The sequence below is a fragment of the Ruegeria sp. AL2 genome, assembly GCF_056540845.1.
Genome location: NZ_JBQFXM010000003.1, coordinates 114231 through 169347 on the forward strand (window position 1 = coordinate 114231; position 55117 = coordinate 169347).

At 60.1% G+C, this 55117-nt stretch carries 53 protein-coding genes and 3 tRNA genes (2 of these 56 only partly in view); 18 read left to right on the forward strand and 38 right to left on the reverse strand.

Annotated features, from left to right (window positions below; all coding sequences use genetic code 11):
- The 16 genes from lpxC to ACR0ID_RS06450 form a co-directional block, all read right to left on the reverse strand.
- Positions 1 to 67, reverse strand: the 5' end (the start) of a protein-coding gene (lpxC, locus tag ACR0ID_RS06375) for a UDP-3-O-acyl-N-acetylglucosamine deacetylase (RefSeq protein WP_480516302.1). 854 nt of this gene lie to the left of the window's left edge; 67 of the gene's 921 nt are visible here — the first part of the coding sequence; the start codon lies at positions 65 to 67; its stop codon lies beyond the left edge, outside the window.
- Positions 68 to 280: 213 nt separating this feature from the next.
- A complete protein-coding gene (gene ftsZ / locus ACR0ID_RS06380) occupies positions 281 to 1885 on the reverse strand; it encodes a cell division protein FtsZ (protein WP_480604437.1) in 1605 nt (534 codons plus the stop codon).
- Between the two features lie 348 nt (positions 1886 to 2233).
- Entirely contained in the window at positions 2234 to 2653 is a 420-nt protein-coding gene (locus ACR0ID_RS06385) for a hypothetical protein (protein WP_480604439.1), read from the reverse strand.
- On the reverse strand, positions 2640 to 3974 hold the full coding sequence (gene ftsA, locus ACR0ID_RS06390; protein ID WP_480475961.1) for a cell division protein FtsA: 1335 nt from the start codon (positions 3972 to 3974) through the stop codon (positions 2640 to 2642). The genes ACR0ID_RS06385 and ftsA overlap by 14 nt, the downstream gene beginning before the upstream one ends.
- Before the next feature lie 8 nt (positions 3975 to 3982).
- Positions 3983 to 4990: a cell division protein FtsQ/DivIB gene (locus ACR0ID_RS06395; protein WP_480475959.1), complete on the reverse strand. Its 1008-nt coding sequence runs from the start codon at positions 4988 to 4990 to the stop codon at positions 3983 to 3985.
- Entirely contained in the window at positions 4978 to 5895 is a 918-nt protein-coding gene (locus ACR0ID_RS06400; protein ID WP_480604441.1) for a D-alanine--D-alanine ligase, read from the reverse strand. The genes ACR0ID_RS06395 and ACR0ID_RS06400 overlap by 13 nt, the downstream gene beginning before the upstream one ends.
- Positions 5896 to 6003: 108 nt before the next feature.
- Complete coding sequence (gene murB / locus ACR0ID_RS06405) at positions 6004 to 6942, reverse strand: UDP-N-acetylmuramate dehydrogenase (RefSeq protein WP_480493806.1); 939 nt, start codon at positions 6940 to 6942, stop codon at positions 6004 to 6006.
- Positions 6939 to 7232 carry a hypothetical protein gene (locus ACR0ID_RS06410; RefSeq protein ID WP_209504519.1) on the reverse strand — a complete coding sequence of 98 codons (294 nt, stop codon included), beginning with the start codon at positions 7230 to 7232 and terminating at the stop codon, positions 6939 to 6941. Before ACR0ID_RS06410 ends, murB begins: the two co-directional genes overlap by 4 nt.
- 24 nt (positions 7233 to 7256) lie before the next feature.
- Positions 7257 to 7523 carry a DUF2484 family protein gene (locus ACR0ID_RS06415; RefSeq protein WP_480475955.1) on the reverse strand — a complete coding sequence of 89 codons (267 nt, stop codon included), beginning with the start codon at positions 7521 to 7523 and terminating at the stop codon, positions 7257 to 7259.
- Positions 7520 to 7768, reverse strand: a complete 249-nt coding sequence (locus tag ACR0ID_RS06420) for a DUF2484 family protein (protein WP_480475953.1) — start codon at positions 7766 to 7768, stop codon at positions 7520 to 7522. The genes ACR0ID_RS06415 and ACR0ID_RS06420 overlap by 4 nt, the downstream gene beginning before the upstream one ends.
- A gap of 76 nt (positions 7769 to 7844) precedes the next feature.
- The gene (murC, locus tag ACR0ID_RS06425; RefSeq protein ID WP_480604443.1) at positions 7845 to 9254 is read right to left on the reverse strand and encodes a UDP-N-acetylmuramate--L-alanine ligase; all 1410 of its coding nucleotides are present in this window, start codon (positions 9252 to 9254) and stop codon (positions 7845 to 7847) included.
- Positions 9251 to 10348, reverse strand: coding sequence for a UDP-N-acetylglucosamine--N-acetylmuramyl-(pentapeptide) pyrophosphoryl-undecaprenol N-acetylglucosamine transferase (locus ACR0ID_RS06430; protein WP_480604445.1), 1098 nt, complete (start codon positions 10346 to 10348; stop codon positions 9251 to 9253). The genes murC and ACR0ID_RS06430 overlap by 4 nt, the downstream gene beginning before the upstream one ends.
- Entirely contained in the window at positions 10348 to 11511 is a 1164-nt protein-coding gene (gene ftsW, locus ACR0ID_RS06435; RefSeq protein WP_480475947.1) for a putative lipid II flippase FtsW, read from the reverse strand. The genes ACR0ID_RS06430 and ftsW overlap by 1 nt, the downstream gene beginning before the upstream one ends.
- 189 nt (positions 11512 to 11700) lie before the next feature.
- Positions 11701 to 13302, reverse strand: a complete 1602-nt coding sequence (locus ACR0ID_RS06440) for a S8 family serine peptidase (protein ID WP_480604447.1) — start codon at positions 13300 to 13302, stop codon at positions 11701 to 11703.
- 21 nt (positions 13303 to 13323) lie between these two features.
- Complete coding sequence (locus ACR0ID_RS06445; RefSeq protein WP_480604449.1) at positions 13324 to 14481, reverse strand: phosphatase PAP2 family protein; 1158 nt, start codon at positions 14479 to 14481, stop codon at positions 13324 to 13326.
- A gap of 28 nt (positions 14482 to 14509) precedes the next feature.
- A complete protein-coding gene (locus ACR0ID_RS06450) occupies positions 14510 to 16333 on the reverse strand; it encodes an adenylate/guanylate cyclase domain-containing protein (RefSeq protein ID WP_480516290.1) in 1824 nt (607 codons plus the stop codon).
- Positions 16334 to 17172: 839 nt separating this feature from the next.
- On the opposite strand from ACR0ID_RS06450, the gene ACR0ID_RS06455 reads away from it, so the two are divergent.
- Entirely contained in the window at positions 17173 to 18354 is a 1182-nt protein-coding gene (locus ACR0ID_RS06455) for a BaiN/RdsA family NAD(P)/FAD-dependent oxidoreductase (RefSeq protein ID WP_480604451.1), read from the forward strand.
- A 23-nt stretch (positions 18355 to 18377) separates the two neighbouring features.
- Here ACR0ID_RS06455 and ACR0ID_RS06460 read toward each other — a convergent pair whose 3' ends face one another.
- The 9 genes from ACR0ID_RS06460 to mraZ form a co-directional block, all read right to left on the reverse strand.
- Entirely contained in the window at positions 18378 to 18752 is a 375-nt protein-coding gene (locus ACR0ID_RS06460) for a glycine zipper family protein (RefSeq protein WP_480604453.1), read from the reverse strand.
- A 109-nt stretch (positions 18753 to 18861) separates the two neighbouring features.
- Complete coding sequence (gene murD, locus ACR0ID_RS06465; RefSeq protein WP_480604455.1) at positions 18862 to 20259, reverse strand: UDP-N-acetylmuramoyl-L-alanine--D-glutamate ligase; 1398 nt, start codon at positions 20257 to 20259, stop codon at positions 18862 to 18864.
- A 149-nt stretch (positions 20260 to 20408) separates the two neighbouring features.
- Positions 20409 to 21491, reverse strand: a complete 1083-nt coding sequence (mraY, locus tag ACR0ID_RS06470; protein ID WP_480475931.1) for a phospho-N-acetylmuramoyl-pentapeptide-transferase — start codon at positions 21489 to 21491, stop codon at positions 20409 to 20411.
- Between the two features lie 36 nt (positions 21492 to 21527).
- Entirely contained in the window at positions 21528 to 22922 is a 1395-nt protein-coding gene (locus ACR0ID_RS06475) for a UDP-N-acetylmuramoyl-tripeptide--D-alanyl-D-alanine ligase (RefSeq protein ID WP_480604457.1), read from the reverse strand.
- The gene (locus ACR0ID_RS06480) at positions 22919 to 24418 is read right to left on the reverse strand and encodes a UDP-N-acetylmuramoyl-L-alanyl-D-glutamate--2,6-diaminopimelate ligase (protein ID WP_480604459.1); all 1500 of its coding nucleotides are present in this window, start codon (positions 24416 to 24418) and stop codon (positions 22919 to 22921) included. Before ACR0ID_RS06480 ends, ACR0ID_RS06475 begins: the two co-directional genes overlap by 4 nt.
- Before the next feature lie 22 nt (positions 24419 to 24440).
- Positions 24441 to 26228, reverse strand: a complete 1788-nt coding sequence (locus ACR0ID_RS06485) for a peptidoglycan D,D-transpeptidase FtsI family protein (protein ID WP_480475925.1) — start codon at positions 26226 to 26228, stop codon at positions 24441 to 24443.
- Positions 26225 to 26593 (reverse strand): cell division protein FtsL, encoded by a 369-nt coding sequence (gene ftsL, locus ACR0ID_RS06490; protein WP_209504535.1) that lies wholly within the window; start codon positions 26591 to 26593, stop codon positions 26225 to 26227. Before ftsL ends, ACR0ID_RS06485 begins: the two co-directional genes overlap by 4 nt.
- The gene (gene rsmH, locus ACR0ID_RS06495) at positions 26590 to 27582 is read right to left on the reverse strand and encodes a 16S rRNA (cytosine(1402)-N(4))-methyltransferase RsmH (protein WP_480604461.1); all 993 of its coding nucleotides are present in this window, start codon (positions 27580 to 27582) and stop codon (positions 26590 to 26592) included. Before rsmH ends, ftsL begins: the two co-directional genes overlap by 4 nt.
- A gap of 4 nt (positions 27583 to 27586) precedes the next feature.
- Complete coding sequence (gene mraZ / locus ACR0ID_RS06500) at positions 27587 to 28090, reverse strand: division/cell wall cluster transcriptional repressor MraZ (protein ID WP_209504537.1); 504 nt, start codon at positions 28088 to 28090, stop codon at positions 27587 to 27589.
- 890 nt (positions 28091 to 28980) lie between these two features.
- Between mraZ and ACR0ID_RS06505 the strand changes: the two genes are divergently transcribed.
- Positions 28981 to 29205 carry a DUF1127 domain-containing protein gene (locus ACR0ID_RS06505; protein WP_480604463.1) on the forward strand — a complete coding sequence of 75 codons (225 nt, stop codon included), beginning with the start codon at positions 28981 to 28983 and terminating at the stop codon, positions 29203 to 29205.
- A 370-nt stretch (positions 29206 to 29575) separates the two neighbouring features.
- Complete coding sequence (locus ACR0ID_RS06510; RefSeq protein WP_480475919.1) at positions 29576 to 29866, forward strand: DUF1330 domain-containing protein; 291 nt, start codon at positions 29576 to 29578, stop codon at positions 29864 to 29866.
- A gap of 4 nt (positions 29867 to 29870) precedes the next feature.
- On the opposite strand, the gene ACR0ID_RS06515 is transcribed toward ACR0ID_RS06510, so the two are convergent.
- Positions 29871 to 32267, reverse strand: a complete 2397-nt coding sequence (locus ACR0ID_RS06515; RefSeq protein WP_480604465.1) for an ATP-dependent helicase — start codon at positions 32265 to 32267, stop codon at positions 29871 to 29873.
- Positions 32268 to 32426: 159 nt separating this feature from the next.
- Here ACR0ID_RS06515 and ACR0ID_RS06520 point away from each other — a divergent pair, with 159 nt between their 5' ends.
- The 4 genes from ACR0ID_RS06520 to ACR0ID_RS06535 all read left to right on the forward strand — a co-directional run bounded on the left by ACR0ID_RS06520 (position 32427) and on the right by ACR0ID_RS06535 (position 39444).
- Entirely contained in the window at positions 32427 to 34223 is a 1797-nt protein-coding gene (locus ACR0ID_RS06520; protein ID WP_480604467.1) for a sensor domain-containing diguanylate cyclase, read from the forward strand.
- 39 nt (positions 34224 to 34262) lie between these two features.
- Positions 34263 to 35390, forward strand: a complete 1128-nt coding sequence (locus ACR0ID_RS06525) for an alpha-hydroxy acid oxidase (protein ID WP_480604469.1) — start codon at positions 34263 to 34265, stop codon at positions 35388 to 35390.
- 154 nt (positions 35391 to 35544) lie between these two features.
- Positions 35545 to 38982, forward strand: a complete 3438-nt coding sequence (locus tag ACR0ID_RS06530; protein WP_480604471.1) for a pyruvate carboxylase — start codon at positions 35545 to 35547, stop codon at positions 38980 to 38982.
- A 78-nt stretch (positions 38983 to 39060) separates the two neighbouring features.
- On the forward strand, positions 39061 to 39444 hold the full coding sequence (locus ACR0ID_RS06535) for an MAPEG family protein (protein ID WP_480516262.1): 384 nt from the start codon (positions 39061 to 39063) through the stop codon (positions 39442 to 39444).
- Positions 39445 to 39459: 15 nt separating this feature from the next.
- Here the strand turns inward: ACR0ID_RS06535 and ACR0ID_RS06540 are convergent, their stop codons facing one another.
- Positions 39460 to 39612, reverse strand: a complete 153-nt coding sequence (locus tag ACR0ID_RS06540; RefSeq protein WP_480475907.1) for a hypothetical protein — start codon at positions 39610 to 39612, stop codon at positions 39460 to 39462.
- A gap of 150 nt (positions 39613 to 39762) precedes the next feature.
- On the opposite strand from ACR0ID_RS06540, the gene ACR0ID_RS06545 reads away from it, so the two are divergent.
- The 3 genes from ACR0ID_RS06545 to ACR0ID_RS06555 all read left to right on the forward strand — a co-directional run bounded on the left by ACR0ID_RS06545 (position 39763) and on the right by ACR0ID_RS06555 (position 40887).
- A tRNA-Gly gene (locus ACR0ID_RS06545) sits at positions 39763 to 39837 on the forward strand.
- A gap of 33 nt (positions 39838 to 39870) precedes the next feature.
- Positions 39871 to 39945, forward strand: a tRNA-Gly gene (locus ACR0ID_RS06550).
- An 81-nt stretch (positions 39946 to 40026) separates the two neighbouring features.
- On the forward strand, positions 40027 to 40887 hold the full coding sequence (locus tag ACR0ID_RS06555; RefSeq protein ID WP_480604474.1) for a GNAT family N-acetyltransferase: 861 nt from the start codon (positions 40027 to 40029) through the stop codon (positions 40885 to 40887).
- Here the strand turns inward: ACR0ID_RS06555 and ACR0ID_RS06560 are convergent.
- Positions 40884 to 41123, reverse strand: coding sequence for an Lrp/AsnC family transcriptional regulator (locus tag ACR0ID_RS06560; protein WP_480482339.1), 240 nt, complete (start codon positions 41121 to 41123; stop codon positions 40884 to 40886). The genes ACR0ID_RS06555 and ACR0ID_RS06560 overlap by 4 nt on opposite strands.
- Before the next feature lie 154 nt (positions 41124 to 41277).
- On the opposite strand from ACR0ID_RS06560, the gene hisB reads away from it, so the two are divergent.
- Positions 41278 to 41865 carry an imidazoleglycerol-phosphate dehydratase HisB gene (hisB, locus tag ACR0ID_RS06565; RefSeq protein ID WP_480516258.1) on the forward strand — a complete coding sequence of 196 codons (588 nt, stop codon included), beginning with the start codon at positions 41278 to 41280 and terminating at the stop codon, positions 41863 to 41865.
- Positions 41866 to 42504: an imidazole glycerol phosphate synthase subunit HisH gene (gene hisH / locus ACR0ID_RS06570; RefSeq protein ID WP_480493787.1), complete on the forward strand. Its 639-nt coding sequence runs from the start codon at positions 41866 to 41868 to the stop codon at positions 42502 to 42504.
- Between the two features lie 3 nt (positions 42505 to 42507).
- Here hisH and ACR0ID_RS06575 read toward each other — a convergent pair whose 3' ends face one another.
- A complete protein-coding gene (locus ACR0ID_RS06575; protein WP_480481901.1) occupies positions 42508 to 42909 on the reverse strand; it encodes a DUF2147 domain-containing protein in 402 nt (133 codons plus the stop codon).
- Between the two features lie 134 nt (positions 42910 to 43043).
- On the opposite strand from ACR0ID_RS06575, the gene hisA reads away from it, so the two are divergent.
- Positions 43044 to 43763 carry a 1-(5-phosphoribosyl)-5-[(5-phosphoribosylamino)methylideneamino]imidazole-4-carboxamide isomerase gene (gene hisA / locus ACR0ID_RS06580; RefSeq protein ID WP_480604476.1) on the forward strand — a complete coding sequence of 240 codons (720 nt, stop codon included), beginning with the start codon at positions 43044 to 43046 and terminating at the stop codon, positions 43761 to 43763.
- Between the two features lie 4 nt (positions 43764 to 43767).
- Here the strand turns inward: hisA and ACR0ID_RS06585 are convergent, their stop codons facing one another.
- A complete protein-coding gene (locus tag ACR0ID_RS06585) occupies positions 43768 to 44214 on the reverse strand; it encodes a DUF302 domain-containing protein (RefSeq protein ID WP_480493785.1) in 447 nt (148 codons plus the stop codon).
- A gap of 117 nt (positions 44215 to 44331) precedes the next feature.
- Between ACR0ID_RS06585 and hisF the strand changes: the two genes are divergently transcribed.
- The 3 genes from hisF (at position 44332) to ACR0ID_RS06600 (ending at position 46049) form a co-directional block, all read left to right on the forward strand.
- Positions 44332 to 45093: an imidazole glycerol phosphate synthase subunit HisF gene (gene hisF / locus ACR0ID_RS06590; protein WP_480476924.1), complete on the forward strand. Its 762-nt coding sequence runs from the start codon at positions 44332 to 44334 to the stop codon at positions 45091 to 45093.
- The gene (locus tag ACR0ID_RS06595; RefSeq protein ID WP_480475891.1) at positions 45090 to 45407 is read left to right on the forward strand and encodes a phosphoribosyl-ATP diphosphatase; all 318 of its coding nucleotides are present in this window, start codon (positions 45090 to 45092) and stop codon (positions 45405 to 45407) included. The genes hisF and ACR0ID_RS06595 overlap by 4 nt, the downstream gene beginning before the upstream one ends.
- Positions 45408 to 45476: 69 nt before the next feature.
- Positions 45477 to 46049 carry a hypothetical protein gene (locus ACR0ID_RS06600; RefSeq protein ID WP_480604478.1) on the forward strand — a complete coding sequence of 191 codons (573 nt, stop codon included), beginning with the start codon at positions 45477 to 45479 and terminating at the stop codon, positions 46047 to 46049.
- On the opposite strand, the gene ACR0ID_RS06605 is transcribed toward ACR0ID_RS06600, so the two are convergent.
- The 3 genes from ACR0ID_RS06605 to rlmB form a co-directional block, all read right to left on the reverse strand.
- Positions 46046 to 46516: a CoA-binding protein gene (locus ACR0ID_RS06605; RefSeq protein WP_480604480.1), complete on the reverse strand. Its 471-nt coding sequence runs from the start codon at positions 46514 to 46516 to the stop codon at positions 46046 to 46048. The genes ACR0ID_RS06600 and ACR0ID_RS06605 overlap by 4 nt on opposite strands.
- 196 nt (positions 46517 to 46712) lie before the next feature.
- Positions 46713 to 47171 carry a YHS domain-containing (seleno)protein gene (locus ACR0ID_RS06610; RefSeq protein ID WP_480604482.1) on the reverse strand — a complete coding sequence of 153 codons (459 nt, stop codon included), beginning with the start codon at positions 47169 to 47171 and terminating at the stop codon, positions 46713 to 46715.
- A 395-nt stretch (positions 47172 to 47566) separates the two neighbouring features.
- Positions 47567 to 48337 carry a 23S rRNA (guanosine(2251)-2'-O)-methyltransferase RlmB gene (gene rlmB, locus ACR0ID_RS06615; RefSeq protein ID WP_480604483.1) on the reverse strand — a complete coding sequence of 257 codons (771 nt, stop codon included), beginning with the start codon at positions 48335 to 48337 and terminating at the stop codon, positions 47567 to 47569.
- A 116-nt stretch (positions 48338 to 48453) separates the two neighbouring features.
- Between rlmB and ACR0ID_RS06620 the strand changes: the two genes are divergently transcribed.
- Positions 48454 to 48537 (forward strand) — tRNA-Tyr (locus tag ACR0ID_RS06620).
- A gap of 231 nt (positions 48538 to 48768) precedes the next feature.
- On the opposite strand, the gene ACR0ID_RS06625 is transcribed toward ACR0ID_RS06620, so the two are convergent.
- The 5 genes from ACR0ID_RS06625 to ACR0ID_RS06645 all read right to left on the reverse strand — a co-directional run bounded on the left by ACR0ID_RS06625 (position 48769) and on the right by ACR0ID_RS06645 (position 54206).
- A complete protein-coding gene (locus tag ACR0ID_RS06625; protein ID WP_480493779.1) occupies positions 48769 to 49290 on the reverse strand; it encodes a DUF2478 domain-containing protein in 522 nt (173 codons plus the stop codon).
- 70 nt (positions 49291 to 49360) lie between these two features.
- Positions 49361 to 50026, reverse strand: a complete 666-nt coding sequence (locus ACR0ID_RS06630) for an NnrU family protein (RefSeq protein ID WP_480604485.1) — start codon at positions 50024 to 50026, stop codon at positions 49361 to 49363.
- Between the two features lie 106 nt (positions 50027 to 50132).
- Complete coding sequence (locus ACR0ID_RS06635) at positions 50133 to 52199, reverse strand: ABC transporter permease (protein WP_480554062.1); 2067 nt, start codon at positions 52197 to 52199, stop codon at positions 50133 to 50135.
- Positions 52196 to 53245 carry a quaternary amine ABC transporter ATP-binding protein gene (locus ACR0ID_RS06640; protein WP_480475875.1) on the reverse strand — a complete coding sequence of 350 codons (1050 nt, stop codon included), beginning with the start codon at positions 53243 to 53245 and terminating at the stop codon, positions 52196 to 52198. Before ACR0ID_RS06640 ends, ACR0ID_RS06635 begins: the two co-directional genes overlap by 4 nt.
- Positions 53246 to 53255: 10 nt before the next feature.
- Positions 53256 to 54206 carry an ABC transporter substrate-binding protein gene (locus ACR0ID_RS06645; protein ID WP_209504562.1) on the reverse strand — a complete coding sequence of 317 codons (951 nt, stop codon included), beginning with the start codon at positions 54204 to 54206 and terminating at the stop codon, positions 53256 to 53258.
- 418 nt (positions 54207 to 54624) lie between these two features.
- On the opposite strand from ACR0ID_RS06645, the gene ACR0ID_RS06650 reads away from it, so the two are divergent.
- Positions 54625 to 55117 carry the 5' portion of a DNA-3-methyladenine glycosylase I gene (locus ACR0ID_RS06650; RefSeq protein WP_480604487.1) on the forward strand. Its footprint extends 170 nt past the window's final position, so the window shows 493 of its 663 coding nt (coding positions 1-493); its start codon is at positions 54625 to 54627; its stop codon lies beyond the right edge, outside the window.

Genomic DNA, 55117 nt, shown 5'->3' on the forward strand with positions numbered 1-55117 from the left:
TCGCAGGCTTGCCGCTATGCAGCCCGACGCCTTTAAACGTGACCGGAGATTTGAGCGTATGTTGCAAAATGGGCCTCGGCGAGTGGTGTCCAGCCTGCTAGGGCTGTGTTGGACACTCAGTTAAGGAAGCCCGCGTCAAGGCTCAACTCACTCTTTGTAACCGAATGAAACATGTATGTAACAGATCGGCAAAACCCTGCTTACCCGTTCGTAAGCCACTGTTTTAAAAAGAATTAGGGCCGCCAAATGGCGACCCCGTGAGTGGATTTTGTTACCGCGATCAGTTGGCCTGACGGCGCAGGAAGGCTGGAATTTCGATACGATCCTGATCCGGGTCGGCCTCATCGTGAATCGGTGCCGTGGCCTCGGACTGGCGCAGAGCGGGCTGCTGACGCGGCGGATGGGCCGGTGTATCAGAGGCATGCCCGGTCATCCGGTCGATCAGCCGATTGAAGCCAAACCGCGAGCGTTCTTCGGGTTCGTGATGCGAAACCGCCGCTTGCGGGCGGGGCGCTGCGGCGCGCTGAGCTGCCGAGGGAACCTTCTGAACCGCTGCCTGCAAACGCTGGAGCGCTTCGGGCGACGGGGTGCCTGCGACAGGCGCGCGCGGGGCAACAAAAGCCTCGGGCGCCGGTTCTATTTGCTCGGGCTGCGGCTCGAATTCGGCGACGCGCGGCTGATAGGCCGGTGGCGGCAGATCGTCCTCATCCCGTTCATCAAACGGCTGGAACTTCGGCTGGGCGGGCTCTTCCGCGGCTTCAAACAGCGAAGGTTCGCGGTCCTCTTCCATCTGCGGCGCGGGCTCTGCCATTTCGGCGGCTGCGGGCGCTTCTTCGCGACCGTATTCTTCGGCCGAAACGGTGCGGGTCAGCGGCTCGGACATCGAGCGGCGCGCGACCGGAATATCAGCCGTTTTTTCGGTGGCGTCGATGCCGGTCGCAACAACCGACACGCGCATGCCGCCTTCCATCGCGGTATCCAGCGTCGAGCCGACGATGATGTTCGCCTCGGGGTCCACTTCCTCGCGGATGCGGTTGGCGGCTTCGTCCAGCTCGAACAGGGTCAGGTCGTGCGAACCGGTGATGTTGATCAGTACACCCTTGGCGCCCTTGAGGCTGATTTCGTCCAGCAGCGGGTTGGCGATGGCTTTTTCCGCCGCCTGAATGGCGCGGTCTTCGCCAGTTGCCTCACCGGTGCCCATCATGGCTTTGCCCATCTCGTCCATCACGGCGCGTACATCCGCAAAGTCGAGGTTGATCAGGCCCGGACGCACCATCAGGTCGGTTACGCCTTTGACACCCTGATACAGGACATCGTCGGCCATCGAGAACGCCTCGGTAAAGGTAGTCTTTTCATTGGCGAGGCGGAACAGGTTCTGGTTCGGAATGATGATCAGCGTGTCGACGACCCTTTGCAGTGCCTCAACACCGTCCTCGGCCTGACGCATCCGCTTGGCACCTTCGAACTGGAAGGGCTTGGTTACGACACCCACGGTCAGCACGCCCAGCTCACGCGCGGCCTGCGCGATGATCGGAGCGGCGCCGGTGCCGGTGCCGCCACCCATGCCCGCGGTGATAAAGCACATATGCGCGCCTGCCAGATGGTCGACGATCTGTTCGATGCTTTCTTCGGCAGCCGCGGCACCCACGGCCGGACGGGCCCCTGCCCCCAAACCTTCGGTGACCTTCACACCCAGTTGCACCCGCGCCGAGGACTGGCTTTGCTGCAGCGCCTGCGCATCGGTGTTGGCGACGACAAAATCGACGCCGTCCAGCTGTTTTTCAATCATGTTGTTGACAGCGTTACCGCCCGCACCGCCAACGCCAAATACTGTAATCCGAGGCTTCAGTTCGTCTTGCCCGGGCATCGAAAGATTCAATGTCATGCTCTGTCCGCCTGTATTTATGTTCCGCCAAAGCGGTATTTTTCTTACCTATCCTTGCTCGATTCTAGCGGGCTGATGCGAAAAGGTCACGTCAAAAATCGCGATTCACCACAAAATATGGAGGAAATAAGGCAGAAACCGGCGGCATTTCGCAGGTACTGCCAGATATAGCGGAAACAGCGGCGACCATCACAAGGCAGACGACCCCGGCGCGAGGACTCAGCCGTTCGTCACGCTTTGGTCGACCATCATTTACACTGCGGAAAACTGCTCAGGTCCTGCCGCGAGGCCTCTGCCGGGCCTTGTGGATATCTTGAGGGATAAATCGGCGCGCCGCAACCGGATTTTTCAACTGAGCGGCGCACTTGGACAGTTCAGGCTGGTTTCGGTGATGCTGCGCACCTCCTGGATTTCGCTTTCTGCAAACGAGGCCAGACGCACCATCAGACGGCCTTCGTGCAGGAAGGGCCACCAGCAGACGGGAATACCATCTGGATCATTATCATAGAGAAAGCAGATTTGACCGTTTGGCGTGGTGATCTGCCCATAGACACAGCCCTGCCCCTCTTGTCGCCAAACCGAAGCGTGACGGTTCAGAAATTGCTCGGTCCCTACGAAATAGCCGCTGCGAATCTCATGGAACGTGAGCGTTTTGCCGACGGCGGCATCCAGAAATGCCTCGGGCGTGATGATGGTCTGGGCCGAAACCCATCCCGGCAACAGGGCCGTACACAGCGCGGCCCGTTGCAGGTGTCTACCAATTGTCACGGAACCACCGGACGGCCCGCTTGAACGGGCGCGCGGCATATGTGTCGACCGGGATTTCGAAATCCCACCATTCGTCCTGCGGGTGCGCCGCAAACAGGCTAAGCCCCACTGAGGACGAGAACGCCGGTCCTGTCGCCGATTGCGGCAGGCCATGCACTCGCAGCGGGCGGCCCAGACGCACGCGTTGACCAAGGATGCGGGTCGCCAGACCGTCCAGCCCCATGATCTGACTGCCGCCACCGGTCAGAACGATCTGCTGGCTTGGCATGTGTTCAAACCCGGCCGCATCCAGACGCACGCGGACCTCTTCTAGAATTTCCTCGACGCGCGGACGCATGATGCCGATCAGTTCGGCCCGACTGACTGTGCGGCGGTCGTGTTCCCAGTCACCGGTATCGCCGCCGATATCGATCATGTCGCGGTCATCAGCGCCGGTCGCATGAACGCCGCCATTGAACGTCTTGATCCGCTCCGCAACTGCTGCGGGCACACCCAACCCCATCGAGATATCGGCGGTCACGTGATCGCCGCCCATACGCACGCAATCGGCATAGATCATGTGTTTCTTCATGAAGATCGAAACGCTGGTGGTACCGCCGCCCATGTCGATACAGGCCGCGCCCAGTTCCTGCTCATCTTCGACCAGCGCGGAAATTCCCGAGACATAGGCCGAGTTCGCAATCCCGGCGAGTTCCAGATCGCAGCGTTTGATACAGCGCACGATGTTCTGGATCGCCATCGCATCGACGGTCAGCATGTGCATATCGACCGCAAGGCTTTGGCCCATCTGCCCGCGCGGGTCGATCAGGCCCGAGCGGTTGTCGAGCGCAAAGTTGACCGGCTGTGCGTGCAGCACCTCGCGCCCGTCGCCGTAATCCGGCACGTCGCATGCGTTCAGAACACGACCCACTTCGGCCTCGGTCACCAACTGGCCATCCAGATCAACCTGTGCGTCCAGCCCGTAAGAGCGCGGGTTGGCCCCCGAGAAACAGGCGATGACGTGATCGACACGGATATCGGCCATCTTCTGTGCGGCCTGAAGCGCGGTGCGGATGGCGCGTTCGGTTTCCTGCATGGCGGTGACTTCGCCAAACTGTACGCCGCGCGAACGCGTCGTTGCGGCCCCGATAACCCGAAACCCCGTCTGCCCCGCCATTGAGCCGATGGTGTTATCTTCACTCAGCCGGCCCGATCCGTCAAAACGCAGAACGAGGCAGGCAATCTTGGAACTGCCCACATCCAGAATCGCGATCACACCGCGTTGCAATGCCTGGCGCCGCATCTGACGCATGGCGCGTTGGGACTGATAAAGATCGGTCATCATGCTCGTTACTGCCCGTTACTCAGTGTCACTTTTGTATTCCACCAGTCTTCGCTGGCGGCTTTGGTCATTCGGATGGTGGGACGCTGGCCTAGGCGCATGTCGACCACGGCCACGTCGCGTTCCAGAAGGTCCTGCACCTCGTTCACCGCAAGCACGCGTTCCAGCGCGCGCACCGGGCGCTCGGTCGGCAGCATGATGCGCTGGCCACGGTCCAGGACCAGATCCCAGCGCCGTTCACCCACGCGCACCAGCCCGCGCACACGATTGCCCAGGCTGCGGGCGGTCTGAAAGATCTCGAGCGCCTGTGCCACATGTGCATCCGCGCCCGCGCCCGCGATCAGCGGCAGGTCGGCATGGTCCTTGCGAGAGGTGGTTTCCTTGACATGCGCACCGGTCTCGTCGAGCAGTTCCAGCCCGTCATGCGTCCGCCAGACAATCACGGGCTGACGCTCGACCACGTTGACCTGAAGGATGCCGCCCGGACGGATACGTACGGTTGCCGATTTCACCGGATCAAGCCCGGTGATCGTGTCGCGCATCTGTTCGACATCCAGATCCCAGGAACTGATCGGGAAATCCAGAGGCACGACCTCGCGGATATCATCGGACAGGCTGGTGCCTGCCCCGTCGATGGCCATCAGGTTGACCATGAACTCGGGGCGTTCCTGAATCGAGGTGCGAATATCGGCAATATAGGTACCAAGCGCTTCGCGCCGTTCCTGAGAGGCAAAATAGACGCCAACTGCCGCGGCAATGGCGCAGATCGGCAGGCCAAGCTTGACGCCCAGACGGATGCCCGGTGTCAGCATCCAGCGCTGAAGACGATAGCTGAGGCGCGACGGGGCCGGATCGCTGCGGCGTGCGGTGCGGGAAAACACCCGCGCCCCGCGCAGACGCAGAATGGGCTGGGTGTCATGCGGTTCCGTATCTGCCGAGGCAAAATCGGCATCCGGCCCGGCAAGGGGCTTGGTGCGATGGATTTCCAGAGAGCGGCTGGCGATTAACGGTTGCATGAGGCGTCCTTAACCATCCAGGCGCAGAGCTGACCAAATGTCATGCCCATATGCGCGGCCTGTTCCGGGGCCAGCGAGGTGGGTGTCATGCCCGGCTGGGTGTTGGTTTCCAGCAGAAACAGCCCATCAGCACCCGCGCTGTCATCCCAGCGAAAATCGGTGCGGCTGACACCCTTGCAGCCCAAAGCATCATGCGCGCGCAAGGCATAATCCATACAGCGATCAAAGATATCCTGCGGGATATCGGCGGGGACCACGTGCCATGATCCGCCGGGTTTGTACTTGGCGTCATAATCGTACCAGCCGCCATCGGTCATGATCTCGGTCACGGTCAGGGCGCGGTCGCCCATCACGGTCACGGTCAGCTCGCGCCCGGCCACGTATTTCTCGACCATGATCTGGTCGGGCATGTCTTCGGACAGCTGCGGCGGGCCATTGGCGTTTTCGTGGACGATGTAGATACCGACACTGGACCCTTCGTTATTGGGCTTGGCCACATAGGGCGGTTCCATCACATGGGCGCGGGTCACTTCGGCACGCGGGACGATCACACTGGGGACAACGGGCAGGCCTTCGGCCTGATAGACGTCCTTGCTGCGTTGCTTGTCCATTGCCAGCGCCGAGGCCAGAACGCCCGAATGCGTATAGGGAATCCGCATCCATTCCAGCATTCCCTGCACGCAGCCATCTTCGCCCCAGCGGCCATGCAGGGCGTTGAAAACCACATCCGGTTGAATATCCAACAGGCGCGCATAGAGGTCGGGACCTGCGTCCAGTTCGACCACTTCAATACCTTCTCCCACAAGGGCGGCTGCGCATTCGCGCCCAGAGCTGAGAGACACCTCGCGTTCCGCCGAGGGGCCGCCCATCAATACCGCCACTTTGGGGTTTGTCCTGCTCGACATACCCAATGTGCGCCTCAATGTCCCCGGACCTTATGTGGTGGTCCGTACTGCGTTTATGCCTTTGATCCGTCGCCTGAATTTGCCTGTTTTGGTCTGACGGTCGGGGCTTTATTCTTTTAGCGGATCACCGACCCGCATGATTTCCCACTCTAGCGTGATGCCGCTTGTTTCGTAAACCTTTTTTCGCACCTCTTCGCCCAGACCTTCGAGGTCGTCAGCGGTGGCGGTGCCGGTATTGATCAGGAAGTTCGAGTGTTTCGGGCTCATCTGCGCCCCGCCGCGTGCCGCACCGCGCATTCCCGCATCGTCGATCACTTTCCACGCCTTGAGGTCATGCACGTCATCGGCCTGCCCGGTCGAGGAAAACCCGGCCGGGTTGCGGAACGTCGATCCGGCGCTGCGGTCCTTGGTGGGCTGTGTTTCGTCACGCTTTTTCAGTTGCGCTTCCATTCGGGCATGAAGATCATCGGGATCGCCGGACGGGCCTTCGAACGTGGCCGAAATCAGAACGGCGCCTTCGGGCAAGTCGGACTGGCGATAGCGAAAGTTCAGTTCCTCGGTCGTCAGGTCCCGCAGGTCGCCCTGCCGGGTGACAATGGTGGCCTTGCGCAGCACGTCCGCCGTGTAGCTGCCGTAACAGCCCGCATTCATCCGCACCGCGCCCCCGATCGAGCCGGGGATGGTGCGCAGAAAGGTCAGGTCCACACCCGCATCCGCGGCCTTGCGCGCAACATGCGCGTCCAGTGCGGCAGCGCCCGCGATGACCGTATTGCCCTCAACCGAGATGGCGTTGAACCCGCGCCCCAGCCGGATCACCACGGCCCGCAAGCCACCATCGCGCACGATGAGGTTCGAGCCGACCCCCATCGGGAAGACCGGCACACCATCCGGCAGATCGCGCAGGAAGGCCTGCAAGTCTTCGATATCGGCAGGTTGAAACAGGTAATCCGCCGGCCCACCGACGCGGAGCCATGTGAGGTCAGACAGGTTACGCGCTTTGGACAGGCGGCCCCGGACGTCAGGAAGGACAGGGGGAAGCCGTGTCATGTAGTCGCGCGCACCGCCAGGCTGCGCCCACCGACCCCGCCCATGATTGCGGCGAAAAGGAAGGGGAGAACGCCGGCAGTCAACCAGACCAGCGGGCCGAACGCCTTGTCTTCTTCACCCGTTCCGACACCGGCCAGCACGACGATCAGCCCCAGACCAACCGCGGATGTCAGCCCGATCAGCCACAGAAGGCTGCGCAGGCCAAGCCAGCGGCCCGCCGTAAACCCGGCAGCGGCACCCAGAACGAAGGAAACGAGCGGTAGATAGGCAAATGTGGCGATTGTCGCCATGACAGATCTCCTGAAGTTGGCCGGTTATTCTTTGGCCGCCTTCATGCCCTGCATTTTCGCCTTTGTCCAACGGGTCAGATAAATCACCGGCCAGCGCAGCACGGACATGCCCATTGCCAGCACCAGCAAACCGATCCAGGGGCCGTTTTCATAGGTGACATAGCCGACGATGGGAATGCCCACGATGATCAGGATATAGGCGCGCGTCCAGTGGTTGTCGGTACTGGGGATCAGCGCAAGGATGTTGGCGGCAAAGCCCCACAGGGCCGCCAGAGCGATAGACCATGTCATTCCGCGACCTCGTGCCCTGTCCATTTGCGCCAGTAATACCGGATGGGGTTGCGAAACATCGACACGAACCCGGCAAATGCCGCGACCGACCAGAACCAGCCATGGACATACCCAAGCCACACGACCAGCACTGGTGCGCAGATCAGCAGGACAAACCCCAGCGGGAATTGCAGCCGCATCGGCAACATTGCCACGATGGTGGCGCAGATCACCCAAAGCGCTGCAAAGATCATCGAATAGTCCATTCGCCCCTCCGAGGACACGCGACTGCTGCAGTCAGAGTATCACACTTTTAAGTTGTGCGACAAAATAAGTGACGCGTCAAACAGCTTGTTTTCTTTGCAATCTCTCGGGCAAGCCGTTGGCCCAGGCGCTGATCGTACCGGCCCCGAGGCAGACGACCATATCGCCCGGACGGGCCTGTTCGCGCACGAGGCGCTCAAGGTCGTCTTCATCCAGCAGCGCACGGGCGTGGCGGTGGCCGTGACGGATCAGGCCCTGCACCAGATCGTCGCGCGAGGCACCTTCGATCGGGTCTTCGCCAGCGGCAAAAACCTCGGCAATGGCCACAACATCGGCGTCGTTGAAGCAGGTGCAGAAATCATCAAACAGGTTGGACAGTCGGGAATAGCGGTGCGGCTGATGCACCGCAATCACGCGGCCTTCGGTCGCCTGACGGGCAGCCTTGAGAACAGCTGCGATTTCAACCGGGTGGTGGCCGTAATCGTCGATGATGGTGACACCGTCGATTTCTCCGACCTTTGTAAAGCGACGGTTGACGCCGCCGAAATTGGCCAGCGCATCGCGGATTTCCGCAGCTTTCATGCCCAGATGGCGGGCGACAGCCACAGCGGACAGCGCGTTTGAGACGTTGTGATCGCCGGGCATCGGCAGGGTGCAGCCTTCGATCATCTTGTCTTCGTATTGCAGGTGGATGTCGAAATGCGCCACGCCGCCCTTATAGGTCAGGTTCTCAGCCCGCACATCCGCCTGCGCGTTGAACCCATAGGTGCGCACGCGGCGGTCGGTGATGCGGCCGACAAGGGCCTGAACCTCGGCATGATCGGTGCAGCAGACGGCCAGACCGTAGAATGGCAGGTTCGAGACGAATTCGTAAAAGCCGTCGCGCAGCCTGTCGAAATCACCCCAATGTTCCATATGCTCGGGGTCGATATTGGTGACAATGGCAATGGTTGCGGGCAGGCGGTTGAACGAGCCATCGCTCTCGTCGGCTTCGACCACCATCCATTCGCCCTGCCCCATCCGCGCGTTCGATCCATAGGCGTGGATGATGCCGCCATTGATCACGGTCGGATCGAAATCGCCGGCCACCATCAGTTCGGCCATCATGGTCGTCGTGGTGGTCTTGCCGTGTGTTCCGGCAATGGCAATGTTTGAGCGCAGACGCATGAGTTCGGCCAGCATGTCGGCGCGGCGGACAACCGGCAGCCCTCGGGCGCGGGCTTGGTCCAGTTCCGGGTTACCCGGTTTGATCGCGGTCGAGACAACCACGACGGCGGCGTTTTCAAGGTTTTCGGCGCGCTGGCCGACGAAAATCTCGGCTCCCAAACTGGCCAGCCGGTCGGTGATCTTCGAGGCTTTCAAATCGGAGCCCTGCACCTGATACCCCAGGTTCAGCAGCACCTCGGCGATGCCCGACATGCCAATCCCGCCGATGCCCACAAAATGGATCGGCCCTACGTCCTGCGGCAGTTTGGTTGCTGGGTTCATGTGGTCTCCTTCTGCGCCAGCAGCTCGACCAGAGCGACCAGACGCTGGGTGGCATCGGGCGCCCCGACCGACAGGGCGCCATGGGCCATTTTCTGTGCGGCTTCGGGGTTCGTGAGAACCGTGGTGATTTGCTGTGTCAGCGTGGGAACGTCAAGCGCATTTTCCGGGATCATGATGGCCCCGCCGGCCTGCACCAGCCCGCGCGCGTTGGCGGTCTGATGATCCCCGGCGGCGGCGGCAAACGGAATCAGGATCGAAGGACGACCGATGACCGAGATATCGGCCACGCTGGACGCGCCCGAGCGCGAGATCACAAGCTGCGCATCCGACATGCGGCGGGGAATGTCATCGAAGAAGGGCTGAACGTCGGCGCGGATACCATGATCTTGGTAGAATGCGCTGACCCGTTCGCCATCTTCATCCCGCGCCTGATGCGAGACACGGATATGCGCGCGAAGGTCTTGGGGCAGCGCGGCAATCGCGCCGGGCACTATATCGCTGAGGATGCGCGCGCCTTGCGAGCCGCCCATCACCAGAACCGACATCGGGTAATCACCCGGCGGGATATACCCGGCGGCGGCGCGGTCCAGAACCGCGGCACGCACCGGGTTGCCGGTGTGGATGCCATGCGCGCCTTCGGGCAGATCCGTCGGCCAGACGCCGCAGGCCACCTGTGCAACGCGGGTTGCAAACAGTTGGTTCACGCGGCCCAGTACCCCGTTCTGTTCATGGATCATCCGCGGAATTTTCAGCAGGGTCGCTGCGCCCAGCGCCGGGATCGAGGGATAACCGCCAAAGCCTACGACAACATCGGGTTTGTCGCGCATCATCTGGAAGACCATGCTGGTGACACCACCAGCGATAATCGGGCCAACCATCGCCTTGGCCGCCAGACCGCCACGGGCGAAGGTGGCCGAGGACGCCTCGACAATTTCAGTCGAATGGGGAAAGCCGCCGGTATAGCGCGCACCGCGCGGGTCGGTGGACAGGCGCACGCGCCAGCCCTTGTGCAGCATCGCCTCGGCCAGCGCCTGAGCGGGGAACATATGGCCCCCGGTGCCGCCAGCCGCAATCAACAGGTAAGGGTTCCCCATTATCCTCGTCCGCGCAGAATATCGCCTAGTTCGCCCTGTGGGCGGTTTCGGGTGAAGGCCAGCAGCATGCCGACGGCAATACCGCCTGCAATCAGCGACGAGCCGCCATAGCTGACGAACGGCAAAGTCATGCCTTTGGCGGGCAACAGACGTACCGCAACACCCATGTTGATCATCGCCTGAACGCCAAACATGCAGGCCAGACCGGTACCGGCCAGACGAATGAACATGTCGCGTTCGCGCATCAGCCGCAGCAGCGAGCGCACGACGATCAGCGCATACAGCGCAATGATGATCATGACGAGGATCAGGCCGTATTCCTCGGCCGCGACGGCGATGATGAAATCGGTATGGGCATCGGGCAGTGACCATTTCACCTGCCCTTCCCCCACGCCGACGCCGAACAACCCGCCTTCGCGGATGGCGTTGGTTGCATAGCCAAGCTGGGTGGTCGGATCGACCTCTTGATTCAGAAAGCCGTCGATGCGGCGGGCAAAGTGTTCGGAATTCGAATAGGCCAACATCCCGCCCAGAACGACAACACCGGCCATGCCCAGCAACAGCAGCATCGGGGCCCCGGCCACGAAATACATGACGCCCCAGCCGAACAGGATCAGGCAGGCCTGACCGAAATCGGGTTGCATCACCAACATGGCCACGATGGCCATGCAGAGCGCAAAGGACCACAACCGCCCCGGAGGACCGTTGATTTCCTGCGAGGCGGCCAGCAGCCATGCAGCCACGACGACAAAGCCGGGTTTCAGAAACTCGGACGGTTGCAGCGAGGCAAAGCCCAGTGAATACCAGCGCACCGCGCCTTTGCCGAAATCCGTTCCAAACACCGGCAGGAAGACCAGAGCGACGAAGGCCCCCAGAAAACCCAGAACGGCCAGACGCCGCACCAAGGTTGGAGACATCATCGAGGTCAGCAGCATCGCGATCAGCGCCAATCCGCCAAAGAAGGCCTGGCGCTCGACATAATGGAAGGGATCGAACCCGTTACGACCGGCCAGCGGCGGCGAAGAGGCCAGCCCCAGCAACAGTCCGATGGTAAACAGGATCAGAACGCAGGACATCGTCCAGCGATCGATAGTACGCCACCATTTCGGTAGAATCGGTTCTCCGCGCTGGTCCTGGACCGCGCCATACACCATCTCAGTCATGAGATACCGCCACTCTCTGCCTCGTTAACGCCCCGTTTTCGGGATCTGGCTGAAAGTCTACATGCAATTTGGCGATCAGGCCAGCCTGTTCGCGGGCAAATCGGGATTTCCCGCCCAAGACCCGTGCCGCACACCCGGACCGCCGGTCAGCCGTGTTGCGACGGCCACCGGGCGGAAGGCGGCGGGCTGTCAGACTTTGGTCAGCAGCAGCGGCACATCCAGCAACCCCGCCACACCGAACAGTTCGGCCCTGGGGGGTGGCGTGTAACCGTTGATCGCGTCAGCTTGCAGGGTTCCTGCGGCAGAGGACCAATACCAGTGGGTGTTGTCGAAACGCGTTGCAGATGTTTCGAGGTTCTTGAAGATGGCTTTGATCTGCACACCATTGAGAACATTGGGCGACTTTCGCTGCATCATCGCGATCGCCCCTGCAACGAGGGCCGAGGCCCCCGAAGTTCCGCCGAATTCAGTATAAAGCCCGGCAGGATCATCCACAGCCTTTTTTCGGGTTTCGACAGCCGCGGCAAGGCTGCCTTCGACATAGCCCCGCGGGCCCGGCACATCCAACGTCACCAACCTTTGAGATGCGAAATCGACAATCGGGATCGCGTCACCACTGCCGTCGCGTTTCAGGTGATGTTTCGGGTTTTCCAGATGGAAGTCAGTGGCCGAGGCTGCATCACGGTCCAGACGAATTTGATAGCGGTTGTATATCTCACCGTCATCCGAGGGGGCGGAAACGGTCAGATCAGCAGAGTAGTTCGAATACCCGGACCGGGTGCCATTATAGTTGACGGCCCCCACCGAGATGATCCCGTTGGTTGGATCACCAGACAAGCTGGCAGGATAAATCAACTCGCTTCGACCGTCATTGCCAGCGGCACAGACCACCGGAATTCTCGTGCTGACCCATTTGATGATCTTGTCCAGCGCCGACCATGCCATCGAGATGTCGCGCGCGTCGCCGTCGGGTTCGTCGCGCCTCGTCTCGTGCAGGCGGGTCTTTTCGTGCGAGTCCAGACCCGGATAGAACGGCTCGGTGCCAGTGGCAGGGCGAAATCTATATCCCGGCCAGTGGTCCGGGTTCGCGGCATCGCGCGGAAACAGGATGACATGCGCGCCTTTGTGGAGGGCATAAAGAAACGCCGCAATCAATTCTTCCGGGCTGGGCGAGATCGACGTCGTGATCGGAATAATCCTGCTTTTGGGATCGACCCCGTAATACGCCGCGATATTGCCGGTATTGCCGAATTGATCGGCTGCAAAGCTGGTTCCGCAGGCCAGCCCGGCACAGCTGGTGCCGTGCCCGGCATAGCGATCGTCATAGGCATCGATGTAACGTTTGACGCCAAAACCCGACCTCAGCCCGGCAATCACCCGCCGTTCCTGAGAGGTCAGGCCCGGAATGCCCAAGGGGTCCTGAATGCCCGACAGATGTTGCACCTGTTCTTCGATATGCTCGGCCCCTGCCGCAACAGTCGACCGGTCGATGTATTTGACGCCGAACGGGTGGCTGGCCAGATCAAGGGCGTCGTCGCGAATGACCCTGTCCGCCGGAACCGGTCCGGTGTCCGGCGATTTCAGGTTCGGGTGATGCGGGGCCACGCCCATGTCGATCAGGGCGATTTTCGCTTCGGCCAGAGCGGGACCTGTGAAATCCCAGGTCGCGGTATCGATTTCCGGGCAGGTCTCTCCGTCGGCGGGTAGGGGCGCCTTGACGGTCAAGGCTTTGATCGCGACCAGATGCCAGAGATAGTAATAGCGTGCGTAGTCTTCGTTTCCTGCGGTCATTTCGTCACCTCGCGTTGATCCTTAGCCCAGCCATTCGTCTTGTGCTTCGTCCATCAGTTCGTCCAGAACCTCGGTCAGGTAAGCCACGGTTTTTCTTGCCAGACTTCGCCCGGCGGCTGTGTCGCTTGGATAATGCAAACCGGCCCATTCGCGGTTTTCAGCAATCCGCTGGGCGCGGTGGAACAAAGCAACAGTGCCCGGATGTTCGGGGATCAGACGCGAGAACAGTTCGGCAATCGCGAAGGATTGGTAGGAGTGGTTCGAGGGGTAAGCCGCATGATAAGGCACCGGAAGAAAGGGCCGGATCAGCGGCTGGATAATATTGGGTCTGGGCCGGCTGAAGCGGTTCTTGTAGGTCAGGCCGATTTCATTCGTCAGTTCCAGCAGGATCGTCATCAGCGCGCGGGTCGCATCAAAGCCGCCCTTCTCGTCAATGCCCAGCGGACTGAGATATTCATCGATGCCAAAGCCTGCCTGCGCCACGATTTCCTCGCGCCGTGTTGCCTGATTTGACCACTTGAGCCGCCCTTGCAGGATCAGCAGGTATTCAGTTTCCTTCATGCTTTCGTCAGGGCCCGGTGGCGGCAGAAGATCGATATTTTCCCAGACCTTGCCCAGCAATCCGGATGCGGGCAGCATACCGATCCGGCACAGATCGCGCATCTCGCGCCAGCCGAAGGAGGCATCGCTGCCGCCGACGTCAAAATCGCTGCGGTTTCTGTTACGATTGCGATTTCTGTTTCGGTTCCGGTTTCTGTTACGATTGCGGTTTCTGTTGCGGTTTCGGTTCAGTGCGAATGCCGAAGATGCGCTCATCGCGACAGACGCCGCGCCGAGGGCAGAGCGTTTCCCGATCTCTTCGTCTTTCGCACCTTTTACACGGCTGTCAGACCTGAAGGGGTCGATGAATTCTTCGTTCTGCATGAACTCGGTAAGCTCGCGCAGTTTTTCAATATCCAGCAACTCGGGATCCAGATCATGAATGGCATTGAGGTAATCGATGAAGCTTTCCCTCTGCGCGTCGTAAATGAAATTGTCCAACGCCTTTCGATTGTCCCCCGGTGAGGCACCGAGACCACCGGTTCCGGCAAGGTTCATCAATTTCACCACCTTGCAGGAAATCAGCTCACCACGTCGGACCATCATTCCGAAACCGTTGAGCGTGGACACGTAAGACATAAGTAAACCCCCTACTTTTACCCCTACTTCAAGCGTGTTGCGGCAATCCGATCCTGGACAGGCCGCTTTCCATCAGTTGCGCGCTGAACCGTGTTGGCACCGGGAACCGATCCTGCTGGATGCAGGCCAGCGACATGTCCGGTTCCAGGTTGGTCAGCCGCTGCAAGGCGAACTCGCCTCGCTGCCGGTCACCTGCGTGCCCGTAAGCCGCAGCCAGATAGCGCATGACGGTTTTGAACTGCGGCTGAACCTCCATCACGGATTCTCCGAACCTGATGGATTTCTCGAACTCGCCATTGACCAGCGCGGCGACGCAACCGGCCCCGTCGAACAGGTGCCGGTATGGGCTGTGCCGCCCGATAAGCCGCGCCTTCTGCGCGGCTTCAACCGCCAGCGCCGGACGATCCGTGTAGCAATAAAGCATGGCGGCTGAATCCCAGCTCATCGCCCGATAAGGGCTGAGCTCGAGCGCGCGGTCGACCAGATCCTGCGCCACCGAAAACTCTCGGAACACGTAGGAATGCACGTGGGCGACAAGGCCCAGAACGGTGCCGTTATCCGGGTCAGCCTCGACCGCGCGGCGGGCCAGATCGCGCGCCTGCGCTTCCAGCGCGGCATCCCAGGTACCGTACCGTTCGCCGACCTTGAAGGTCGTGACATAGGCCAGCCACGCCAGATAGACCGGCTTGGGATCAAGCTCGTAAGCCGCCAGAATATCGGCCTCGAGCTGGTCCAGCCCCGGCCCGGTCATGGTCAGCAGGTGATGCACGGCGGCAACGGCGGTTTTCGCCGCGTGATGGGCGGCCGGGTCGCGCATGTGACGCCCGTTCAGCAAGGCCGTCAGCAAGGCGTCGGTGGCATAACTGATGAACGACGTCAGCCCAGAGCAGTTTTGACCCAAAAAGTCACCTTGATCGGCCACTACATTCTGGCTCCAGATCACTTTCCTGTCTTCCGACCGCATTGCTGTGGCGGACACTTGCAACATGCTGCCACAGGTCGAGGCGCGGCATTGCAGGAACAGGTCAGGCCCTGCCGACAAAGGTTCCTGCGGGAACGCAATCTGCGGCACCCGGTAATCCTGAACCTCAAGCGCTTCGGTTTCGGTAAGGGATTTGGACAGCTGTTCCGCAACGATGTTGGACACGAATGCCGCGGTTTCGGAACCACCCCCTACATCCGGAGACAACAGACCGATCACGAAATTCGGGCGCGGTAAGGTGAACGACAGCTGTTCTGACCGGAAAGCCGTTGGGTTGGCGGGAACAGGAACCGGCTGTTCTTTTCCGTCCTTCTCATAGGGGACGTCGATTGTCGCGCGTGCAACTTTAAACAGCTCGAGCGAGGCACCGATATTCTTGAGATTGGGCCGCCCGATCGAGTTGAACAGGAAATCCTGCCGCCCGCGCAGCGCATTGCGCACAACGCTTGAGACCAGAACCTCGCCGGATGACCCGACGCTTTCGATGCGCGCTGCCGTGTTCACGGCGTCACCGATGATCTGCTGGTCAACCTCGAACGTGTCGCCCAGATGTATCCCAATTCGATACCCTTTGGCGTACCGGTCAGGGGCATGGGTCAGGACATCCTGCACCCCCAGCGCAGTTTCGACGGCGGCACGCGCACTTGGAAAGACGGCGCATAGCCCGTCACCGGTCAGGCCGGTCACCCGGCCCCGAAAGCTGTTAACCAGATCGCTGACGCAGTTCAGATCGCGACGGATTCTGGCCAGCGTTTCAAGCTCGGCCTCGCGGACGGCGGCAGAGTAATCACATGCATCAAGGAACAGGATCGCCCTGAGCCGCGCCTTGGGAAGGTCGCTTGGATTGTTCAAATTCAGATTAATACCCATGATCGTGTCTCGGAACTCTTTAACTTGTTGAAATGTGCCACCCCGAAAACAGGCGGGCTGGCACGCATCAGAGGCGTGTTGTGATTGCAAATGCAGCCGACGGGTGTGAATGGCGCTGCATTGCGCGGGACGGGCCACGGGCCTGAATGGAAATCACGAGGCATTAATCGGCCCGCTGATGAGATTTGGTTTCTAAAATGCGTTAAGTTCAAAATAATAAGGGTTATTGTATTGTTTTAGTGAACTTCCGTCGACATATTTTTATTTTTGCACGTATTTTTCGGTGCAATTTGGCCAATTTACCCGGCATCTGTGGCGCTTGGTGCTTGGCGGGCAAGACGGGCTGATGCGGCAAGACTTCCCGTTAGGAGTGCGCGAGGGCTGACCCCGGTCAAGTCCTTGGCATTGGACCTTCCTGTTGCCGCTGAACCGGGCGGACAGTACGACGCAACAGCGGCTGACAGGTACCGGAAATCGATTCTCCAAAAAGTATCCGAACGTTGCCCGGCCCTCACCGTTTCTGCCGGTCAAGCCAGTCACCACTCTGTTTGGTGGCCCCACACGTGGCGGGATCAGGTGCCCTGCACAACCTGAACGGTGCCGCATTTTGACCGGACCCGAACGTGGTTTTCTGCGATCTGCGCCCTTCCAGCCCAGCCCCGAAACACCCGCGCAAAATCCCGACAACCAGCCCAAATCGGACCCCACGCAAGGGTGTCACCGCGCGCAAGCCCCGAATTTCCGGGAATCATTCACCTGACAACTAAATCCTTTGCCTCAGGCCCGATGCGCCGGGTTTCACCCTTGTCATCGCCGAAAATCCACGCCAAGGGCGGTGCATGAGGTTCGATACGATCATATTGGGCGCCGGAGCGGCAGGCATGATGTGCGCGGCCCGTTGCGGTGGGCGGGTGCTGGTGATCGACCACGCCAAGGCGCCGGGCGAGAAAATCCGCATCTCGGGCGGAGGGCGGTGCAATTTCACCAATATGTATGCAGGCCCGGACAACTTCCTGTCGCAAAACCCGCATTTCTGCAAATCCGCGCTGGCGCGGTTTACGCAGTGGGATTTTGTCGATCTGGTGAACCGGCACGGCATCAAATGGCATGAGAAAACGCTTGGGCAGTTGTTCTGTGATGGCTCTTCAAAGCAGATCATCCAGATGTTGCTGGACGAGATGAGCCGCGCCGGTGCCGAGCTGTGGGTGCAGACCGCGCTGCGTGATCTGCGCAAAGATGGCACCGGATTCGCGCTGGAGGTCGAGCGTGAGGGGCAGCGCCTGCATCTGACCTGTGCCAATCTGGTATTGGCCACGGGGGGCAAATCCATCCCCAAGATGGGCGCGACCGGGCTGGCCTATGACATTGCCCGGCAGTTTGGCCTGCGGGTGACCGACACCCGCGCGGCGCTGGTGCCATTCACCTTTTCGGATGGCCGGTTCAAGCACCTGTCCGGTGTTTCCCTGCCCGTGCGGCTTTCCAACAAACGCACAAGTTTTGACGAAGCGCTGTTGTTCACCCATCGCGGCCTCAGCGGGCCGTCCGTTTTGCAGCTGTCCTCTTATTGGCGCGAAGGTGAGGAGATCGGCGTGAACCTGATCCCCGAACTGCCCCTGTTCGATCTGCTGCGTGCGCAACGGCAAAACGCCGGGCGCAAGGCGCTGACAACGGAACTGGCGCGGCATCTGCCGTCCCGGCTGGTCGAGTATCTGAGCCAAGTCATTCCGATGTCCGGCAATCTGGCCGATCAGTCGGACGCGAAGCTGTCTGAACTGGTCGCGGCCCTGTCTGACTGGCGGCTGGTACCGTCGGGAACCGAAGGGTATCGCACTGCCGAGGTCACACTGGGCGGAATAGATACCGATGATCTGTCGTCGAAAACGATGGAGGCCAAGGATGTCCCTGGCCTCTATGCGATTGGCGAAGCGGTGGATGTCACCGGGTGGCTTGGCGGCTACAACTTTCAATGGGCGTGGTCATCAGGCCATGCCGCAGGTGTTGCCATTGCCGCCAGGCATTAACCTACACTTCCGTTTGCGCGGCATTAACCTACGACGTTGTAGCCGCGACCGCGCATGCAGTTGCGCACGATCACTTCCTGGTTCTGGGTGTTGCTGATCGCACTGGCACCCACACCGACCAGAGCACCGGCCGCCGCCGCACGGCCAAGATCGCTGGCGCTGTTGTCGATAATTGCCGTGGTTGCCGCAGCACCGGCCGCGCCGATGGCGGCAGCGCCCGCGGTGTTGCTGTCCAGCGTCGGACGGGACCGCGCCAGCGCCTGACAATTGGCCAGATCGGACTGGTAGTTCGGCCCCACAGGCCCGTCGATGATAGGAACATAATTTGCCCCGCTATTGGCACAGGCCCCGGCCAGCGCAACGACGGGAAGGATGGAGATAATTTTGCGTGCAGACATTTCCGCTTCCTCTTTATTGAACTTAAGGTGACGCAACCTCAATTCCAACAAAGTGTCAATCTGACTGAAAAATGTCCACATCTACTGGCGGGCTGTTGCAGATGCGACATTAGCCCAGCCGTTTTTGCACCTGCGCCGTGAAGTCATCGCCACGCTGTTCGAAATTGTCATATTGATCGAAACTTGCTGCTGCCGGGGCCAGCAGAACGGTCTCGCCCGCCTGCGCATCCGCCATGGCCTGCGCCACTGCCGCCTCCATCGTGGTACAAACCTGTGCGTCGGACGTCAGTTGCATCGCAAAGCCCGCCGCCTCACGACCGATAACATAGGCTTTGATCACCTGATCCGCTGCTGCGTTCAGGGCTGCGACACCGCCTTCCTTTTCAAGGCCGCCACAGATCCATCGGATATTTTTGAACGCAGTCAATGCTTTCAGGGCGCTGTCGACATTGGTCGCCTTGGAGTCGTTGACATAGGTAACCCCATCGGCCTCGGCGATGATCTGGCTGCGGTGGGGCAGGCCCGGGAACGAGTGCAGCGCGTCTTCGATCACGCGCGGGGCAAGGCCCAGCGACCGGCAGGCCGCATAAGCCGCGCAGGCGTTCTGGTGGTTATGGGCACCGGGAAGGCCCTTGATCGCGCGCAGGTCGATGGACCCGGCCTGCCGCCCCTTGCGGTATTCCGACAAAAACCCCTTGCGCGCAAAGACCTGCCATCCCGGCCCCGTCAGCTTTCGCGTTACCGAGATACGAATTACGCGGTCATCCGCTTGCCCTTCGGCCAGCTGGCCAGCCAGAAAGGCGCCTTCGGTTTCATCGATGCCGACGATCGCGCGGTCCGGGCCGCCTTCGGCAAAGAGGCGCCGTTTGGCCGCGAAATATCCCCCCATGCCACCGTGGCGATCCAGATGATCAGGCGAGAGGTTGGTGAACACCGCCACATCCGGGGTCAGCGCACGGGCCAGTTCCGTCTGATAGCTGGAAAGTTCCAGCACCACGACCGAACCATCGCCACCCGGATCGATATCCAGAACACCGCGCCCGATATTTCCGGCCAGCTGCGCCTCGCGCCCGGCCTCGGTCAGGATGTGATGGATCAGCGCTGCGGTGGTTGATTTCCCGTTCGAGCCGGTGACCGCGATGACCCGTGGCGGAGTGTCATAGTTGCTCCATTCCGGCCCCGCAAAAGAGCGGAAGAACAGCCCGATATCATTGTCCACAGGCACGCCTGCGTCCAAGGCTGCGGCAACCACGGGGTTGGGTTCGGGATAAAGATGCGGAATGCCCGGTGAAACGATGAGCGTGGCAATGGTGTCAAACGCCCCCTGTTTGCGCAGGTCGGCACAGGAGAATCCTTCGCCCTCGGCTATGGCGCGGGCTGTCGGGTTGTCATCCCAGCAGACCGGCTCCGCCCCGCCTGCGCGCAAGGCGCGTGCGGTTGCCAGACCGGACCGGCCCAATCCCAGAACCGCAACTTTCTGCCCTGAAAAGCCTTTGACCGGGATCATTCTAACCACCTTCTTTGATTTGGATTTGGAGGCCACACTGCACTGAAGAAAATTACAATGACAAGGGGCGTATCAGGCTCGTGCTGCGGCGCGAGCCGGGCCCAACAGGTGGCAGGAGGGCCGCAGCCCCTTCGAACCTGGCGGGAGCGTTACCGCACCTTCAGCGTTGCCAGACCGATCATCGCCAGAATCAGCGAGATGATCCAGAAGCGGATGACGATGGTAGGCTCGGCCCAGCCCTTTTTCTCATAATGATGATGGATCGGGGCCATCAGGAAGACCCGCTTGCCGGTGCGTTTGAAGTAGAGGACCTGAATGATCACGCTCAGCGCCTCGACCACGAACAGGCCGCCGACGACGGCCAGAACCAGCTCGTGCTTGGTGGCCACGGCAATGGCGCCCAGCGCGCCGCCCAGCGCCAGCGATCCGGTATCGCCCATGAAGACCGCCGCCGGGGGGGCGTTGTACCACAGAAATCCCAGACCCGCACCAAAGAGCGCTGAGGTGAAGATAAAGATCTCACCCGTACCGGGCACGTAATGCACGTCCAGATATTCGGTAAAGTCGACGCGGCCCACCGCATAGGCGATCACGCCCAGCGTCGAGGCGGCGATCATCGCTGGCATGATGGCCAGACCGTCCAGACCGTCGGTCAGGTTTACCGCGTTGGCGGCCCCTACGATCACGACAATCGAGAACGGGATATAGAAGATACCCAGATTGACCAGCGTGTCCTTGAACACCGGCACAGCCAGTTGATTCTGCAACGCTTCGGGGTGGTGCAACGTCGCCCAGAGCGCGGCCAGCACCGCGATGATCACGCCCAAGGCAAGGCGCATCCGCCCCGGAACGCCCTTGGTGTTCTGTTTCGACACCTTGGCATAGTCATCCGCGAATCCGATGGCCGCATAAGACAGGGTCACGAAAAGCACCATCCAGACGTAAGGGTTGTCCAGACGTGCCCAGACAAGGGTCGAGGTCACAAGAGCACCGACAATCAGCAACCCGCCCATTGTTGGCGTGCCTGCCTTGGAAAAATGCCCCTCGGGGCCATCATTGCGGATCGGCTGGCCCTTGCCCTGCTTTCTGCGCAGCACGTTGATCAGGGGCTTTCCGAAGATGAACCCAAAGATCAGTGCCGTCATGAAGGCACCGCCTGCGCGGAAGGTGATATACCGGAAGAGGTTCCAGAAATCCCCGCCATCCGACAGGGCGGTCAACCAGTACAGCATGACAATACCTTTCTCACACGAGGCGCATGGGCGTGATCACCCATCAAGCGCGCCCCCTTGCCCCATTTTGCGCAGACCGTCAACAATCGAGGCCAATCCCATGCTGAGAGAGCCCTTGGCCAGAACAGTATCGCCGTCCCTGACCAGCGACGGCAACCGTCCGGCCATCTCGGCGCTGGTTTCGGACCAGAGACCGCGTTTGGCAGGGGGCAGCGCGTGGTGCAATGCCCGCATCAACGGGCCGATACAATGCACCTGATCGACATGTGCCATCGCTTCGGCATCGGCCATGGCGGCGTGCATCGCCACTTCCTGTGTGCCCAGCTCTTTCATGTCGCCCAGAATGGCGATGCGGCGTTTGCCTTGTGAGGCAGCGAGTACATCCAGCGCGGCCTCCAGCGAGGTCGGGTTGGCGTTATAGCTGTCATCCAGCAGTTCGATCTGCCCGCCGCCGGGCAGAGGAATGCTTTCCCGTACGCCGCGCCCCTTGACCGGGGACCATGCGCGCAGACCTGCGACGGCGTCATCGAGATCAACACCCAATTCAACGCAGGCTGCCAAGGCCCCCAGCGCGTTCATGGCGAAATGCGTACCGGCAGAGTTCACCTCAAATCGGATTACCTGTTCACCAACGGCAGCCTCGGCTTTCACGGTGTTCGCCGCCTGCTGAACGTCGGTCAGCCGGTAATCCGTTGCGCCTTGGCCGAAATCCACGATTCCGGCCCCCTGCCCAAGCGCCGTTTGGCGCAGGATGTCTGCGTGGTCGATATCTGCATTGACGATTGCCGCGCCACCGGGTTCGAGCCCTTCAAAGATCGCTGCTTTTTCATGGGCGATACCAGCGACGGACTCGAAGGCTTCCAGATGCACCGCCGCCACGGTTGTAACCAGCGCCACATGCGGGCGGGCCTGCCGGGCCAGCGGGGCAATCTCGCCCGGATGGTTCATTCCGATCTCGATCACTGCGAATTCAGTGTTACACGGCATCCGTGCAAGGGTCAGCGGAACGCCCCAGTGGTTGTTGTAACTGGCCACGCTGGCATGGGTTTTGCCTAGTGTTTCGAGGATCACGGCCAGCATTTCCTTGGTCGATGTCTTGCCGACACTGCCGGTCACCCCCACCACACGCGCATTCGTTCTGGCGCGTGCCGCCTGCCCCAAAGCCTCGAGCCCCGCCTGAACATCATCGACGATCAGCAGTGGCGCATCCGGCGATACGTTGTCGGGAATATGCGAGACCAAAGCCGCGCCCGCGCCTTTCTCAAGCGCTTGGGCCACGAATTCATGCCCGTCCCGCGCCGCTTTCAGCGCAACAAACAGATCACCGGGTTGAAGGGTTCGCGTGTCGATGGAGACACCATCAGCGGTCCAATCGGTCGTGACCCGCCCGCCCGTTGCCTGAGCGGCCTCGGATGCTGTCCAGAGCGTCATGCGACCCTCCCGTCCAGCGCGGCGACGGAAATGCTGGCCTGTTCCACATCATCAAAGGGCAGCACCTGATCGCCGACGACCTGCCCGGTTTCGTGGCCCTTGCCCGCAATCAGCAGTGCGTCGCCGGGTTGCAGGGCATCGATGCCGCGCAGAATGGCTTCGGCGCGGTCGCCGACCTCGGTCACGCTGACGTCGCCCGCTGCCTCGAGTGCACCTGCCATGACGGCGGCGCGGATGGCGGCGGGATCTTCGCTGCGCGGGTTGTCATCGGTGACGAAAACCATATCCGCATAGTTCGAGGCCGCCCTGCCCATCAGCGGGCGTTTCGTGGCATCGCGGTCGCCGCCCGCGCCGACAATGGCAATCAGGCGGCCCATCACATGCGGACGCAGCGCCTTGAGGGCGGTGGCCACGGCGTCGGGGGTGTGCGCGTAATCCACAAAAACCGTCGCGCCGTTGTCGCGGGTTGCGGCCAGCTGCATACGCCCGCGCACGGTGGTCAGATGCGGCAGTGTTTCAAAAACCCGTTCGGGGCTGTCGCCCGCAGCAATCACCAGACCGCAAGCCAGCAGGATGTTTTCGGCCTGGAACCCTCCGATCAGGTTCAGGCGGGTCTGGAAGGTTCGGCCCTGCCACGCAAATCGCAGGTCCTGCCCGGTGGCATCGAACCGCTGGTTGATCAGGCACAGATCGGCGTCGCCCAACCCGACGGTCAACACCGATTGACCGCGCGCCTCGGCGATCCGGCGGACCCGAGACCCCTTGGGATCGCTCAGATTGATAACCGCGGTGCCATCCTGTGGCAGAACCCGGTCGAACAACCCGGCCTTGGCTGCGAAATACGCTTCAAAAGTCTCGTGGTAATCCAGATGGTCCTGCGTGAAGTTCGAAAACCCGGCAGCGGTCAGGTGCACACCATCCAGGCGGCGCTGTTCGAGGCCGTGGGACGAGGCCTCCATCGCGGCATGGGTCACGCCGTTTTCGGCGGCTTCCGCCAGACAGCGATGCAAGGTGATCGGCTCGGGCGTAGTATGGGCCAGCGGCGCGGTCCATGCCCCTTCGACACCGGTTGTCCCAAGGTTGACGGCCGCGTGGCCCAGTTCGGTCCAGATCTGGCGCACAAAGGTGGCAACCGAGGTTTTTCCGTTGGTTCCGGTGACTGCGACAATGGTCTGCGGCATCGCGCCGAACCACAGGGCGGCGGCCCCGGCCAGCGCCTGACGCGGGTCTTCGACAACCACCAGCGCCGCATCCGACACCGCAAGTTCAGCTGCTGCGATTCTCGCCCCTTCGGCATCGGTCAGGATGGCGGCGGCCCCCATGCGCAGGGCGTATTGGATGAACGAACCACCATGAACCCGCGTGCCCGGAAGGGCTGCGAACAGGAAACCGTCTTTCACCTCGCGGCTGTCGACGGCCAGACCGGTGATCTCGGGGTTTACCCCGCCTCGCGCGGTCAGGGCCAGTTGGCTGAGTTTCTTTGACCTTGTGCCCATGACCCACCTCTTACCGGACAGCCTAGTTTGAGGTCAGCGTTATAGCAGCGCCCGCCTCAGGCTCAAGCCGGGGACGCAAGCCCAGCAGAGGTGCCACGCGACCAATAAGTTCGGCAGCTACAGGCACTGCTGTCCAGCCTGCGGTGCGGCGTTTTTCACCGTAAGCCACGATCGAGGGTTCATCCAGCGTGACGATCAGAACATATTTCGGATCGTAGGCCGGGAAGATCGTTGCGAAAGTTGCGATGACCTTGTCTTCGTAATACCCGCCGCGTGGCTTGGGCTTGTCTGCCGTGCCGGTCTTGCCAGCCACGTCATACCCTTGCACTTCGCCAAAGCTGGCAGTGCCATCCGTCACCACCTTACGCAGCATTTTCTGCGCCTGACGCGCGGTTCCCTGCGACATCACGCGGGGGCCGTATTGCGGGCCGTTCTGGCGCAGGATGGTCGGGCTGACATAGTGCCCGCCATTGGCAATCGCCGCATATCCCGCCGCCAGATGCATCGGGCTGGTTGACAGGCCATGGCCGTAGGAGATGGTCACGGTGCTCAGCTCGCCCCATTTCTTCGGCATCAGCGGCACACCACCCTTGGCTTCGACAATCTCGAACGGAGTCGGTTCGAACATGCCGAGCGCGTTCAGAAAGTCCTGCTGCCGCTGCGCACCGATCTGCAACGCCAGACGCCCGGTGCCACGGTTCGAGCTGTGGACGATCACATCCGCCACGCTGATCTTGCCGTAATTCTTGCCGTTGAATTCACCAATCGGGAAGCGCCCGATCTTCATCGGGCCGGATGTATCGATGATGGTGTTCGAGTTTACCAGCCCAAGCTCGACCGCCTGCGCGGCGGTGAAAATCTTGAAGACCGACCCCAGTTCGTACACGCCTTGCACATAGCGGTTGAACAGCGGGCTGTCTGAGGGATCAAACCCCGCGGTCGGCGGGCGCGGACGATCATTGGGATCGAATGAGGGCAGCGAGGCGGCGGATACAACCTCGCCCGTATGCGCATTCATCAGAACCGCCGACGCGCCCTTGGCATTCATGATCTTCATACCGCCATAGAGCACTTGTTCGACCGCGGCCTGAATGGTCAGGTCCAGCGACAGTTGCAGCGGCTTGTTGCCGTTGGCGGGATCGCGCAGATAGTCGTCAAACTGCTTTTCCACCCCGGCCACACCGATCACCTCGGCGGCGCTGACGCCCTCGCGGCCAAAGCCGGAGCCGCCAAGGATGTGCGCGGCCAGCTTGCCATTGGGATAGAGGCGCATTTCGCGCGGGCCAAACAGGATGCCGGGATCACCGATGTCGTGCACGGCCTGTTTCTGTTCGGGCGAGATGCGTTTCTTGATCCACAGGAACTTGCGGTTGCCGGTGAAGTCCTTGACCAGACGCTCTTTATCCAGATCGGGGAAGATCGCGACCAGCTGATCTGCTGCCGCAATCGGGTCGATCATCAGCGGTGGCTGCGCGTAGACGGAATAAGTGTCCAGATTGGTTGCCAGAATGCGCCCTTCGCGGTCGACGATATTGGCGCGCTGCATGGCAATCGCAGCCCCCGGCGCATTGGCCAGCGGCTCCTGCGCCTCGGACGTTGCCAACATACCCATGCGGACGCCAACCACCGTGAAAGCGCAAAAGAAGAACAACCCCAGCACCAGCAGACGCCCTTCGGCGCGGGCGCGGGCGCGGTCTTTCATGTCTTCGTGGCGCTTGCGGATGTTTTCACGCTCGATCGCCTTTGGGTTTTCGCCCCGGGCGCGGGCGTCAAGGATACGGGCCAGTGGGCGAAGGGGCGTGCGCGTCATGGGATCTGCACCTCGCCCAAGGCCTGAATGTCGGTGATGGCCTGCAATTCAATCGGGTCAACGATGGGCAGGTCAGGATCCTCGGCAAAGGCAATCTGGTCGGCGCGCCCGAACTGTTCGGCCCGCAGAGGCAGCAGACCAAGACGTTCAAAATTCAGGTCTGCCAGTTCTCGCAGCCGGTCGGGGCGGTTCAAATAGGCCCATTCGGCGTTCAGGACCGCCAGCCGCACCTGCGCCATGCCGATCTCGCGTTGCAGGGATTGCGTTTCTTTCACCACCTGTTGGGTGCGATAATTCTCCTGATAGGCCCAAAGCGCCAATCCGAACACGGACAGGGCAGTCAACACATACAAAACACTCTTCATCTTGCCCTTCCCCCCAGTTGAGGCGCTCCAATGGCGCGGGCCTCAATTTCCCCCGCCGGAGCATCGGTACGGATCGCAACACGCAGCTTGGCCGAGCGCGCGCGCGGGTTTTCCTGCAATTCCTGTTCGTCGGGCCCCACCGCCTTGCGGGTCTTCAGCGTAAATTGCGGCTGGTCCTGTTCCATCTCGGGCGCATAGCGGTTCGCACGCCCTGTCTTGCCCGCGCGCGACTGAAAGAACCGTTTGACCATCCGGTCCTCGATGGAATGGAAGGTGACAACGGCCAGCTGCCCACCGGGTTTCAGCGCACGTTCGGCAGCCATAAGGCCCTGAAACAGCTCTTCATATTCGGCATTCACCGCGATCCGCAGGCCCTGAAAACTGCGCGTTGCGGGATGCGATTGCCCCGGTTTCGGACGCGGCAGGCAGGATTCGACAATCTCGGCCAGTCGCAGGGTTGTTGTGATCGGCGCCTCGGTTCGTGCCCTGACAATCGCCTTGGCAATCCGGCGGCTGGCGCGTTCTTCGCCATAGTGGAACAGGATATCGGCCAGTTGCGCCTCGGTCGCGGTGTTTACCAGATCGGCGGCGCTTTCGCCTTGCTGGCTCATCCGCATATCCAGCGGACCGTCCTTCATGAAGGAAAACCCGCGCTCGGCCTGATCCAGCTGCATCGAGGACACGCCAAGATCCAGTACAACGCCGTCCAGGTCCTGCGCGTATTCGTCCATGCGCGAGAATACGCCGGGCTGCATCACCAGCCGGTCGCCGTAATCCTGCGCCCAATCTGCCGCCATTTCAAAGGCCAGCGGGTCTCGGTCTACACCGATAACCTTGTCTGCCCCGGCCTCCAACAGCCCGCGCGTGTAGCCGCCCGCGCCAAACGTGCCGTCCAGCCAAATGCCAGTGACCGGCGCAACCGCAGCCAGCAAGGGGCGCAGCAGAACGGGAATATGTGGTTTTTCAGATGAGGACGCAGCGCCGGCCATGCCGTTACGCATCCCCGGTGCCATCTAGGAACTGCATCGGATCAAAATCGTCCGGCAGATCATCCATCCATTCTTCGGTCTTGGCCAGTTCCTCGACCTCGTAGGTCTCGGGTTTCCAGATCTGAAAGGTGTCACCTGCGGCAATAAAGAACGCCTCACCTTCAAGGCCGATCTTGCTGCGCAGCTTGGCGGGCAGCACAAGACGCCCGGTTTCGTCCACGTTGGTCGGGAAGGACTGACCGTGGAACATGCGCTGCAACATCCGCCGCTGCATCGAGCCACGCGGCAAGGCATCGATCTTGGCATCAACCTCGTCAATCGCCTGCATGGTATAACATTCAAGGAACTTGCGGCGGTGGTCGCCATAGACAATCACCAGTTCAGGGTTGTCACCGGGCTGCCAGTTGGGATCGGACGATTCAAGCACACGGCGAAACGAGGCCGGGATCGACACCCTGCCCTTCGTATCCACCTTGTGGTGGCTCTCACCTCTAAACCTGCGCGCCAAGACGACTGTCCCTTTCGCTTGCGCCCCACCTTGAATTCACGGCCCCCCCCCGGATGAAAAACGGCGGGTTGATCTGCTGCCACTGATCAACCCGCCGCATTGACCCGCTAAGCGGGATGTCCAGCTGCGCGCGCCACCTGGGGGGATGTCTGCTCGCCCGCGCGCCGGATCTCTTGGTTGATGAAAGCGAGATGCCTGTATGAAACCTGAATATTTTTGGTCGGGGTCGTTTGGTGCCCCTGCTGCCTCGTCCTCATCGGATGTATTAGGGATGACATGGGAATTCATGGAAATCAATAGGAAACTTGCGCAGCGTGTCATGAGGAACACGGCCAGAGCGGAATATCATTGAAGGATTCGAGTCCCACGACACCAGTTTTAGCGTGTTATGAGAAACACGCCCCAATATATAGAAAATTCTGCGGCCGAATTTTTTCCCGCGATTTCCCAAGAATTTTGCCAGCTTTTCTTTTGGACTGGAAATATTAGCCCCAAATGCACAATCAGCCCTTCGAATCGTTCAGAATTTCGGATCGCTTTCCAGTATTCTCCCCCGCGCGACCACATCGCCCCATGATTTCCCACGAGCGATTTACCCATGCCTTGTCAACATCAGAACGGATATGTTTTGCCCATTTTCCCGCCGAGTGCGCTCAATTCAAAGGCAGGCTATCGGGAAGGGCCAGATGCCGCCGACAAAGCTGACCTAGGGTCGACCCCATATTTTCAAGGCGCATCGCGGCAGGAAGAAAAAACTGAGCCAATCTATGCATTTGCTGCATAGCAGCATTGATGTCGTGACCTATTGTGCAATTGCAGCATTTGCCTATCTTCAGTCTCAAGCAAGGGCCGGACGATACCGGCAAGACAAAAAGATACGGATGAAGAGCATGGCAGTCGCAAGCACGCATACAGCAGTAAAGTACGCACCGGCGTTTGGTTTTGGCGCAGTTTTGGAAAACGCAAAGACCCGGTTCGTACGCTATCGCCTGTACCGCCAGACCGTCAATGAACTTTCCGCTCTGTCGAACCGCGAGCTAGCCGATCTTGGCCTGCACCGCTCGATGATCCGCCGCGTTGCCATGCAGGCAGCGAGCGAACAATCCGCGCGATAAGCGCAACACGCATACTGAGATCAGGCCCTTCCTCCTCCCTTAGGGTCTGTAATCAGCGGCAGCGTCTTCCTCCTCCCTGACGTTGCCGCACCTTATACCGGCTTCAACCCGCCGGACACGGATACATCGGGGCTTCCTCCTCCCTGCCTTGATGTTGAAAGAGCGCGGCGATGTCTTCCTCCTCCCTGACATCGCCGCGTCTTCCTCATACCGGGCTCAAACCTGGGTTCGCATACATCAGGGCTCTCCTCCTCCCTGCTCTGATGTTGACAAGACGGCGGTTCCCTCTCCTCCTCCCTGGGAACCGCCGTTTTTTGTTTTTCAGACACTGGTGTAGGATGGCATCCTGACTTCTGATGCGGAGGACGCCATGGCCGCCTATTTCATTGCGCAGATCAACATTCACGACCCCGACGGGTACCAGGGCTATCTGGCAGGTTTCATGCCGATCTTCGACCGCCACGGCGGTCGCCTGCTGACGGTCTCATCCAAACCGGTTGAACGGATCGAAGGCGATTGGCCAGAAGGCGGGATTGTGTTGATGGAGTTTCCGGATCTTGCAGCGGCGAAAGCCTGGAAGGACGACCCGGATTACATCGAACTGGCGAAGATCCGAAAGGCCACCGCAACCACCAATCTGGTTCTGGTCGACGGGATATGACGCCTCAGAACGGGACGTCATCCTTGTTGGTCAGAAAACGCGAGACCACTTTCTTGATGCCCGCCTTGTCGAAATCAACCTCGACCTTGTCACCTTCGATCCCGATCACCGCGCCATAACCGAATTTCTGGTGAAACACCCGCTCGCCCAGCGTGAAACTGGCCAGTGCGGTGGCGTCGATCACCGTGTTGCGGCTTTCGCGGGGTTGCGACATGCCATATTGGCCCTGCCGCGCCTGCAACCGCCTCCAGCCCGGCGAGTTATAGACATTGGCTTCGGCCGCACGTGTTTCTATGCCCGCCGACTGATGACCGCCGCCATAAAGGCCCGGAGGTGTCAGCACCTCGACATGGTCCTCGGGCAACTCGTCAATGAACCGTGACGGCATCGAGTTCTGCCATTGCCCGAATACCCGCCGGTTTGCGGCGAAGGAAATCGTACAAACCTCTTCGGCGCGGGTGATGCCGACATAGGCCAGACGGCGTTCTTCCTCGAGTCCTTTGAGGCCGGTTTCGTCCATCGACCGCTGCGAGGGGAACAGCCCGTCTTCCCACCCCGGCAGGAAAACGACGGGAAACTCCAGCCCCTTGGCCGCGTGCAGGGTCATGATCGAGACTTTAGCGCCGTCACCATCCTGCTCATTGTCCATGACCAGGCTGACATGTTCCAGAAACCCTTGCAGGTTTTCGAAATTGTCCAGTTGGTTGACCAGTTCCTTGAGGTTTTCCAGACGCCCCGGCGCTTCGGGGGTCTTGTCGTTCTGCCAATGGGCCGTATAGCCGGATTCGTCGAGAATGATCTGGGCCAGTTCGATATGGGTATGCTCGGGCGCGCCATATCGGATCGGCGAAACCCCATCATCGATAACAGTGTCATCATCGACCTCAATCAGGGGACCGCGTGTCATCGCATTCCACCGGGCTAACCCGTCGATCAATTCGCGCAGCGCTTTGCCGCCCTTGCCCTTGATCAGCCCATTGTCGACTGCGATCCGGGCACCTTCGACCAGAGACACGCCGTTCTCACGCGCCACAATCTGAATGGTCTGCTGCGCCTTGTCGCCCAATCCGCGTTTCGGCGTATTCACGATCCGCTCGAACGCCAGATCATCCTCGGGGCTGGTCACCAGTCGGAAATAAGCCATGGCATCGCGGATCTCCATCCGCTCGTAGAAACGCGGGCCGCCGATCACCTTATAGGGCAGACCGATGGTCAGGAACCGGTCCTCGAAGGCGCGCATCTGGTGCGAGGCACGGACGAGAATCGCCATCTCATCAAGGTTCATCGGACGGATACCGCGCGTCCCGCCCTGCATCGCGTCGATTTCCTCACCGATCCAGCGGGCCTCTTCCTCGCCATCCCAATGGCCGATCAGGTTGACCTTGTGGCCGTCTTTGGCATCGGTCCACAGCTCTTTACCCAAACGGCTTTCGTTGCCCCGAATGACGTTGGAAGCTGCCGCCAGAATATGTGGGGTCGAGCGGTAGTTTTGTTCCAGCCGCACCACGTAGGCACCGGGAAAGTCCTTTTCGAACCGCAGGATGTTGCCGACCTCGGCCCCGCGCCAGCCATAGATCGACTGGTCGTCATCGCCCACGCAGCAGATGTTCTTGTGCCCCCCGGCCAGCAGGCGCAACCACAGGTACTGGGCAACGTTGGTATCCTGATACTCATCCACAAGGATGTAGCGGAACCAGCGCTGGTATTGTTCCAGAACATCCGGATGGGTCTGAAAAATCGTGACCATGTGCAACAGCAGGTCGCCGAAATCCACCGCATTCAGCTCGCGCAGGCGAGTCTGGTATTGGGCGTAAAGTTCAATGCCCTTGTTGTTATAGGTCCCGGCATCCGCCACAGGCACCTTGTCGGGCGTCAGCGCACGGTTTTTCCAGTCGTCGATGATCCCCGCCAGCATCCGCGCCGGCCAGCGTTTGTCATCGATATTGGCGGCCCGAACCAATTGCTTGAGCAGGCGCAGCTGGTCGTCGCTGTCCAGAATTGTGAAGTTCGATTTCAGATCGACCAGCTCCGCGTGGCGGCGGAGCAGTTTGACGCAAATGGAATGGAAGGTGCCCAGCCATGGCATTCCTTCGGCGGGCTGGCCCAGCAAGCGGCCTACTCGTTCTTTCATCTCGCGCGCGGCCTTGTTGGTGAAGGTCACCGACAGAATCTCGTTCGGGCGCGCGCGCGCCGTGTTGAGCAGATGCGCAATCCGGGCCGTCAGCGCCTTGGTCTTGCCAGTCCCCGCCCCGGCCAGCATCAGAACCGGGCCGTCCAGACGTTCGACCGCGTCACGTTGCGCCGGGTTCAGATCATCCAGATAGGGCGAAGGGCGCACGGCCATAGCCCGCGCCGACAGGGATGCGCCTTCGAAGGCGTCCATTTCGTCAAAACTGCTCATGCCCCCAAACTACGCCGGATGATCGCCAAGGGAAAGAGTTTGTTCACGGCTTGTTCGCGGGGATTTTTCACGTCTTTTTGCATTCAATTCTAAACAAAGATGCCGCTGCCCTGTAGGGCTGTTAACCCTCTGTCAAGTCCTGACCCGGATGCTGGTTCCATGGCTGCGGGAGTGGAACAGATGGAAGCGACGGAACTGGAGGGCGGGTCGTCACGTCTGAAACTTGTGGGTGTGACCTTGATTCTGATCGCGCTGACAGCGGCAGCGGGATGGGGGATTTATGCGACCCCTGCCCCGGTTGTAGACCGCATGTTGGAATCGGACCTGCGAAAAGACGCCAAGCGGTTAAGCCGTCAGGTCGAAAGCCATCTGAACAATCTGGATGCAACGTTTCGGTTCCATGAGTTGAACGAGCATGACGCGGAATTCCTGATGCTGTTGCCCGAAACCTCGGATATTTATCGGTTCAAGCTGTTTGACGCATCCGGTCAGGTGTTCTGGTCGACCCGGGCAAACGATATTGGGGCCGTGAATACAAAACCTTACTTCCAGTCGGTCGTCGCCGCCGGAAGGGTCTACTACAACCACGAAGAAAAGCCCGCGACAGAGGTTGATTCATTTGACAACGACCCCGCCAAGCGAACCGGCCCGGGCAGCCGCCATGTGGCAGAAGTCTATACGCCGATCACCGTGGATGGCGTATTCCTGGGCGCTATCGAGTTCTATTCGGACATCACCGATCTCAGGACCCTGTTCATTACCCGTGTGCGTTGGTCGTTGGTGTTTCTTAGCGGTGTCGCGCTGCTAGCACTGACCACTGTCATACTGATTGTCCACCGCACCAACCGCCGCCAGATGCGTGATTTGCGCAAACGGGCCGTGAAAGAACGCGAACTGATGGGAGAGCAGCTTCGCCTGGCGCGTGAGGTGCGCCTGCTGGGCGAGTTGAACGAATGGCTGCAATCAAGCCGCTCACTGGATGAGCTTTTTGACATGGTGGCGCGCTTTATGACCCATATCCTGCCCGAGGCCGAGGGAAGCGTGTACGTCTATTCCAACTCGCGCGATGTGCTGGACGGATGTGCCAGCTGGAACGGGGGAACGCATAAATCTCATATCCATCCGGAAGGATGCTGGGGTTTGAGGCGCGGTCGGACTTATGAGTTCGGTGCCTCAGAGATCGATTTTGTCTGCGAACATGCCGAACCGCATGACGGACGGCCCTATTTCTGTTTTCCCATTCTGGCCCACGGGGAAACCGTTGGCCTGTTGCATCTGCGCGCGGCGGAGGGGCGAGAGGCCTGTTTCCATAAAAGCCGCAAACTGGCGCAGCTGTGCGCCGAACAGATCAGCATGGCAATCGCCAATATCCGTATGCGCGATCAACTGCATGACCAGTCGGTGCGCGACCCGCTGACCGGGCTGTTCAACCGCCGCCACATGACCGAGACATTGCGCAAGGCCATCAGCCGCAGCCAGCAGACCGGCGCAGCGCTGAGCCTGATTGCCGTGGACGTGGACCACTTCAAGAAATTCAACGACACGCACGGTCATGACGCCGGAGACATGGTGTTGCGCGCGGTCGGCGCGGCGCTGGAACAGGGTTGCGACCGGGACGAGATCGCCTGCCGCATCGGCGGCGAGGAATTCATGCTGATTCTGCCCGACAACAGCCCCGAAGATGCCATGACCCGTGCCGAGCAGTTGCGCCAGTCGGTCGAGGCGGTCATTGTCCGCTATGGTGAAAAGGCCCTGCCCCGTATCACAATCTCGGTCGGGGTCGCGCATTACCCCGCCCACGGCACCATGCCGCAGGATTTGATGCGTGCCGCGGATGATGCGCTGTATGTCGCCAAGGACAAGGGGCGCAATCAGGTTCACGTCGCCGCCGGGGCGCTGGAGCAGGCAAGGCGCGTTCCTGCAACGGGTAAACGCCCATCGCCGGAAGCCGCTTGAAAACCTTGCCGAATCGCCCCGCAGGTCGGATCAATCCTTATGGACCTGCACAGTACCTATCCCGGCATTCCCGATCTGAAACGCCGCGCACGCCGTCGGCTGCCGCACTTCGTGTGGGAATATATCGACAGTGGCACCGGGATTGAAACGACGCGGCATCGCAATCGAAAGGCGCTGGATGATGTCCGCCTGAGCCCCTCGATCCTGCATGGGGAACTTGAATTCGATACGTCGGTGAAAATCTTGGGCGGCACCTGTCCTTTGCCCTTCGGTATTGCACCGATCGGGATGTCCGGTCTGGTCTGGCCTGATGCGGAGCGGTTGCTGGCACAGGCCGCCGCCAAGGCAGGCATTCCCTATTCGCTATCAACGGTGGCCAGTCAGAGCCCAGAAGACCTGGCCCCCTATCTGGGAGAGACCGCGTGGTTCCAGCTGTATCCACCAAGGGACCCAGAAATTCGCATGGACATGCTGAACCGGGCGCGCGGGGCCGGATTTCGAACCCTGGTTCTGACCGCTGACGTCCCTGTCGCCTCGCGCAGGGAGCGGCAAACACGCTCGGGCCTGCGGCAGCCGCCGAAACTGACACCGCGCCTGCTGGTACAGATCGCCCAAAGACCCGCCTGGGCTTTGGGTATGCTGCGCAGCGGTGTTCCGCACATGCGCACTCTGGACAAATATATCGATGACCCTGGTGATTTGCCGCCGACGGCCCATGTCGGATACCTGCTGCGGACCTCGCCGGATCTGGATTACGTCAAATGGCTGCGCGATCATTGGGAAGGGCCGTTTGTCGTGAAAGGCATCCTGCGCCCCGAGGATGCAGACAGGCTGGAACAGGTGGGTGTGGACGCCCTGTGGGTGTCGAATCACGGGGGCAGACAGTTTGATGCGGCCCCGGCCAGCATCGAGGTTCTTCCCGCGATCCGGAACGCGACCCGCCTGCCGCTGATTTTCGACAGCGGTGTCGAAGGCGGGCTGGATATCCTGCGTGCACTATCGCTGGGCGCGGACTTTGTCATGCTGGGGCGTGCTTTTTTGTACGGTCTTGCGGCACTTGGCGCAAAAGGCCCCGCGCATGTGACCGATATCCTGAGGCAGGATCTGCACGCGAATATGGGTCAGATGGGACTGGCCGATTTATGTCAGTTTGAGACGAAACGCTAAATTATTGATGCTGCAACGCGGCATCCCTATAAGTGTGCCGAGGCCAAAGGGCGTTTGCGAGCGATAACATGCCGGTTCTACCCAGAAGAACGGATGTACCTGTGCGTATTCTCCGCCCAATAAGACGCCCAAACACCAAAGACCGGGACCTGATATGACAGACTTCAACAAGATCCTGATCGCCAATCGCGGCGAGATTGCCATCCGCGTCATGCGCGCAGCAAACGAGATGGGCAAACGCACCGTCGCTGTTTACGCTGAAGAAGACAAACTGGGCCTGCACCGGTTCAAGGCGGATGAGGCCTATCAGATTGGCGAGGGCATGGGTCCGGTCGCGGCGTATCTGTCGATTGACGAGATCATCCGCGTGGCCAAACACTGCGGCGCGGATGCGATCCATCCGGGCTATGGCCTGCTGTCCGAAAACCCGGATTTCGTGGATGCCTGTGTCAAAAACGGCATCACCTTCATCGGCCCCCGGGCCGAGACCATGCGTGCACTGGGTGACAAGGCCAGCGCGCGGCGCGTAGCCATCGCGGCCGGTGTGCCTGTCATTCCGGCCACCGAAGTTCTGGGTGATGACATGGACGCGATCCGCAAGGAGGCCGCCGAGATCGGATACCCGCTGATGCTCAAGGCGTCCTGGGGCGGCGGCGGGCGCGGGATGCGCCCGATCCAGTCGGAGGATGAGCTGGAAGAAAAGGTTCTGGAAGGCCGCCGCGAGGCTGAGGCCGCCTTTGGCAATGGCGAAGGCTATCTGGAAAAGATGATCATCCGTGCCCGCCATGTCGAGGTGCAGATCCTGGGCGACAAGCATGGTGAGATTTATCATCTGTACGAACGCGACTGCTCGGTCCAGCGCCGGAACCAGAAGGTCGTCGAACGTGCCCCTGCCCCTTACCTGTCCGAAGATCAGCGCGCCGAGATTTGCGAACTGGGCCGCAAGATCTGTGCCCATGTGAATTACGAATGCGCAGGCACTGTCGAGTTCCTGATGGATATGGAGACGGGCAAGTTCTACTTCATCGAGGTAAACCCGCGCGTACAGGTCGAACACACGGTCACCGAAGAGGTCACCGGCATCGATATCGTTCAAGCGCAGATCCTGATCGCCGAGGGCAAAACGTTGGCCGAAGCCACCGGTGCCGCCAGTCAGGCAGAGGTGCATCTGAACGGTCACGCGCTGCAGACACGGATCACCACAGAAGACCCGCAGAACAACTTCATCCCCGACTACGGGCGTATCACCGCCTACCGCTCGGCCACGGGCATGGGCATTCGTCTGGATGGCGGCACGGCCTATGCGGGCGGGGTGATTACGCGGTATTACGACTCGCTGCTGACAAAGGTCACTGCCTGGGCGCCGACACCTGAGAAGGCGATCAGCCGGATGGACCGCGCCCTGCGCGAGTTCCGTATTCGCGGCGTCAGCACCAATATCGATTTCGTTATCAACCTGCTGAAGCACCCAACCTTCCTGTCGAATGAATACACCACCAAATTCATCGACACGACGCCGGATCTGTTTGCCTTCAAACGCCGCCGCGACCGAGGCACCAAGGTTCTGACCTATATCGCCGATATCACTGTCAATGGTCATCCCGAAACCAAGGGCCGCCCCGAACCTCGTGCCGACCTGAAAGTCGCCAAGCCCCCCGCGCCGAAGGCTGAGCCGCGGATGGGCACGCGCAACCTGCTGGAGCAGAAAGGCCCGCAGGCCGTGGCGGACTGGATGAAAGCGCAGCGGCAGCTGCTGATCACCGACACCACTATGCGCGACGGACACCAGTCGCTGCTGGCGACCCGGATGCGGTCGATCGACATGATCAAGGTGGCGCCAACCTATGCCGCGAACCTGCCGCAGCTGTTCTCGGTCGAGTGCTGGGGCGGTGCGACGTTCGACGTGGCCTACCGCTTCCTGCAGGAATGCCCATGGCAGCGTCTGCGCGACCTGCGTGAGGCAATGCCGAACCTGATGACGCAGATGCTGCTGCGGGGTGCGAACGGGGTTGGTTACACCAATTACCCCGACAACGTGGTGCAGGAATTCGTGCGCCAGGCATCGAAAAACATTGATGTCTTCCGCGTCTTCGACTCGCTGAACTGGGTCGAGAACATGCGTGTTGCGATGGATGCTGTTATCGACAATGGCAAGATCTGCGAGGGCACCGTTTGTTATACCGGCGATATTCTGGATCCTGATCGCGCCAAATATAACCTGAAATACTATGTCGGCATGGCCAAGGAACTGCGCGACGCAGGCGCGCATATTCTGGGTCTGAAGGATATGGCGGGCCTGTTGAAACCGGCCTCGGCCAAGATTCTGATCCGGGCTCTGAAGGAAGAGGTTGGGTTGCCGATCCACTTCCACACCCATGACACGGCCGGCATCGCCAGCGCCACCATCCTTGCCGCCTCTGAGGCGGGTGTGGACGCGGTGGATTGCGCAATGGACAGCTTCAGCGGCAACACCTCCCAGGCGACGCTGGGCACCGTGGTCGAGGCCCTGCGCCACACCGACCGCGACACCGGGCTGGACATCAAGGCGATCCGCGAGATCAGCGATTACTTCGAGGCCGTGCGCGGTCAATATGCGGCCTTCGAATCGAGCCTGCAGGCCCCGGCGTCCGAGGTGTATCTGCACGAGATGCCGGGCGGTCAGTTCACCAACCTCAAGGCGCAGGCGCGCAGTCTGGGTCTGGAAGAGCGCTGGCACGAGGTCGCGCAGATGTACGCCGATGTGAACCAGATGTTCGGCGATATCGTAAAGGTAACGCCGTCGTCGAAAGTTGTTGGCGACATGGCCCTGATGATGGTCAGTCAGGGCCTGACCCGCGAGCAGGTCGAGGATCCGGCGACGGATGTGGCCTTTCCCGACTCGGTCGTCGACATGATGCGCGGCAATCTGGGTCAGCCTCCGGGAGGATTCCCGAACACCATCATCAAGAAGGTGCTGAAGGACGAGGCCCCCAACACCCATCGTCCCGGCAAGGACGTGCCTGCCGTCGATCTTGAAGCCACCCGCGCCGAGCTGTCCAAGCAGTTGGAAGGCAAAGAGGTCGATGACGAGGATCTGAACGGGTACCTGATGTATCCCAAGGTGTTTCTGGATTACATGGGCCGTCACCGGATTTACGGCCCGGTCCGTACCCTTCCCACGCGCACCTTCTTTTACGGTATGGAGCCCGGCGAAGAGATCACGGCCGAGATCGACCCCGGCAAGACGCTGGAAATCCGGTGTCAGGCCATCGGCGAGACGGATGAAAAAGGCGAGGTCAAGGTGTTCTTCGAACTCAACGGCCAGCCGCGTGTGATCCGGGTGCCGAACCGGATGGTCACATCAACCACACAGGCGCGCCCAAAGGCCGAGGTCGGCAACCCCGATCATGTCGGTGCGCCGATGCCGGGTGTTGTGGCCACGGTTACCGTCACCGCAGGCCAGCAGGTCAAGGAAGGCGACATGCTGCTGACCATCGAGGCAATGAAGATGGAAACCGGTATCCATGCCGAGCGTGATGCGACAGTCAAAGCCGTGCATATCCAGCCCGGCGGCCAGATTGACGCAAAGGACCTTCTGATCGAACTGGAATAAGACGGAAAACAACCTAATGTTCGTCAGGCCGTGTGGGAGACCGCACGGCCTTTTTCTATGATTGAGCGGAGACCCATTATGCTTGCAATCACCCCGATCTATGCGGCCTTGGTCGCACTTCTCTACGTCGCACTCAGCGTCAAGGTGATCCTGCAACGACGCAGCGATAAGATCTCGGTCGGGGATGGTGGCAGCAAGCTGATGATCAAGGCGATACGGACACACTCGAACTGCGCCGAATACGCCCCGATTTCCCTGTTGCTGATTGCCATGGTTGAGCTTCAGGGCGCGGCCGGAATATTGGTCCATCTGCTGGGGCTGATGTTACTGGCGGGGCGTCTTTTGCACGCGTACGGATTTGGGCGAACGCCGCAGATCGTCATCCTGCGGCAGGCCGGCATGAGCCTGACGTTCCTCGCCATTCTGGGGGCGGCCTTCGCAAACCTGATTCTGGCGCTTTAGGCCGTCTGGCGGGTGTTACCCTGCCAGAACGGTTGTTTCGATCTGCGGTGCACCCAGCAGAACCGGTGTGAACTGATCATGTTCATGCAGGTCCGGCTTCAGGATGGCAGCGCCGATCAGAATCATCGCGGCAAGTGTCACGATCTTCAGGTCTGCAACGGATATCATGACGGCACCTCCTGCCTGTGTTTTACTGATTTGCATTACGGGTTGAACGGATCACGGGCCGGATTCCGTCGAAAAGATTTTTCCCGCTTTTTGTGTTTTTCCGCTTGCAGCCCCGCGTGGGAATTTATACATCCCTCCTCACTCAACGGCGCGGGCGTAGCTCAGGGGTAGAGCATAACCTTGCCAAGGTTAGGGTCGGGCGTTCGAATCGCCTCGCCCGCTCCATTGAGAGGTCTTCGGACCACATATGTATCTGATGCGGGCGTAGCTCAGGGGTAGAGCATAACCTTGCCAAGGTTAGGGTCGGGCGTTCGAATCGCCTCGCCCGCTCCAGATACCAAACCTTCCAAACATGCTGGTTCTTCTGCCCCGGTTGCGGCATTCTGAATGCAATTCGCAACACGGGATGTTCGCATGTCTGATTATGTTATCCGCCCCTTGTCCGCTGATGAGTTGCAGGAGGCTGTGGATTGGGCCGGGCGCGAGGGGTGGAATCCGGGTCGTCACGATGCCGAGTGCTTTCGTACAACTGATCCCGATGGGTTCTTGGGAGGTTTTCTGGATGGCGAATTGATCGCGTCTGTCTCGGCGGCGAACTACGACGATGATTTTGCCTTTTTGGGTTTCTACATCGTCAAGCCAGAATACAGACACCATGGCCACGGGCTTGAGATTGCGCAGCACGCGCTGGCCCACTGTGCCGGGCGCAACATGGGTCTGGATGGCGTGGTCGAGCAGCAGGACAACTACCGGAAATCCGGGTTCACCTTTGCCTATAACAACTACCGCTTTTCAGGGCGGGTTGCAGATATCCTAGGCGCGCTGGCACCGACCGCTGGTGTTGATGTGCTGAGCACCGTTTCAGATGCGTTAAGGGACTATGATCGTCAGCTTTTCCCCGCCCGGCGCGATGCGTTCCTGCATGGTTGGCTGAGCGCAAGCGGCCATGTGTCCCGCGTGTTTACCGAAGACGGGCAGATCAAAGGCTATGCCACGCTGCGCCCCTGTCGGACCGGATACAAGGTCGGGCCGCTGTTTGCGGACCGCGCCGACATTGCCGAAGCACTGCTTGCAAGCGTATTAAAAGCTCTGCCCGAAGATCAAAGCGGGCAAGAGGTGTTCATCGACATGCCACAACCCAACAGTGCCGCCTTTGCACTGGCCGACAGGCTGGGCCTTGCGAAAGTGTTCGAAACGGCCCGGATGTATTCCGGCGATCAGCCGGATATCGACCTGAGCCGCATCTATGGCGTGACAACGTTTGAGTTGGGTTAAAACGCCTTGAACGTCATCGTCGTCAGCGAGCGTTCGATATTGGGAATCACCAGCAGGTGTTCGTTGATGAAATGGCCTACATCCTCGGTTTCGGGGATGTAGAGCTTGAGCATCAGATCAAACTCACCACTAGTGGAATAAAGCTCTGAGTGTATTTCGCGCAGCGCGATTTCCTCGGCGACCTTGTAGGTGGTGCCGGGTTTGCAGCGGATCTGGATGAATACGCAGGTGGACATGGCGTGGCCCTGTTGGTTCGTGTTGTCTGCAAGCTGACATGGTGCCGGGCCGGGTGCAATCCCTTGCAACAGTTTGCAGCGATTGCAACGCATGGTCTGGATCAACCGGCCCCACCCCGTCTATAAGCGCGCCTGTAGCAAAAGGAATTCGCCCATGCGCACCGCTTCGATCAGCCGCAAGACCGCCGAAACCGAAATTTCGGTCGAGGTCAATTTGGATGGCACCGGCACCTATGACAATCAGACCGGCGTCGGGTTTTTTGACCATATGTTGGACCAGCTGGCGCGCCACTCGTTGATTGATATGACAATCCGCGCCAAGGGTGACTATCACATCGACGATCACCACACGGTCGAGGATACCGGCATCGCCCTGGGTCAGGCTTTGACACAGGCCCTGGGCGACAAGAAGGGCATCCGGCGCTATGGCGAATGCCATCTGCCGATGGATGACGCTCAGGTGCGCTGTGCGCTGGACCTGTCGGGCCGTCCGTTCCTGATCTGGACTGTCGATCTGCCGACGCAAAAGATCGGTACGTTCGACACGGAACTGGTGCGCGAGTTTTTTCAGGCGCTCAGCACCCATGGCGGCATTACCCTGCATATTGACCAGTTGCACGGCTTCAACAGCCACCACATCGCCGAGGCTGCGTTCAAGGCTGTCGCGCGCGCGTTGCGTGATGCGGTTGAGACCGATCCGCGCAAGGCGGATGCGATTCCGTCGACCAAGGGCGCGCTGTAAATGCTGACAGCCATCATCGACTATGAAAGCGGCAATCTGCATTCAGCGGAAAAGGCGTTTCAGCGCATGGCGCAAGAGGTCGGCGCTGGTGACGTTGTCGTCACCTCTGACGCGGATGTGGTTGCGCGTGCGGACCGACTGGTTCTGCCCGGAGATGGCGCTTTCCCGGCCTGTGCCGCCGAGCTGCGCGGCCATAAGGGTATTTATGACGCGATGGTCGAAGCGGTCGAACAGAAGGGCCGTCCGTTTCTGGGTATTTGTGTTGGTATGCAGCTGATGGCAACCAAAGGCCATGAATACACCGAGACCGATGGTCTGGGCTGGGTGGCAGGTGATGTTGTTCGGATCGAACCGTCAGATGCCGCGCTGAAAGTGCCGCATATGGGCTGGAACGATCTGGTTCTGGAAAGCGATCACCCGATCTTTGCCGGGGTGAAATCAGGCGATCACACCTATTTCGTCCATTCCTACCACTTCCGTGTAAGCAACCCGGCGCAGCGATTGGCTTATGTGGAATACGGGCAGGACGTCACGGCCGTGATTGGCCGCGACACGATGGTTGGGATGCAGTTTCACCCCGAGAAAAGCCAGGATGTTGGCCTGCGTATGCTGGGCAACTTCCTGACCTGGAAGCCCTGAGGCTTACTGAACCCGCGTCCAGGTTTGCCCGCGGCAGATCAGGCCGCCCGCCACACAGCCCTTGACGGTCAGCGCATTCTGGCCGTCCAGAGACATTTTCGAGTTGTAGGTTTTGTCCCGGTCGGGGGCCCAGATCTTACCGCTGTCATAGCTGCCGCCCCCTTCGGGGACCATGTCCCAGATGATCTTTTTGCCAAGGTTCTCATATTCCAGCTGCTGGTTGCCATCCGCGTCGAACGCGCTGTCGATGGTGCCGCAGATCGCACTGCCGCATTCGGAAATCGTCACATGCAGATAGCCACCCGTGTCGCCCGGCGCGGTTTTCCACAGGCCGTCAACCGGATCGTCCGCAAATGCAGCTGTAGCAAGCAGCATCAGGCCCGCTGAAAGAGTAAAAGTCTTCATGATTTTCTCCCTGTTTTGTGGGCAGTCTGACCCGCTAATGGGCGGCGGGCAAGAATGACCCAGCGTCGCGTTGCATCCCCTGCCCTGCTTGTGCGATATCCCGCGCGTGTAACAGTGATATAGGGCCGCCTGACATGATCCTCTACCCCGCCATCGACCTTAAAGACGGCCAGGCCGTACGCCTGCTGCGTGGTGAAATGGACAAGGCCACCGTGTTCAACGAAGACCCGGCCGCTCAGGCCCGTGCCTTTGTCGAGGCGGGGTGCGAATGGTTGCATCTGGTCGACCTGAACGGCGCATTCGCAGGCGAGCCGGTCAACGCAGCACCGGTTGAGGCAATTCTGAAAGCGTGCAAGGTGCCTGCGCAACTGGGTGGTGGCATCCGCGACATGGCCACGATCGAAACATGGATCGAAAAGGGGCTTGCGCGGGTCATCTTGGGCACTGTCGCTGTCGAAAACCCCGGTCTGGTGCGCGAAGCAGCCAAAGCCTTTCCCGGCAAGGTCGCCGTCGGAATCGACGCACGCAACGGCATGGTGGCCACCAAGGGCTGGGCCGAAGAGACCGACGTTCAGGTCACCGATCTGGCCCGTAGTTTCGAAGACGCAGGCGTTGCGGCAATCATCTACACCGATATCAATCGCGACGGTGCCATGCAGGGCCCGAACATCGAAGCGACCGCTGCCCTGGCACAGGCCGTTTCCATCCCGGTGATCGCCTCAGGCGGTGTCAGTTCGCTGGACGACCTGATCGCCCTGCGCGATTGTGGCGTTGCGCTGAACGGCGCGATTTCGGGTCGGGCGCTTTATGATGGCGCGATTGACCTGGCCGAGGCCATCCGCGCCCTGTCGTGATCGGTTATTGCGCGGCTGCGGCGGTCAGCTTGGCCAGCGCACCGCGCATCTTTTCGATGACCGGTGATTTGTCGACATCGTTCAGGTCGTCCAATGTCTCTTTCGGGTCTTCATAGATCAGCCACACCTGGCCATTGGCGTCTTCGTAAGCCTGCACCTTGAGAGGCAGAAACAGCCCGGCACGCGGGTCGATCTGCATGGCTGGCGTACCCAGCGCAGGGTTGCCGAAAATCAGTACCTGATTGGCGGGAATGGGCGTGCCGATCTTTTCCGCCCCGGCCGCGTGGTCGATGCGGGCAAACACGGTTGCGCCTGCATTTCCGACGGCAGCTTCAAGCGCGTCCAGCGCCTCGGCCACGGATTTGTCGGTTTGAACCTTGATCAGATCATCTGCCATAGCGGTCAGCGCGCCTCCGAACGAAAAAACATAAGCCAGAATCAGTCTACGCATATCGATATTCCTTCTGTGAAATTCACCCCAATTCTCACAGATTTGAGACCGCTCACAATCACAAGTCTGGCATCGGCAAGGCTTTGCCGCTAGAGGTGCGCCCGTAAAGGATATCCTATGCTGAAAACCCGGATCATTCCCTGCCTTGATGTTGCTGATGGCCGTGTGGTCAAAGGCGTGAATTTCGTGGGCCTGCGCGATGCGGGCGACCCGGTGGAATCGGCCAAAGCCTATGATGCAGCCGGAGCGGACGAGATCTGCTTTCTCGACATTCACGCGACCCATGAGAATCGCGGCACCATGTTCGATGTGGTACAGCGCACGGCGGAACAGTGTTTCGTGCCGCTGACCGTGGGCGGTGGGGTGCGAACAAAAGACGATGTGCGCGCCTTGCTGCTGGCGGGGGCGGACAAGGTCAGCTTCAACTCGGCCGCGGTTGCCAACCCGGACGTGATTGCCGAAGCGGCAGATCAGTTCGGCAGTCAATGCATTGTCTGCGCCATCGACGCCAAGACCGTCAGCCCCGGCAAGTGGGAAATCTTTACCCATGGCGGGCGCAAACCCACCGGCATTGATGCGGTTGCCTTTGCAAGAGCCGTGGTCGCCAAGGGGGCCGGTGAAATCCTGCTGACCTCAATGGACCGCGACGGCACCAAATCCGGGTTCAACCTGCCGCTGACCCGCGCCATTTCCGACGCGGTAGATGTGCCCGTGATCGCCTCGGGCGGTGTTGGCACTCTGGACCATCTGGTCGAGGGCGTCACCAAGGGCGGCGCAAGCGCCGTATTGGCGGCATCGATTTTCCATTTCGGCGAATACACCATCCGCGAGGCCAAGGAACATATGGTCGCAGCTGGCATCCCCATGAGGTTGACATGAGCATCTTGCACGATCTGGCCGCCACGATCGAGGCACGCAAGGGGGCTGATCCCGACAGCAGCTGGACGGCCAAGCTACTTGCGAAAGGCCCTGAGAAATGCGCCGAGAAATTTGGTGAAGAGGCCATAGAGGCCATCATCGAAGCCGTAAAAGGGGATCAGGTTAAGCTGACCTCGGAAGCGGCGGACGTGTTGTATCACCTTCTGGTCATGCTGGCCGCGCGGGACGTGGCGCTGGATGATGTTCTGGCCGAGCTGGACCGCCGTCAGGGCACCAGTGGTATCGCCGAAAAGGCTGCCCGCCCCAAAGGGTAAGGCCCGGGTTCCGCACCGTCGCCTGTGCCGTTATAATCGGATGCCAGACTGTCAGGCTGAAGGCGCGATATGATCCGAGTTTTGATGCTTGTGGCAACCCTTGCCATCGTGGCTGGCTGCACCTCGCCGCCGCGCTCGACCGGGGATGAGGTGCAGCGGCTCGCCTCGGAGATTCAGGGCCTTGGCCCGGATATCGACCCCGAGGAGGCCCGACGCGCAGCGGGAATTGCTTACGCCTATACCGCCCAGCTGGTCGAGGAATACCAGATCACAGACCCGCCCCTGATCCATAATATGAAGGTCAACAAGGGGCTGCGCCCGCGTGGGCTGTGCTGGCACTGGGCCGAGGATATCGAACGGCGGCTGAAACAGGAAAACTTCCGGACGCTGGATCTGCACCGTGCCATCGCAAACGCGGAAAACCCGACGCGGATCGACCACAGCACCGCAATCATCAGCCGTAAAGGCGCGACGCTGTATGATGGCGTAGTATTGGACCCGTGGCGTTATGGCGGCGTGTTGTTCTGGTCTCCGCTGGTCGAGGATACCCGGTATGACTGGGTCCCGCGCGACGTGGTGCTGGAAAAGCGGCGGAAGGAACAGGTCGCCCGCCTGAAACCTTACGTCCCCGCCAAACCCTAAAGCTTGGACGAAATGATCCCGGTCGAAAATCCACCCATGCGCAATTCGCCAAACAGGCGCTGATATTCAATTTTGGGGCAGCGGTTCATCACCACATCGACCCCACGGGCCTTGGCCTTTGCAGCCGCTTCAGGGTGTTCCACACCAATCTGCATCCAGATCGTACCGAGCGACGGAAACGCATCCAGCGCCTCGTCCACAATAGGTGGCACGGCCTCGGACCGCCGGAAAATGTCCACCATGTCCACAGGCTCGGAAATTTCTGACAGGCTGCCGCAAACTGTCTGACCAAACAGGTCATTGCCCGCGTGGCCCGGATTGACGGGAATCACCCTGAACCCTTTCAGCGACAAATAGCGCGCCACGTAATAGCTGGGTCGCACCGGGTTCATGGAAACGCCGACAACGGCCACCGTCTTGGTGCGTTGCAAAATGGCCTTGAGGTACTGATCGGAATAATCTGGCATGCCCTATCCTTAACAGCGTTCCAAAAAGAAAAAAGCGCCCAAGAAAGCTTGGGCGCCAGTTGTTGGAACGAGGGACAGTGAAATGACCCGCGGCAGTTCCGTTCCGCGGTCACTGTGACATTTAAGCATGGATCTATTAAAAAAAAGAGGGGCAGCGCATTTTTGTGATGACTTTTCACAATTAGCTGAACTTTACCTATCTTCCGTAGAGAATTGCGGGCCAATTTTCCTCGGCCATCGCAATGTACCCTGCCCGATCCTGCTCCCAGATTTCCTCGACCTCGGGCGAATGCGTCAGGTAAAGGCGCCCATCGACCACCTGCCACGCCTTGGGATCTGTGCTTTTCAGCACGCCCATCGCCATCCCGTACGAGCAATAGCCTCCGAACTGCGGCGCAAAGGCGCGCGGATTGCCCTCGAAGAGCTCACGATTTGTCTGCGATTTGAAATGCCACCGGGCACCTTTCCACATGACCGCATTTTCGGGCACCCCTTTTGAGGGCGCATCGCTGCCAAAATATGACACGGGATCATACCCCGCCAACGCCACACCATCAGTGGCGTAATACACGGGTTTGTCCTGCGCAAATACGGCAGGGGCAAGCAGCACAGTGCTCAGCGAGCAAAGAAGAGTACGTCGGTTCAGCATCGTCATATGGGAATCTGCACATTCAAGACCATCAAGATGCAACTTTTCGCGTTTTTCGGAACCCCTGTTGACGCGGATGTGAACGAGTGTTCGCCAGTTGAAACCTAGTCAAAGATGTCTTCGATCACGTCCCATGCTTCGTCGAACACGCGCGCAAGCATGGTCTTCTTCCTCTTTTTGCGCTTTGTTTTCCGCGGGGCGGCATGAGACACAGCTACGCGCACCGGTTCGGGTTTGAGTACTTTCCGAGCGGGCAACATCTTCAGGTCGTGCAACGGTGCCCCACAGCTGGAACAGCTAAGCTCTTGCCGTTCCTTGCCTTTCAGGATCAAGGCAGCCCGGGTGCCGCAATAGCAGCAGGTCGCGATTTTGGCAGGGCCGGGAATGACGCTCTCCTTTTTTCAGGGTCGCGATGCATATAAGGCGATTGCCGCGGCATTTGAGACGTTCAGCGAACCAAATCCCCCGGCTGCGTCAATTTTAGCCAACTGATCCACGGTTTCCTTTGTTTTCTGCCGCAATCCTGGACCTTCCGCGCCCAGCACAAGCGCGACGGGACGGTTCCGGCCAGTGCCCAAAGCGCCTTCGATTGTCACGTCGGCTTCTCCGTCCAGCCCAAGAACCAGAAAGCCCATGCCCTGAAGCTCGACAATCGCGTCCGAAAGGTTGCGCACCCGCAGATAGGGCTGCCGCTCAAGCGCGCCGCTGGCGGTTTTTGCCAGTGCTCCGGTCTCGGGCGCGGAATGGTGGCGTGTGCCGATCACAGCACTGGCCCCCAGAACTTCGGCCGAGCGCAGAATCGCCCCGACATTGTGCGGGTCGGTGACCCGGTCCAGCAGAATGACGCGAGGGTTTTCGCGACCGATGCAGTTATCTGCCAGACTGCCCCATTCCAACGGCTTGACCTCCAGCGCTGCGCCCTGATGCACGGATCCGGCATCAATGGGCGCAGAAAACTTGCGCGGGTCGACCATCTCGGCCTCGATCCCCGCAAATTCAATAGCTTCCGCCAGTTTGTCACACGCATTCCGCGTCACCATCAGGCGTAATTTTTGCCGTTTTGGGTTCATCAGCGCATCGCGAACGGCGTGCAGGCCAAACAGCCAGACTGTTTCCGCAGCAGCAGCTTTGCGCGCCTGTTCCTTTTCGACGACCCATTTGGGTTTCTTCATTTCAAGGGCCTCCGGGCCGGGAATTCGGTTTCCTGCGCCAAAGGGAAATTTTCCTGTTGACGCTCCTTTGGTGCGCTAGTAATCACGCCTCCACGTCAGGTGCAACGCCTGACAGTGGGCGACAGGCCGCAAGGTGTGGCAGGGGACTGTAACTCCCTCGCGGAGACGCACGCCTGGTTCGATTCCAGGGTCGCCCACCATCTTTCCAATGTATTTCGAAGATGGTCAGGACGTGTAGTCCGCACTGCTCTGTAATCTGGCAGCTGCGTTATTGCTTTTGGTCTGCCACCATTCTCAGATGCGACAGACCTGATCAGTTTTACAGATCTTAACCCGGGGCTAACGCGACTGGATCGTGGACGAAGGGTTCCGCGTGGTCTTCGCCACCGCATGTCATGACGTTCAGATCAACACGCCGGTCGATTGCCCACCTATTCCGCAGCCGGGCGCATCTGAGCTATGCGGTTGAACCAACGCACGATTTCGTCCAAGTCCGCAGGCAACTCCTCGGCCGCGCCTTCGGCGAAGGCGTTGAACTTTTCGGCGTTCAGCCCGTTCACGCCGACCAGCACCGGAATTTCCAGCGCCAGCGCTTCGCCGATCACCGGGCGGAACCCCCGCCCATCAGACTCATGTTTACCGAATTTGTTGATAATCAGCAGGTCCGGCGCGTTCGCAAGCGAGGCGGTCACATACCCAACCGCCTGTTCCAGCGCTGCGGGGTCCAGACGGCAGCCGCGGGACTGGGTGCCCAGTGATTGCGAGATACGGATGGTTTCGCCATTAGGCAGCACGCGCACGTCCATATCGCATTTGCTGCTGTCGGCGCATTCCGTGTTTGTTTGCACGACACCGGCCAGTTTCGCGCCGGACGCCAGAAGACGTTCAGCAACAGCACTGAGCAGGCGATCCGTCGCGCCGCGGTCGGTGGTGGTGACATAGGCCAGATGCATCTTGGACCTCTTGTAATTCGATTGTGACGTTTCAAATAGCACGCAAGGCGATGCCCGACCACTCCCCCAGTCAAGGAAGCGGCGACAGACCAATCACAGGTGCGTGCAGGTGAAGAAGAACCGCATAAGCGGCCAGTGCGGTCAGCCAGACCCAGGGGCGTGGCCAGGGTCGCGGTGAGCGGAGTGAGAACCGCGACGTATTTCGGGACAACCGGACCCATTCAAAGCCCATCTCACGCGATTTACGCCTGTCGATCAGGTCCATGCCCATAACAGAAAATCCGGCAAACAGGCCGAACAGAATCACATGTGACAGGCTTCCATTGGCCAGAAGATGCGCCAAGGACCACAACAGTAGCGCGGCAAGGATCGGGTGGCGGGTGGTGCGCAGAATACCGGGGTGTTCGGGGTCAAAGGACCTGTTGCCCATCCCTCCGAAAGAAAACGGGTTCTGGATCGCAAGCCCGGTCACAGCCAGCCAGCACACCACGGGCATGATCAGTATCGGCGACCAGCGCAAGACTGCGAACGGCGGAATGACCTCGACATAGGGGGCGTTTGCAGCGGCAACAATCAGCCAGGCCAGCACGGCCAAAGACAGAAGTGAATAGGCCGCGAAATACCCCCGGCGGCCGAGCGTGCCGATCAGCCAGCCCCGCACGGTGGGCCGTACAGGAATTGCATGGCTGAGCAGGAAAACGATGAGTGCTGCAAGGAACAGGCCCCAACCGGTCATGATTTTCTCCAAACGTGTTGGGGTCGGTCTAGATTGGGAGGACAGCGACGTCCTTGCCCGAAATCAAGTTGGGTCACAGGGGCGGACGCACCGTCCCTGCCCTGTATTACAGCCCAAGCGCCGCGCGGCGTTCTTCGGCAAAGCCCTGCACGATGCGGTCTGCGATCAGTGCCAGAATCGCCATCGCGGCCCCGGCAGATATGCCCAATCCTACATCCGCCTGACCCAGCGCCAGATAGATCGACTGGCCCAGACCGGTGGTCCCGATCAGTGCCGCGATGACCAGCATGGCGAAGGCGTAAAGGATGGTCTGGTTCAGCCCCAGAAGGATGGTCGGGGCCGCATAAGGCGCCCGCACATCGCGCATGATCTGCCACTCGGTCGCACCGCTTGAAATTGCGGCCTCCATCATCTCATCCGGTGTATTGACCAGCCCGTGCCGCGTGTAGCGGATCATCGGGACAATCGCATAGGCACAGATCGCCAGAAAGGCCGAGAACTCACCAATCTGGAACACCATCAGCACCGGGATCAGGAACACGAACAGGGGGATCGTCTGCAACATGTCGCAGATCGGGCGAACCACGTTCCACACAGGCTGCCATACCGCGCTGGCAAGACCGATCAGCCCCCCTGCCAAAGCGCAGGTAAACACCGCTGCACCACTAAGATAGAGCGACAGCAGCGCCCTTTCCCACAGGCCCGAGACGAGGATGGTGCAGAGCAGCCCCACGCAGAGCGCGGCCAGACGCCAGCCCCCGGCGACCCAGCCCAGCGCGGCAGCGCCGGTCAGGACAAAGGGCCACGGCAGGTTCGCGATGCCGGTTTCCAGCATTCCGATCAAGATCAGAACGACCAGCCCGCCAGTCAGCCGCCCGCGCCACGCCATCAAAAGCGCAATTCCGGCACCGGCCGCGAACAGGCCATAGCTCATGCTCGACGTCCACTGGAAACCCCATGTGAAGGGCAGCACCGCCTGATCCAACCCGATCCGAAGCGGTAGCAGTACATAGAACAATGAGTTGTTCTTGAGGGCGTCCAGCCACTGGCCGTTGGCCTGCGTGAACGCGGTCAGGCCGCTGTCCACGACCTCGGCCATCGGGTCCAGCAGGGTCAATTCCGCAGGATTTGGCAACCACGCCCAGAAGGCGGCGGTGAAGACAACAGCAAAACCCAGCATCGCCCAGACAACGCGGCTGTCATAGCGTTTACGCTCGGTCGCCAAAGTACCGCTCATCCGGTCGATCACCACGGCAAAGACCACGATAACCAGACCCGCCATCAGCGATTCGCCGAACTGCGCTTTGCGCATGGTCAGCAGAACCTCCCAGCCGATATCGTTGAACCCACCGATGACGGCGGCGATGATAACCATCGACAATGCGGCCATCAGACATTGGTTCACACCGACCATAATCTGAGTGGTGGCGGCAGGGATTTCGACCTGGAACAGCTGCTGGAACCGAGTGCCGCCAGACATGATGGCCGCCTCTTTGATTTCGGGCTCTACCCGTTCCAATCCCAGCATGACATTGCGCGCCATTGGCGGTGCGGCATAGATGGCCGAAGCAATCAGACCAACAACAGGACCAAATCCAAACAGCAGCAGCAGCGGTGTCAGATAGGCAAAGGTTGGCACCGTCTGCATGATGTCCAGCACGGCCTGCACAAAGGATTTCACCTTTGGCACTTCGTTGGCGAGGATGCCGATGCCGCCCCCAATGACCAGCGCCACAGGGACAGACACGGCGACAAGCGCCAGCGTATTCATGCTTTCGGCCCAATAGCCCGAGGCCAAAACAAAGCTGAGGCCCAGAAAGCCAAGTGCGGCCATGGACAAGCCGCCCAGATACCAGCCCAACGCGGTCACGATCCCGATCAGAATGGGCCATGGCGTTTTGCCCAGCACGAAATTCGCCCAGTTCATTGGGTGGGTCATCAGGTCCGAAAACAGCCGCATTGCCGGTTTGATCAGGTTCAGAAACCAGTCCAGAAACGCGCCAACCCATTGGGTTGCAGGCAGTTCCCACGCGGCGGGCCACTTGACCAGCCACGGGGCGATACCCTCGAGCGCAAGGCAAACTGCACCGACGATAACAGTTATCAGGGCGGCCTTCGCACCTGCCGTCAACTGCGCACTGCGCCGTGTCGGGAGGTCGGTTATGGCGGTCATGTCTCGTCCACCTGAAGAGCTGCGGCCAGATCGGACGGATGCACCGTGCCAACGACATTGCCCGCCTCATCCCGCACGGGCACGGGTTCATACAGCTCCATGCAATGCGCAAGGGCTGCGTCCAGCGTCATCGAGGTGGTGAGGCCGGGATCATCCGGGCCACATTCCGCCTCGCTCCGCATGACCGAGGCGACCTTGGCGTGCTGACCTTTGGCGACATCCTTCGAGAATTCGCGCACGTAATCATCCACCGGGCGCAACACGATATCAGTGGGCGTTCCGATCTGAACAATCTTGCCGTCGCGCATGATGGCAATGCGGTCGGCCAGCTTCAGCGCCTCTTGAATGTCATGGGTGATAAAGACGATAGATTTCTTCAGCGTCGCCTGAATGCGAAGGAATTCATCCTGCAACTGGCGGCGGATCAATGGGTCGAGGGCCGAGAACGGTTCATCCAGAAACCAGATATCGGGATTTACGGCGAGGCTGCGGGCAATGCCCACACGCTGGCGCTGGCCACCTGAAAGCTGGCGCGGAAAGCTGTCTTCGCGCCCTTCCAGACCGACCAGGGAGATCACCTCCTGCGCGCGCGCCAGCCGTTCCTTCTTGCCCACACCCTGCACGCGCAGCGGATAGGCCACGTTTTCAGAAACGGTCATATGCGGGAACAGGCCGAAATGCTGGAACACCATGCCCAGTTTTTTGCGGCGCAACTCGGTCAGGGCCTTCTTCGAGGCTCCGATGACGTTTTCGCCATCCACCCGAATCTCGCCGCCCGTACCGGGCAGCAGCTGCGAGATGCAGCGGATCAGCGTGGATTTGCCCGAGCCCGACAGGCCCATGATGACGAAAAGTTCACCTTCCTGAACCTCGAAATTGGCATCCTGAACGGCGGGGATCAGCCCCTGTTCCCGAAGGGCGGCGGCAGCCTTGTCGGCGTCATTCCCTGACCGAGACAGCGCGTCGGTCAGGGCTTTGTCAGCGCCGGGGCCAAACACCTGCCAGAGATTCCGGCAGGCGATGGCTGGCATAGTCGTGTCCGTCACTTACGCGGGCTCACTGGGTTGCCGCGTCAACAACCGGACGCCACTTGCCTTCGTTTTCGGCCATCCAAGCGGCGACAACTTCTTCGACCTTTCCGCCGTCAACGTCGATCGCGCCCATCATCGGCTGCTGATCTTCAACCGCCAGCTGATAATTGGTCAGGATTTCAAAGGCTGCTGGCCATTTCTCTTCCATACCGCTCCAGCCGGCCTTGAAGATGCGCGAGGGCGAGAAGTCGCAGTCATTGACAGCGTTCGGGTTCGGGCCCCAGGCCGGATCACTGAAGCACGCTTCTTCACCGGCAGGCAGTTCGACGAACTGAACGTCATAGGCCGACATCGCCCAATGCGGCTGCCAGAAAGTGATCAGCAGCGGCGATTTGCGTTCGGTCGAGGCGCGCAATTCCGCGATCAGCGCCCCTTCGGACCCTGCTGGTACGGCTTTGAACGGCAATTCCAAACCGGTCATGCGATCGGCGCCCGGAGTACCCCAATCGGCCGGGTAGTCGACCAGACGACCACCGGGCAGAGTTTCCGCCGTCGCAAAGACCTGAGCGCAATCTTTCAGCGCTTCCCATGCGGGCAGGCCCGGGCACAGATCGGCCACATGGGCCGGGTATGCGATGCCTTCCTTGGCATCCAGACCCAGATCACCGATTTCAACCACAGTGCCTTCACCGATTTTCTTGGCGTATTCATCGGAAACGTTGGAAGACCAGATTTCCAGTGTCGCGTCGATGTCGCCATCGGCCAGCGCCTGGAACTGGTTCATCATGCCCGCGGTCACATATTCGACGTTGTACCCGGCAGCCTTGAGCATCTCTCCCGCCACATGCGTGGTGACATGCTGGCCGGTCCATTCGTTGATCGCCAATTTGATCGGTTCATCCACGGCACCCATATCCGCCGCCTGCGCTGCGCCTGCAACGCTCAGAGCCATTAGGCTTACACTTAGTTTTTTCATGGACTTAACTCCCTGTCATATTTGTTTTGCCCATCCCGGCAAGGATTTTCCCGCCGGTCTTTCTGTCTGATGACAATGCCATGCCGCAGCATGCACAAATTTGGCTGGAAAAGAACAGTGATCCGTTTCCAAATTGTGGAAAAGATCTTTCTGCCAGATTGTTCCCCCCTCCCGGCTCCCTTTACGCATCCAACCCGGCTTACCCTTGTTCCATTTCGCTAAGACGGGACGTTGACTGACGAGTCAATCAGAAAACATTTTGCCACCTTTTGTCGAGAACTTCTTTCGAAAATCCGCATTTTTCTGCGAATCCAGTTATTCGTTGGGCTGCCTCAAATCTGGACACGGTCAGATTTTTCATTGCCAAACAAGAACAAAAGATAAACATTTATAGTCGGGCAACATCAAGGTTAGACAGATGCGAACGTTTGACGAAATCTTTGAAATCGCAGTCGCGCGCCACGGCGGTCCAGAAGCACTGGACGCAAAACTGAGCAAACCGAAAACCCCCGCGGAACTGGCAGCGATGCCCGAGGATCGCTGGCTGTCGGTCATCACGAAATGCATCTTTCAGGCTGGCTTCAACTGGAAAGTCATCGAAAACAAATGGGACGGGTTCGAATCAGCCTTTAACGGGTTCGACGTGGGGCGATGCGCGTTCATGGATGATGAGAAGTTTGACACCCTTTTGCAGGATACGCGCATCGTAAGGAATGGAACCAAGATCGCGGCTGTACGGGATAACGCTGCATTCTTGCTTGAACTGCGTGAGGAAGGCGGCGCGGGTAAAGTGTTAGGCGGCTGGCCATCTGATGACTACGTCAACCTTCTGGCAATGCTGGCAAAACGCGGGGCCCGACTGGGCGGCGCTTCGGCGCAGTACGCAATGCGGTTTGCCGGGCGGGACAGTT

Excerpts from the sequence above, each read along its gene's own strand:
- ACR0ID_RS06540 (WP_480475907.1), bottom strand. The coding sequence starts at position 39,612 with ATGATATCCGTTGCAGACCTGAAGATCGTGACACTTGCCGCGATGATT.
- ACR0ID_RS06600 (WP_480604478.1), top strand. The coding sequence starts at position 45,477 with ATGATCCGAGTTTTGATGCTTGTGGCAACCCTTGCCATCGTGGCTGGC.
- ACR0ID_RS06605 (WP_480604480.1), bottom strand. The coding sequence starts at position 46,516 with ATGCCAGATTATTCCGATCAGTACCTCAAGGCCATTTTGCAACGCACC.
- ACR0ID_RS06525 (WP_480604469.1), top strand. The coding sequence starts at position 34,263 with ATGGACCTGCACAGTACCTATCCCGGCATTCCCGATCTGAAACGCCGC.
- rsmH (WP_480604461.1), bottom strand. The coding sequence starts at position 27,582 with ATGGCCGGCGCTGCGTCCTCATCTGAAAAACCACATATTCCCGTTCTG.
- ftsL (WP_209504535.1), bottom strand. The coding sequence starts at position 26,593 with ATGAAGAGTGTTTTGTATGTGTTGACTGCCCTGTCCGTGTTCGGATTG.
- ACR0ID_RS06585 (WP_480493785.1), bottom strand. The coding sequence starts at position 44,214 with ATGCGTAGACTGATTCTGGCTTATGTTTTTTCGTTCGGAGGCGCGCTG.
- mraY (WP_480475931.1), bottom strand. The coding sequence starts at position 21,491 with ATGCTGTACTGGTTGACCGCCCTGTCGGATGGCGGGGATTTCTGGAAC.
- ftsW (WP_480475947.1), bottom strand. The coding sequence starts at position 11,511 with ATGACTGAGATGGTGTATGGCGCGGTCCAGGACCAGCGCGGAGAACCG.
- ACR0ID_RS06480 (WP_480604459.1), bottom strand. The coding sequence starts at position 24,418 with ATGGGCACAAGGTCAAAGAAACTCAGCCAACTGGCCCTGACCGCGCGA.
- ACR0ID_RS06505 (WP_480604463.1), top strand. The coding sequence starts at position 28,981 with ATGGCAGTCGCAAGCACGCATACAGCAGTAAAGTACGCACCGGCGTTT.
- murD (WP_480604455.1), bottom strand. The coding sequence starts at position 20,259 with ATGATCCCGGTCAAAGGCTTTTCAGGGCAGAAAGTTGCGGTTCTGGGA.
- ACR0ID_RS06635 (WP_480554062.1), bottom strand. The coding sequence starts at position 52,199 with ATGACCGCCATAACCGACCTCCCGACACGGCGCAGTGCGCAGTTGACG.
- ACR0ID_RS06475 (WP_480604457.1), bottom strand. The coding sequence starts at position 22,922 with ATGACGCTCTGGACAGCATCCGAGGCCGCTCAGGCAACGGGCGGGCGG.
- ftsA (WP_480475961.1), bottom strand. The coding sequence starts at position 3,974 with ATGACCGATCTTTATCAGTCCCAACGCGCCATGCGTCAGATGCGGCGC.
- ACR0ID_RS06415 (WP_480475955.1), bottom strand. The coding sequence starts at position 7,523 with ATGACATGGTCTATCGCTCTGGCGGCCCTGTGGGGCTTTGCCGCCAAC.
- ACR0ID_RS06430 (WP_480604445.1), bottom strand. The coding sequence starts at position 10,348 with ATGGGGAACCCTTACCTGTTGATTGCGGCTGGCGGCACCGGGGGCCAT.
- ACR0ID_RS06485 (WP_480475925.1), bottom strand. The coding sequence starts at position 26,228 with ATGACGCGCACGCCCCTTCGCCCACTGGCCCGTATCCTTGACGCCCGC.
- ACR0ID_RS06575 (WP_480481901.1), bottom strand. The coding sequence starts at position 42,909 with ATGAAGACTTTTACTCTTTCAGCGGGCCTGATGCTGCTTGCTACAGCT.
- ACR0ID_RS06555 (WP_480604474.1), top strand. The coding sequence starts at position 40,027 with ATGTCTGATTATGTTATCCGCCCCTTGTCCGCTGATGAGTTGCAGGAG.
- rlmB (WP_480604483.1), bottom strand. The coding sequence starts at position 48,337 with ATGAAGAAACCCAAATGGGTCGTCGAAAAGGAACAGGCGCGCAAAGCT.
- ACR0ID_RS06450 (WP_480516290.1), bottom strand. The coding sequence starts at position 16,333 with ATGGGTATTAATCTGAATTTGAACAATCCAAGCGACCTTCCCAAGGCG.
- ftsZ (WP_480604437.1), bottom strand. The coding sequence starts at position 1,885 with ATGACATTGAATCTTTCGATGCCCGGGCAAGACGAACTGAAGCCTCGG.
- ACR0ID_RS06455 (WP_480604451.1), top strand. The coding sequence starts at position 17,173 with ATGAGGTTCGATACGATCATATTGGGCGCCGGAGCGGCAGGCATGATG.
- murB (WP_480493806.1), bottom strand. The coding sequence starts at position 6,942 with ATGACACGGCTTCCCCCTGTCCTTCCTGACGTCCGGGGCCGCCTGTCC.
- ACR0ID_RS06445 (WP_480604449.1), bottom strand. The coding sequence starts at position 14,481 with ATGTCTTACGTGTCCACGCTCAACGGTTTCGGAATGATGGTCCGACGT.
- ACR0ID_RS06440 (WP_480604447.1), bottom strand. The coding sequence starts at position 13,302 with ATGACCGCAGGAAACGAAGACTACGCACGCTATTACTATCTCTGGCAT.
- murC (WP_480604443.1), bottom strand. The coding sequence starts at position 9,254 with ATGAACCCAGCAACCAAACTGCCGCAGGACGTAGGGCCGATCCATTTT.
- ACR0ID_RS06560 (WP_480482339.1), bottom strand. The coding sequence starts at position 41,123 with ATGTCCACCTGCGTATTCATCCAGATCCGCTGCAAACCCGGCACCACC.
- ACR0ID_RS06510 (WP_480475919.1), top strand. The coding sequence starts at position 29,576 with ATGGCCGCCTATTTCATTGCGCAGATCAACATTCACGACCCCGACGGG.
- hisH (WP_480493787.1), top strand. The coding sequence starts at position 41,866 with ATGCTGACAGCCATCATCGACTATGAAAGCGGCAATCTGCATTCAGCG.
- ACR0ID_RS06410 (WP_209504519.1), bottom strand. The coding sequence starts at position 7,232 with ATGGCGACAATCGCCACATTTGCCTATCTACCGCTCGTTTCCTTCGTT.
- ACR0ID_RS06400 (WP_480604441.1), bottom strand. The coding sequence starts at position 5,895 with ATGTCGAGCAGGACAAACCCCAAAGTGGCGGTATTGATGGGCGGCCCC.
- ACR0ID_RS06420 (WP_480475953.1), bottom strand. The coding sequence starts at position 7,768 with ATGGACTATTCGATGATCTTTGCAGCGCTTTGGGTGATCTGCGCCACC.
- ACR0ID_RS06395 (WP_480475959.1), bottom strand. The coding sequence starts at position 4,990 with ATGCAACCGTTAATCGCCAGCCGCTCTCTGGAAATCCATCGCACCAAG.
- ACR0ID_RS06460 (WP_480604453.1), bottom strand. The coding sequence starts at position 18,752 with ATGTCTGCACGCAAAATTATCTCCATCCTTCCCGTCGTTGCGCTGGCC.
- ACR0ID_RS06535 (WP_480516262.1), top strand. The coding sequence starts at position 39,061 with ATGCTTGCAATCACCCCGATCTATGCGGCCTTGGTCGCACTTCTCTAC.
- ACR0ID_RS06610 (WP_480604482.1), bottom strand. The coding sequence starts at position 47,171 with ATGACGATGCTGAACCGACGTACTCTTCTTTGCTCGCTGAGCACTGTG.
- ACR0ID_RS06645 (WP_209504562.1), bottom strand. The coding sequence starts at position 54,206 with ATGAAAAAACTAAGTGTAAGCCTAATGGCTCTGAGCGTTGCAGGCGCA.
- ACR0ID_RS06630 (WP_480604485.1), bottom strand. The coding sequence starts at position 50,026 with ATGACCGGTTGGGGCCTGTTCCTTGCAGCACTCATCGTTTTCCTGCTC.
- ACR0ID_RS06530 (WP_480604471.1), top strand. The coding sequence starts at position 35,545 with ATGACAGACTTCAACAAGATCCTGATCGCCAATCGCGGCGAGATTGCC.
- hisF (WP_480476924.1), top strand. The coding sequence starts at position 44,332 with ATGCTGAAAACCCGGATCATTCCCTGCCTTGATGTTGCTGATGGCCGT.
- ACR0ID_RS06520 (WP_480604467.1), top strand. The coding sequence starts at position 32,427 with ATGGCTGCGGGAGTGGAACAGATGGAAGCGACGGAACTGGAGGGCGGG.
- ACR0ID_RS06625 (WP_480493779.1), bottom strand. The coding sequence starts at position 49,290 with ATGCATCTGGCCTATGTCACCACCACCGACCGCGGCGCGACGGATCGC.
- ACR0ID_RS06515 (WP_480604465.1), bottom strand. The coding sequence starts at position 32,267 with ATGAGCAGTTTTGACGAAATGGACGCCTTCGAAGGCGCATCCCTGTCG.
- hisA (WP_480604476.1), top strand. The coding sequence starts at position 43,044 with ATGATCCTCTACCCCGCCATCGACCTTAAAGACGGCCAGGCCGTACGC.
- hisB (WP_480516258.1), top strand. The coding sequence starts at position 41,278 with ATGCGCACCGCTTCGATCAGCCGCAAGACCGCCGAAACCGAAATTTCG.
- ACR0ID_RS06595 (WP_480475891.1), top strand. The coding sequence starts at position 45,090 with ATGAGCATCTTGCACGATCTGGCCGCCACGATCGAGGCACGCAAGGGG.